Genomic DNA, 45450 nt, shown 5'->3' on the forward strand with positions numbered 1-45450 from the left:
ACCAAATCCCCCGCGCTACAACCAGACTCCTGGATCAGTTTCAAGATGTCAGGGGCTTTTCATCAGCGGTATTTTTCGAAATAAGTGTTGAAGGCGCCTTGGCGATTTTTAAGTTGGCCTGACAGCTCGTTGATAAAACGAGCATAGCCTTCAAATTCTTTGGCGTCTTCCTGTTGCAGGATATAGGCAGCAACAGCCAAGGTTTCCAACGTCTCTGTGCGACGTGCTTCAATTGCGCCGACCTCAACCACGGATGTTGTCGGCTCAACCGAAAACTTCACGCGCACGCCAAAGTGATCGGACCAGGGTTTTCGTGGTGTGCCTCGCATATTCACTTCACCTTCAAGCGCCTTTAAAGTCGTGCCTGAACTGCCCACATTCGAAAAGAATATATAATCGAAGGTGTGGTCACTCAACATCCAACCTAAAGGGTTGCCTGTGCAGTAGGTACAAAAAGATTCGGGGTATGCGCCACCGAACGAGTCTTCCATGGCATCGTGAGCTCCCAAAGTCAGCATAAGCAACTTTCTTTCCACGCTGTCGAGATCAGCATTGAAGTCACCGGATAAAATCAATTTTTCATCTTGGTGAGCTAAGCGCCAACGCAAAATATCCAAAATCTGCGTCAAACGAACCGCGGAAGATGTTGGGTGAAGATGTGTGTTTAAGAAAAGGAAATCTTCGTCAATGCCGAAAAAACCGGCCCGCACGACGTGATATGCCTTCTTCACATTGAAAGCGACACGTACTGAATCTAAAACGCCGCCTTCATTATTCACCTGGAAGTCTTCGGTGTGACTGCCTTTGATATCTGTCATAAATAAAGACATTAAACCGATTCGGGCCTTCTTGTTTGGCGCACTGATGGCGTACTGATGCTTCAAGTTTCTTTCGATCTGCTCGATATGCCCTTCATTCCACACTTCCTGCAAATGAACCACCTCACACTTAGGCATGCCTTGTAAAAAACCAGTCATTCGTTCTGTGCGTTCTGCCACTTTCGAAGCATAGATCGGACCATACGCATTGAAGTTTTGCAGACAAAATTTGGGAGGACTGGGATCCGCCGAAAAATACATTTCGGCTTGCGCACTCTGCGCACCTAGCAAAAGAAGACCCACGGCTAACATTCTTGAAAGAGTCATCACGTCCTCACCTTCAAAGTGGCTATGTCCCTCTTTTCAATTTCCATACAAAGCCGAGGACGTTTCTATTTGAGAACGGCTGTTTAACTTTGCGACAGGGTCGCATTCTGCGCGAGACAAGCCCGCCAGCCGAAGGGCTGATATAGGGTCCTGGACACCTTGGACATCTTCTTTGCAAGAAAAAGCAATTTAAAAGAATATATAAAACATTGATTTTAATGGAATTTAGGTAATTTATATAGAAATTATTATCTACTATAAAATATTATAAACAATGATAATAATCCATTATAATATATCATTGATAACCTTAATAATCTTGTTTAATATATAAAAATGAAAACAAGCAAGGCCCTTATCAAAACTCAACGCAAAAGCCTCGATGAAAAAGCCAAAGCTTTCGCGAAGGCTCGCACTGTCATCATTCCCAAAGCGGGCTGGGTGCGCGCCATCCGTGAAGCTCTGGGAATGACAACGTCGCAGTTGGCGGAGCGCATGCAGATTCAGCAATCCGGTGTGACCATGCTTGAGCAGCGAGAAGTTGCGAAGACAGTAACCTTGGAAACTCTGCAAAGAGCGGCTCGCGCCATGAATTGCGAACTGGTTTATGCGCTTGTGCCCAAGGAAAGCTTGGAAAAAACCGTGGATGATCAAGCTCAGAAAGCGGCACAACAACTGCTTCGTCGCACGACTCACACGATGGATCTGGAAATGCAATCCGTGGGCGCCAGCGAAACCCAGCTTCACGAAAAAGAATTGGCCATGGACATTAAAAGCAAAATGGATCGCCGTCTGTGGAGTTCACGATGAGTGACTTTAAATTGGAATATCCGCCAGGAGCAACGCCCCTCAACCCGAACGAGATTGCGGGGCTTAAGTTAAGCTATATTTCAACTCAGCGTGAACTCAACGCCGCAGAACAAGACAATATTTTGCGAGGGGAAAAATGGGCTTTTGCCAAAAAAAGAAAAGACTTTTTATCTGAAAGATTCATGCGCGATTTGCACAAGCAGATGTTCGGCCATGTCTGGCGCTGGGCGGGAACCTATCGCAACTCTGATAAATCCATTGGCACAGCCTGGTATCAGATTCCTGCGGAAATGAATAAGCTGATCAACGATGTGCGGTACTGGATCACTTATGAAACTTATCCGTTGGATGAAATCGCCGCGCGCTTTCATCACCGCCTGGTATGGATTCACCCCTTCCCTAATGGCAACGGCCGCTGGGCTCGGACGATGGCCGACACGCTGCTTTTTAATTTAGATAAGGAACGCTTCTCTTGGGGAGCCAAAGCCAACACAGGCACATTGGGAGAACACAGCGAAACACGTTCTCGCTACATCCGCTCTTTACAATTGGCCGACACCAAGAAATACGGCGAACTGCTGGAATTTGTACGCTCTTAAGGAAGGATCAGGCTGTAACCTGATGTTAGATAATCAATTTTTATCTGCTGCAGACGACTTGCCGAGGCCAAGGTCACACCCACCCAGGACCGGGCCTCTTCCAGGAAAGACTCTGAGTTCTTCGCGGCAGCCGTCTTTAATAATTTAAAACCTTCGTGCCGATAGTCATCTAGATTAACTCCGTCCCGACTGTCGTGTTCCCAAAGAAAACAGACTTTCAAAAGTTCAAATCTATTTCCAACCGGCAAAGATTCAAGATAGTGCTCATAGGTAAACTGGGTTTGCAACAGGGTTTGGGTTGCCTTCCAGGAAAAGCCCCAGTGACGCTCTTCTCGAAATGAAAGACTTTGCAAAACAGCCTTTTCGGCGTGCGCCCGTTGACTTAAAAAATCACGGGCTTCTTCAAGCACTGTGGACCAAACCGGATTTAATACTTCCGTTTCGGCGACCCACACTTTTGCTTCCAAATGAGCTTTAAGTTCAAGCAACCATTGATCTACTGAGACGAGATTGACCGACATTCCCGAAAGAGGATTTATCGGCGCATAAAAACCCGCAGACACATAAAACAAGAAACCCCGTCGCGTCGACAGGGCTCCTTCAAGGACTATATTAAGAGACGTTTCACGAACAAAACTAAGCATTAGTTCAGTTGCAATGCTTGCGTGTTCATCGTGACATGTGACTTCGCGCGGAACTGATTGACCCACGCTTCAAACATTCCATCACCACGACGCTTTTGCAGCATTTCTGGAGCCATCGGCTCAAGAGCGGATACTTGTTCCACTTTCGTTTCTTTGAGCTTCAATACATACTTGGCATTTCCGTCACGAACCAGGCGCTTCAACAACGGCTCTGTCTTCGTCAGTTCGAAAATAGCTTCAGTTGCGACACCGCTAGTTATTTTCGGGAAATTCTCGGCATTCAGCTCAACAAATCCCGTCTCTTCCCAATTTGCATTCAAGGCTTTCAATTGTACATTCACGGCCGCTTCATCACCTTTTGCCAAGGCTTCATCCAAAGCCTTCACCGCAGCTTCGGCCTTTTCTTTGGTCATCGCCTTTGTCGCCGCCTCGGAATCTACTTTTGCAAATAGGATGTTGATCTTTTGGGATTTCAATTCTTTGATTTTTTGAATCTCAACAGCTGTGGGCTTAGACACCAACTCAAACATCTGACGCGTTCGCACATTCGCAATGTCTTTACGAACTTTATTTTCAAAGTCACCCGGTGAAGAACGAGTCGACTCTAGATAGCGGCTATAGAATTCTCGCTGAAACTGACCGTTTTGTTGGAAGAAAGGAATGTCCTTCACAATGAAGTTAGCCACTTCCGCGTCTGTCGTAAGAATGCCGTTTTTCTGAGCAGCCTGGGATACCAATTCCATGCGAACCAGATTTTCCAAGGCCTGCTGGCGAAGCAGTTGACGCTGAGAGCTAAAGTCCATCTGACTGCCGAAGAGGTTTTGATAGTATTGTTGAATGCGATTTTCCTCTTGTTGGAAGTCCGCGACCGAAATCAGGCTGTTGTTCACGCGCGCTACGGAACCAACCCCCGCACCCAAGCGACCTGGCAAACCGAAAAATACGAATACCAGAATGATCGCGCCGAAGAGAACGATAGCGGTCACACTCTTCGCAGAGAGTTGTCTCTTCATTTTATCAGCCATATTTTCGCTCATAATTTTATCCTTCCTTAAACAAGCTCTTCCAAGAGCGGTTCCATTACCTAACGAAATTCGCATTTTTTCAAGGGGAAATTGTTGAAATAATTGGTTCTTTTGACTAGCGTTTGAGTATTACATACACAGCATAGAGGGGAACCTTTGAACTTTTTCAACTTTGATCTCAAGAAACTTGTGATGATCGGGATCGTTTTGGCCTTGCCATTGATCTCTATCAACATGCAGCAAAGACCTCAGGAATCAAACTGGCTTTCGAAACCTTTTACGATGTTGGCTAGCGCCGTGTCGGAAACTTTTTATGGCTTCAGTCATGGCGTGACAGATACCACCGCCCTGTATGTCAATCTTATCAATATCAAAAAGCACAGCGAAGATTTGCAAAGCACGAACAACGAGCTGCAAGCGCGCTTAGAAAAAATGAACGAGTTGCTTCTTGAAAACGATCGCCTGCGCGGATTGTTGACATTCAAAGAGCAGACGAAAATGAACTTGATGGCCGCCCAAGTGATTGGCCGCGATCTGGTCATTGACCACAACACCATCACGATCAATAAAGGTCTGAATGACGGACTGAAATCAGGCCAAGCTGTTATCACGACTGGCGGGGTTCTAGGTTACATCTTTAAACCCGAACCTTTCACTTCCCATGTCATGCTGATCACCGATCGTTATGCCGTGGTCGATGGTCTTATTCAAAGAACCCGCGCTCGTGGTATTGTCGAAGGTAAAAGTCAGTACGCAAGCACGCTGCAACTGAAGTACGTGGAACGCACTGAAGACGTGCAAGAAGGCGACATGGTTGTCACCGGGGGCTTGGACAATATCTTCCCTAAAGGTTTTCCTGTGGCCGTCGTCGAATCAGTGGAAAAGAAAACTTTCAGCGTCAGTTTGAAAGTTGATTTGCGCCCCGTCGTAGATCCATACAAAGTGGAAGAGGTTTTCGTCGTTCTTTCCGCGGCAGCGGAAGATTTCGGCGACAAATACGCCCCGCAAGCGGCCACCGACACCGTTTCAGAAGATGGCAAGCCGGCAGCAGCAACACCGACCGCCGCTTCTACCGTCAATCCGACGGCAACGCCCAAACCAGCGCCCACGGCGACGCCCGCGGTAAAACCTGCAGCAACCCCTGCGGCAAAACCTTCTGCGCCACAAACTCCGAAAAAACCTGAGGAGAAACCACAGTGAAGATCCGCTGGAATGCTATTCTGAATTTTCTCGTATTGTTTGCGGTTTTGATTTTGGTAGCAGGCTTACAGACAACTTTTTGGTTCCAACTTTTCGGGAATGTCCCTTCGCCCCTACTTTGGTTGAATCTGATTGTTTATGTGATCCTTTATCGCAAACAGTTTCCGGCGATCCTGACGGTTTACGCCATGGGCTTCATTTTGCTGTCGTTTACAGCGATGCCTTTGAAAATGATGTGGATTAGTTTATTGATCCTCTTCACTTTAGTCTATGCGATCAAAACACGCGTCTTTTGGAGCGGCTCAGGATATTATACAATCATGTGTGGATTCTCGGCCGTGGCCTATCACCTGATTTATTTCTTTTCTTCTATGGTGTTAGAAAAAAATCCCGCGAGTTTTGAAATTGTCGATCGCTTGGTACAAATCGTTCTTACTCCTTCATTTGCCTTCCCGATGTACTGGATCTTAGCAAAAATCGACAAGATCACTCAGGATGAATTGATGCACGAGCCTGGGGGATTGGAGTTATGAGTACTTACGTCAGCAATCCGGATGAGGCTAAGGAATACCAAAGCCGTTATAAAATCTTTTACATCGCGATCGCTTTTGCGCTCACCGTTTTTTCGATTCGTCTGTGGTATCTACAGGTGATTTCGGGGAATGAATTGCGTGAGTTCTCGGAAAAAAACCGGATCAAACAAAATAAGATCACGGCCCCGCGTGGATTGATGTTAGATCGCGACGGCAAAGTTCTCGTGGAGAATCTGCCTGGTTTTGAAGCCATCTTGTCTCCGCAATACATTGAGAACTTAGACGAACTGGCAAAAACAGTGGGTCCTGTACTAGGCATGGAACCGGACAAAGTGGTCTTAAAGGTCACCAAGAGCCGTCGCCAAAATGGCCCGTTTGCCCAGATCCGCCTGAAAGAGAACCTCAGTCGCGAAGAAGTTTTCAGATTGAAACGCATGCGCTTAGATACGCCCGGACTTGAGATCCGCGAATCTATCGTTCGCTACTATCCGCTTAAAGATAATGGCGCTCAGCTTTTTGGCTACGTCGGTGAGATTTCCAAGCGACAACTTCCCGTCCTGAACGAGCTTTACAAAGGCACCCTGTTGTTCGAACAAGGTGACATTATCGGAAAAAGCGGATTGGAAGAAACTCTGGAAAAAGACATTCGCGGCGCAGATGGCGTAAGCTTCATCCAAGTGGATGCCCACGGTCGTGAAACGGTGACTCAAACTCCGAATATCTATGGCGAGCAAATCAAAGACCTCACTCCCATTCATGGTAACAATGCGGTTTTAACCATTGACCGTGACATTCAGGAAGCCGCTTTCAAATCCTTTATGGCTTTGAATCGCATTGGCGCCGTGGTGGCGATGCGAACCAACGGCGAAATCTTAGCCTGGGTCAGCACACCGTCTTTTGATCCGAATGAGTTTTCAACAGGGATTTCCGCGCAGACGTGGTCACGCTTGATCAACGATCCGTTCAAACCCCTCCGCAATAAAGTGATTCAGGATCATAACTCTCCGGGTTCGACCTTCAAACCTTTGGTGGCTGTGCCGGCTCTGCAGGAAAAAGTCATCACACCAACGACCATCGTCAGTGCTCCGGGCGTTTTCTATTTCGGCCGACGTCCTTACCATGACCACTTAAAAGGTGGTCACGGGAACATCACTGTTTATGAAGCATTGGAAAGATCTTCCAATGTGTTCTTCTATAAAATGGGTATCGCATTGGGCGTGGATAAGATGTACGACTACATCAGTCTACTGGGCATCGGCCAAAAAACCGGCATCGAGCTTTCTCGTGAGGTTTCTGGAACCATGCCTAATTCTGCCTGGAAGAAGGCCACTGTGGGTGAAGAATGGCAACCCGGTGAAAATTTAAGTACTGCCATCGGTCAGGGTTTCGTCAACGTGACACCTCTTTCTATGGCCATTGCTTACAATGCCATCGGGACCGAAGGGAAAGTGGTCAAACCTTTCCTGGTCCGCAAGGTCATTGATCAGGACGGCAAGGTCTTGCGAGAAAACTTCCCGCAAGTCGTTCGTGATCTGCAGCAAACGCAAGCCAATGGCGTGCATATTTCACCAGAGACTTTCAAAGTCGTGAAGGAAGGCATGAGACGCGTTGCCAACGGCGATCGCGGAACTGCAAAACACTGGAAAGTTCCAGGCGTGCAGATGGCCGGCAAAACAGGGACAGCTCAGGTCATGGGTTTTTCTGCCGACCAGATCTATGCAAAGTGCGAAAGCCGTCCTATGCATATGCGCCACCACGGTTGGTTCGTTGCTTTTGCCCCTGCAGACAATCCTGAGATCACCATCGCTGCTTTGGCGGAACATTCCTGCCACGGAAGCACAGGAGCCGCGCCGATCGTACGCGACATTGTCCAAGCCTATTTTGAAAAATACCATCCTGAGGTGATTGAAGCCGCACTCAAAGCCAAAGGGCTGAAGCGCGCTCAGGCTCCCACAGGCCCCATCCCTGAACCTGCAGAAGGAGAATAAGGGTGTTTACCTCGTTACACGTTGAAGAGAGAACTCTTTTCAAAAAATTAGATATCAACTTGATCATCGTCATCCTGGCGCTGAACGTGATCGGACTTATCAATCTGTACAGCGCCACACATGGTCCAACGACAGTCGACGTGGCTTCACTCTTTATTTCCCAGATCATGTGGTTGGCTGTGGGCTGGACGGTGTTCCTCGTTGTCACTTTGTTGGATTATTCGATCGTCAGTCGTATCGCCCTGGTCGTCTATGTCCTGAATTTAGGTGCCATTCTTTATGTGACCTTCTTTGGTAAAGTCGCTCTGGGCGCGCAACGTTGGATTGATCTTGGCTTCTTCCGCTACCAACCTTCGGAAACCATGAAGCTGGCCCTGATTATGTTAATGGCAAAAATCTTGGCCACCAGAAACACCCATGGACCTGGAATGGGAATCAAGGAGCTGATCGGGCCTCTTCTGGCCCTTTTAATTCCGTTCGGTCTGGTCGTTGAACAACCTGACTTGGGAACCGCCATGATGTTAGCTGCGATTGGTGGATCGATGCTGATCTTTGCCAAGATCAAACGCGTGATCCTGGCGACGATCATTGCCTTGGGAATCATAGCCCTGCCCATTGCCTGGAAGTTTGTCCTTCACGACTATCAAAAGAACCGCATCTTTACGTTTCTTTCACCAGCCAGCGATCCCCGAGGAACAGGTTACAACAGCATCCAATCCAAAATCGCGGTGGGCTCTGGACGATTCTTCGGCAAAGGCTTCATGAAAGGAACGCAATCACAGCTTGAGTTCCTGCCGGAACGCCACACAGACTTTATTTATTCAGTCCTTAGTGAAGAACATGGTTTCGTGGGCAGCATCGCGGTCATCGGCCTTTTTGCCTTCCTCTTCATCACCGGAATTCGCATCGCCAGCAACGCCCGCGACAAATTCGGCGCTCTGCTCACCGTCGGAGTTCTGTGTTACATCTTCTGGCACATGTTCGTAAACATCGGCATGGTCATCGGCCTTCTGCCGATCGTGGGGGTCCCGTTACCACTACTCAGCTACGGAGGTTCCTCCATGCTCACCACCATGGCCGGCCTGGGTATAGTCAGCAGCGTCGCCTACCGCAGATACTTATTCTAAAAAACAAAAAAAGCCCTTCACCAAGAAGGGCTTTTTTATTTCCCAAAAACCGATCCAAACACAACCATCGAAGCAAGCGCATAAGCATCAGCACTCCCGAGTCTCACAAAGACCGTATCAAAAAGAGAAGTCGTCTTATTCCGACTAACCAATGAACAGACACCGTCTACACATTGGTTGACACCCTCACCTGCCAGCTCAAACCAATGCCTTCTTAAACTTGCTTCATTCTAAGAACTCAACAATTCCAAAAACTTGCGACTTCGGCACGACCCTTGAACTTACCTACTTACAACAGGAGGTCGCGGATATGAAAACGAAACATCTCAATACAGGACTAGTTCTAGCAGCCGCAACGCTCACGTCAGTTCTTTTTACTAACTTTGATTTCGTACAATGGCCCGTCGTGAACAAGATCGGCATTGAAAGCGTGAATGAAGCTTCGCGTATTTCTCACGCAAAAGAACTTTTAGGTTCTGATTATAAAGGCAGTGGCGCCCAAAAAGTGGAAGGCACTGTGACTTTGAATGAAATGATTTACGATAAGGTGCAGAACTCTTTGGCGCCCCGCTGGAAAGGTCAAGCACGCAATATCTCTCGTACAGTGATCACTGAAGCTGCAAAGCATGGCTTAGACCCTGTCTTTGTTCTTGCGGTGATCAAAACTGAAAGTAAATTTAATCCATTGGCTTTAGGTCGCTTTGGCGAAATTGGTTTGATGCAAATCAAGCCGGACACCGCAGAATGGATTGCAAAAAAATTCAAACTTCCTTGGAACGGGAAAAAGACTTTGGAAAATCCTTCAGCGAACATCCGCATCGGTCTTGCTTACATGAGTTATCTGCGTGGCAAGTTTGACAAAAAGGCTGTGAAGTACGTGAGTGCTTACAATATGGGCCCCCTAAACGTACGCAGACTTCTGGCTAAAAATATGAAACCTGCAGAGTACAACTCTCGCGTAATGAAAAACTATGGCGAGATCTATGCGAAAATTTCGAATAGCGCTAACATGGTGGTCGCATCTAACTAGTGTTCTGTGTTTAGAGACCAAAAGCCTTCTACAATGTTTCCTAGGAGAACAAAACACTTTATTCTCCTAGGATTTTTTTGAAATTTCCCCTTTTCATACGCACCAATAGAGTCCGGAAAAATTAAATTTTTAAACTGTACCAAATTTACCCTTAAACTTCTCGAAGAACCTCCGAAAAGCTTGTGTCGCAAAATTTTGGGGGAATACATGAAGTATCAGTACTATCTGTTCAGTCCGCGCATTCTGACGGACGAAACAGCTAAGCTTACCAATCAAGTCTACGAAACATGGAAGCAAGTCTACGACGGAATTTTTGAGTCCTTACACACTGATGATTTCTATCGCAACGAAGTGATCACGTGCTTGAAGGATCTAGAGACAGATCAAGTGCTGGCTTTCCATATGTACAGCGTTTTCGATGATCGTGCGAAGGCCCATCTGGAACACCGATACATGGAGCCATTCGCCCCTGAACTGGTAAAACGATTCCAGGCGGAAGGCGCGCACACCTATATGTCTTTGGAATACTTAGGTGTGAATACGGCTTATCAATTCAGCAAACCGGGATTTAAAGTCGCCGATATCATCAGCGCTTTAAGCATGAAGGCCTTCGAGGCCTCCCCTTGGGACGGTCTTTTGGCTGTCGCTCGCATGGACTATAAGGTGCATGAAAAGGCCCAAAGGTTCGGTATGCGCCCGATGGGCGAAATCATGCGCGCTCAATATCCTTGTCAGCTACTTTTCCTTAAAAAGAACGAAACGAAAGAGCTCGCAGATCCATTTTTAGCCAATATGGTCAACGAACTGTGGAATACCAAAATCAACCACACGACCCTGATCAGTGATCAGCCAGCCCAACCACGCCATTTAAAAATCGCTTAATAAAACTAACGAAAGAAGGACGTATGGAGAAAAAACAATTAGCAACAATTATGGATCGCGAGATCAAAGCTTTGGGTGATAAAATTATGGACTGCCCATGGGAAAATCCAGAATTTTATAAAGGTTGGTTGGCTCAGACCTACTACCTCATCCGTCACACCACGAAGTTTTTGGCGCTGTCGGCGGCTCGCCTGCCCGTCGACGATCGCGATCATCACTATGCCATGATTCATCATATTCAAGAGGAACTTAACCATGACTTCATGCCCTTGAAGGATTTGGAAAATTTAGGAGGAACTTTAGAGCAATATCCAGAGTTGCCAGAAACAGAAATGCTTCGTCAATTGCAGTACTACTGGATCGAGTTTGAAAATCCACTTTCTTTGTGTGGATATGCCTTTCTTCTGGAAGGCGCAGCGAAGTTCCATGGCCCTCGCCTGCTGGAAGTTTTAGAGCAACACTACGGAAAGAAGGCGACCGTTCATCTTAGAGTGCACTCTGTCGTCGATCAGGACCATTACGAGGAAGGCAAAAAATTCTTAGAAACACTTTCAGAAAAAGATTGTGATTATATCGCCAAGAATCTGTTACAGGCTTCCGTGCTTTACACTCGGCTTGTCGAAAGACTCGCAGAACAGTGTAAAAACAAACATCGCAAAGCCGCTTAAGAAAAGACAAAAAAAAGGCACCCCTCGGGTGCCTTTTTTCTAAGAATTAATTCAGAATTTGTTCTGCCGTTTCAATCACTAGCAAACCTTCAACTCGTTTATTACGCTTCAAAGGGCTGATCAACTTCACTTGTTGCATAAAGGACTGTCCGTCTTCTTTCACTTCTTTGAGAAGTGCCGGTTCGATTCCGGGAATATAGCTGTCCGCGATCTCGCCCGTAGCGACCTTCATCCCCGCGGCAAAAATCTTCATCGTTACATCCGCATTTCTTTCGTACAGATTCCACCACTCAACCGAATAAAGCTCTTCAAGAGTGTAAGAACAGCACTCGAAAAATCTGAAGTTACGATAAAGCTGTTTATTATCAACCGAGTATATTTCAACCAGGTCCTCGTCCGTCATATGATTAAAAACATCCGCGCGGGGAACGAAATCCAATTTACGGAAAGCTCGCCACACAAAACTGGAATTGTCTTTTAACTTATAACCCTCGGCAATTTGCTCTTCGCACAACTCTTTAAAGAAAGTGATACTTGTGACCACCTCTGCCATTTTCTCGTAAGACAGAGCTCGGAAATGAGGCAACCCCTCAAGATAGGGTTTTCTATAGACACCTTCCGTCGAAAACATCATGCAAATTTTTTGCGATGCTAACTTAAACTTTTCAACAAGCATGGCCACATCCTGATGGCTTACTTTTACAACTTCGATAGACATTTTCGACCCCTGCAAACTCACCTTTCGCGAGTAAGCTAAAGATAACCAGCATTTTGCTTTTTGTCTATTTTGACTTCAAAACTTGTCAATTCTTACGAAGTTGCAACATTAGCGGGGACAAATCTAAATTGAATGGGTTTTTGACATAAAAAAACCCCGCTTTTTTACAAGCAGGGTTTTTGTTTAGCTCACTCTGCGAGCGAGTGTTAAACATTTTTGTTCAAAAAATCCAAAATCGCATCTTTTGGGTGATTGCCGACAAGTTGACCCACTTCGCTGCCGCCTTTGAAAAGCAACATCGCTGGGATACCACGAATACCGTATTTACCCGGAGTTCCTGGATTCTCATCAACGTTCACTTTTACGATCTTAACTTTTTGTCCCAATTCTTGCGCCACTTCTTCAAGCTTAGGAGCCAATGCGCGGCAAGGTCCGCACCATTCAGCCCAAAAATCCACGAGGACAGGCGTTGAGGAGTTGAGTACTTCTGTTTCAAATGAGCTGTCTGTGACAGGTTTCGTAAATGTGCCCATGAATGGCCTCCGTAATAGTCTCTTATTAATTTGAACATCAAATGGTCTATCGTCAAGGTGTGCGCAGGGCAATTACTTTTTAAACAAGGCTTTGGCAAATTCCTGGCGTAACTTATCAAGATCGCTTAGGTTTTGACCGTCCCAATGGGCCGCAAGCTCTCTTTGACGTCGACGCGCCTCAACTCGGGTGATGGTGCTTTTGGGAGCTACTTTCACATCTGCCACCAAATTGCTGTATTTTGCGACACGTTCTTTCAGCTGCTCTTGGGCTCTTTGAACTTCCGCCCTTGCCTTCGCCTGAGTCTCGGGCTCTAGAGCCGACAGATCCCCCTGCACTGCAATCGCAGATTCTTGTGCCGACACATCTTCTAGGACTTCGACACGTTCAACTTCTGGAGCTCCGCCGCCCAACAATTCGCGCTCCAAAGCTTTTAAATCCACGTCGGGAAAAGCGGACTCTTCGCTCTGACTTTGCGCCTTCTCGGAAGTCGCTGCTGACATGCGATCCCCAAACTTAAAGGCCATCTTTCCCGTATCTTCTTCGGGACTTAGGGGGAATTGTTGAGAATCTTCCTGAATGCGTTCTGACTGCAACGAGGCCTCACCCGCCGAGCCCGCCTCATTCGCCTCTTCGACAGAACCTTTGATATAGATGGCTTCATTTTCCGTAGTGGCTTTACCACCTACAATGTTTCCACCCGCTGTTTTTTGCGGGCTTTCGACATGCATGGCCTTATTCAGGCGCTCCAAAAGAACCGCCTCGTCATGCCCCAGAATCTTACCAATCACCTGCACCAAGCGCACCGGAGGCACGGGGGCCTCCAAAATCATATCAACACGAATGCGAATCAGTTCTTGAGGGTTGGGTTTGAAATTTGCGGGAAAAATAAGCACTGACTTTCCCTGCCAGCGCGTCATCTCTTTCAGGCGTTTGCCAACACCCAAAGAACTGACTTTGCCGCCCTTCCCGTTACCGACAACAAGATCGGGATTAAATGCCAGCATCTGTTCTGCGATGGAGTACTCGCTGGATAAACCAATGACGTCGAAGCCCACTTTTTTCAAAGTCCCTTCTACAGACATCAGGTCCGCATAATCCTCATACACCAAAAGAATCTTGTTCATAGTTCTATTGTCGGATATGCAGTCCATCGGGTCAATATCACAGAGTCATGTCGGGGCAACAGGCTCACGTCCTAGACGATGGACGCGATGACTCCTCGGATCGGACGGACTACAATGAGACTTCACAACGGAGACTACTTTTGAGTATCTTTCACGGGAAAAAAGCTGCGCAGTACATTTTCTTTGAAATGCTTCCCAGCTTTATTTTAGGCCTGATGGTCTTTATATCCATCATCCTCATGTTTCAAGTGCTTCGCCTGACGGAGTTTGCTCTTGTTCACGGAGTCACTTTAAAAACCATCGCAGAAATCATTGGCTATGTGGTGATTTCCCTGCTGCCCGTTCTTTTTCCAATGGCTTTGCTCTTTTCAGTCTTATTGACCTATGGACGACTCAGTCAGGATTCAGAAATCGTCGCTATGAAGGCTTCGGGCCTGCCGATGGGGACACTGCTAATGCCTGCGATTATCCTGGCTGTTTTAGTCGGCGCTATTTCCGCACAGATGTCTTTCAATATTGCCCCCTGGGGGAATCGCCAATTCGAAGTTTTGTATTCCCGCCTGGCAAACACCAAAGCCGGCGCCGTCATCAAAGAAGGCACTTTTTCCGAGGGCTTTTTTGATATGGTCGTCTATGCCAATGAAGTGAACTCTGACAAAGGCTTGCTGAAGAATGTTTTTATTTACGATGAAAAAAGCGGCGATGTGCCTTTAACAATCATTTCGAAAGAAGGCGAAATCATTCCCGACAAGGAACGCCCCGGCCATGAGATCCTTCTGCGCCTGAAAAACGGCGAAATTCACCGCCAAGCCCAGACGCATACGAAAATCAGTTTTGACACCTATGATGTGCGCTTCTCTGAGCCCCTTAATATCGAAGAAAAAAAGAAGTCACCACAATCACTCACCTTGAATGAAGTCCGCAATCGTTTGAAAGAAGATCTGAAGGATGAGGAATTAGAGCGCACGCTGCATACCGAATACCATAAACGCCTGGCCATCACCTTTCTTTGCGTTGTTTTTGCCATGATCGGCGTGGGCTTGGGAACCACAACCAATCGTCGAGCCGCAAAAGCCGGAGGCATGATTCTTTGTATTGGTCTGATCATTCTTTATTGGACCTTGTATGTCGCTGCCGAAGGCATGGCACGATCCGGAGCTTTACCTGTACCACTAGCGATCTGGACTCCGAATTTTATTTTTGCGATTTTAGGAATGGAATCTTTAAGAAGAAATTGGAACTAAGAGTGCGGTCGAAAATTAGAGCGATGCAGTAGCATCCATACTACCACGGTCATCCTTGACCACATCGCCCCTCCCTTACATCAAATGGTAGGGGCATTCCCTCGACCTTGCAAAAGATTTTTTTAGATCATTTCATTTTTTTCCGAGCAATTTTGGCAACTTAGACGACATACTACCGGTAGTGGTGGCCATTTTCAGGGCTACCTATTGGTGCTACTTGCAAGCCCAAGTTCGCAAATTCTACGGCAAAGTGCATGGATAAATCCTGAGCATCGCGGACTAACAATGCACCGTCCATTAACAATTCCAGACTGCCGGAAAAATGCGGATCCAACGGGTGTCCCGGAACCACCCACACGGGGCGCCCTAGCTGCAGGGATTGTTGGGCCGTAATCAGGGTTCCACTGCGCTTTTTGGCCTCAACTAATAAGCTGGCCTTCCCAAGTGCTGCGATCAAGCGGTTGCGATGATGAAAGAGGTGCTTATGCATTTTTTGTTCATACGCATACTCGCTTAAAAAGCAACCTCCACCATTCAGAATGGGCACCATCCATTCTTGCAAGTTCGCGGGATACAGATGCCCCAACCCCGATGGCAAAACGACAATGGTCGTTGTGTCCTTGCGCAAAGCCGTTGCATGAGACTTCTGATCAATTCCTCGCGCGCCACCACTGACGACACAGGGCTTTTCTTTTTCGCAAAACAACGCAAATTCTTTTTCCATCCACTGCATGGATTCAAATGTGGGTTCGCGACTGCCCACCACAGCAAGCGTTCTTTCGGTCAACCAGGCTGCGGACCCTAGGTAGGTTAAAGTCAAAGGCGGCTCTTCCATCCAATAGCAGGAAGAGGGGTAAAGGGCTTCCCCATAACACAGCATCTGCACCCCTTGAAGTCTTAATCGAACCGTTTCTTCGTAATGCGTTTTAAAAAGCGCGTGATTCTTCTGCAAAGCTGCAAAAAGATCAGGAACACTTTGTTTTAATTCCGCCAAGAGCGCTTCTGTCGACAGCAGACCCAAACCACCCAAGGTGCGATAAAGATGCAAAAGTTTTTCTTTATGTGCAGAGTACAAAGGATGAGACTTGATAAGTTGTGATAAAGAATAAAGATCATTCATAAACAAAAAAACCCTGCAATTCGCAGGGTCCTTTTGTTTTCCGTTTATAATTCAAGATCCAAGTCTTCACTTCCGGATTCCGGTGAACTCCCCGAAGGCGCCGCGGGGGCTTCCTCAAAATCTTTTTCAAAATCCTGCTCGATGGCGGGCGTTGCCTGGCTGGGCGCCGAAGAGGGCGTCATATTGGTCGCATGGACCGTCGCACTTCCAACGTAGTCGCCAAGAAGAATATCTTCCGTAGCCCGCGTGATATACGCCGTCGCAAAATTTCCGGATACTTTCACGATCTTCGCAGCACCGATCACACGGTCATTCATCACCGCTTCATTTTTTTTATTACGAATGCGTTCGTCTGCGTGAATGGCCAGAACCTGCCCCTCCTGCAAACCCTGATTTGTGCCCGCATCTAAAAATACCAGCGAGTTAGAACCAAAAAGTTTTCGCTTCGCCTCGAAGTGGCCACCCATAATCTTTGCGCCCACGCCGCCGCTAATGGGGCCCGCTGAAGGATCAATCATCGGCAACTTACCGGGCGTCAAAACAGCACCGACTTGCACGGGCTGCAGGGACTTTTTAACCATCGCGCGATAGATGTTTTTCTGGCTGTTCACTCGTTCCAGAATTTGGATTTCACCTTGAACCTCAACCATAAAACCGCTGCGACCTTTTTGCGCCGGGTCCGGAACCGTGCCGACATTCTTTTGCGCGACATATTCCTGACCTGCACTGCCGTTATCCAACTGAACAAAAACATACTGGTATTCGCCGGCGGTTTTCATTTCAAGCTCGGCCGCTGTCACCACACCCGCTCCGTACGCGGGCGTATCCTGAATATAGTATTCAAGGTATTCCATGGCGGTCGGAAACTTTGTTTTAGGAAGCTCTACTTGCAACTGTACTTTCGTTTCCGCCAAAGTTCCCATGCGATACATCGGCAAACTGTTGGGCAGTGTCTTTAAAAGAGGAACGCGTTTTCGTCCCCGCGGAATCGAAGCTCCCGCCGTGGACGCAGCCGTCTCGTCTTTGTCCTTTTCGGCTTTTTGATTGATCAGAGCGGTTTCTCCGACGTCCAAAGTTGGCGCATCATCCATGCTTCCTGGAAAAAACTGGACGCTCATTCCCGGGTCAATCTCATGGGGATTTAAAATCTGGCCTTTATTCAAAGACCAAATCTTTGGCCAAAACAAAGGGTCACCGAAAAAGGTCGTTGAAATGCCTGACAGCGTGTCGCCCTTTTGCACCTGATAGGTTTCGGATTCACGCGCGCCCACAGCCTTTTCCCAGGCTTCAACCGGAGTGGGCTGCTCATTGTAGGTTTTGTAAATTCGATGAAATTCCGCCTCGCGAGAATAATCGGGCTCATTGCCACCAAAGGCCGTCGGAGCCGTGTCTGTCGCCGCCGGAGGTACATCCACTGTCGCCGGAGGTGGCGCATCCAGGGATTCCTGTCCTGGCTCCGGGATCTCTTTAAACTCTGGCACGGAGGGCTCGACCGTTTGTTGTGGCGCCTGAGGCTCAAGCACATCCAAAGGATCAGACTCCCAAGCTGCGTCAGGGGGTGTGTCCTGCGCCTGAGCAACAAGAGCACAAAAAATCATGGTTAAAAGAACAGAGAACTTTTTCTTCATCACTTATGCATCCTTGCGAAGTGAATTCTTATTTCGTCATTCTGATTTCAGCATCGGCACGGAACGACTCCGGACTGCCGGGGTATTTGGTGCGTACTTCCTTCAGCGTCAACAGTGCGTATTCGGGAAGATTCATGCGTTTATACGTCATGGCCTTAGCGAACTTCGCGGCAACGACCTTATTACTCAAGGGATATTCTTTTTCGATGCGCGCAAAATACTTTATCGCTTCGGCAAAGTTGTTATGATCCACCGCCATGCGCCCCGCTAAAAACAGCGCGTTGTCAGCGTAGGAACTTTGTGGAAAACGAGACAGCAAACTTTGCAGCCGACTCTTAAATGCAATTTCATCATCGTTCTGATATGCGCTTACCATTTCAGCATAGAGTGTGATGTCATTTTCTTTAGAAATGTCTTTTCCTGTCAGCTCGACAAGCAAAGACTCTTGCTGCAAATCTTTGGCGGACATTTTTTGGGAAGACGCTCCAGGCTTTGCAAATACCGTCAATGGCAGGGTCACAAGCACCGTTGCTGCTAATCGTCTAAGTTGCTTCATCTCTCGACACCTCATGATCTTTGCTCAGTATGACACGCAATGAGAAGTGCAAACAAGCAGGAGTTATCCACATAAAATGTTGAGTTATTGTAATGCTAGACCTTAGACCTGTTCATTTTCAAGGGTTTCAGCGAAATGCATATTCCTTAAGCATAGCTTAAACATTTGTTTTTACTTACAAAAATGAAATTACAGCGACGTAATTAAGCTGTCAAATTTCAGATCTTAAAATCCGACCTCAGGAGACGCGCGGACCTCATGACAGAATATTTTAGAAATTAGGTGCGTCATTAAATTTGCTAACTATTTGGAACCATGATTGTTCTTCTTCTCTTTGCACTGAGCTTAAGCACACCCGCTTCTCCTAATTTGCTGATAAACACATCAATTTTCAGTCAGAAAATTCAGACAAAATGTTCACAACATCTGCCAAAAGAGTCTCACCATGTTGAAGCTTTAAACTCTTTAGTTTGTGGTGAAAAAATCACAGATAAAAATTTGCGCGAAAATCTGCAAAAAACATCGCTGATTCATATCTTCGTGGTGTCTGGTTCGCATCTTCTTTTGCTTGATGAACTCTTAGGCATTTTACGAATTCCATTCTATGTAAGATTTTTCTTTATGAGTTTTTACTCTATACTGATCGGATGGCAGGCGCCGGCGGTACGCGCACTTCTGGGGTTAGGCCTGCGCCGAGTCTTTAAACACTCACGCCTGTTCTTTCCTAGGGATCTCAGTGTGCTTCTGACAGGAGCTGCGGCTCTGATTCTGTTTCCCGCCTGGTGGTCGTCGTGGTCCTTTCTTATGAGCTGGTGCGCGGCTTTAGCTTTAACCACACCCGATGTCTTGCGCATCAAAAGTTCTTGGACACGAGGATTTTTAACACAGTTTTCGATTTTCTTTTTGATGTGTGCGCCGCTGTGGGGAATCGGAAGTCTGCATCCGCTGAGCATCGTCTATAATTTATTTTTGGCCCCGGCCATCTCGTACATACTTTTACCATTAAGCTTTCTGACGGTGCTCTGCCCTGATCTTGTCCCGGCCTTCGATTTCGTGATGGAACTTTTTGCGAAATCTCTGCCGGTGCTTTCTGAGCCCATCTCGCTCACCGTTCGCCCGCCGCCGACAATTCCACTGCTCTGGGGGTGGCTTTTGTTCTGGCACTTATGTTTTCATTTTTTGCGCCTGCATTTATGGCAGGGAAAAGACTTAAGATGAAGTACCTGGTTTTTCTGTTGGTGTTTGCCAGCCCCAGTCTGAATCGGGATATTCCCGCGCGATCTTATTTTGTTGTCTGGAACGTGGGACAAGGGCAATGGCTCACGGCCATCACACCCGCAAGTTGCCATCACTTTGACATGGGCGGCGAATTTTTCCCCTGGCAAAAAATCATCTTCCAGTGTGCGCAGAAAGAAAACTTTGTTTTTCTTAGTCACTGGGATTGGGATCACATCGGCGCTTTGAACCAATTCAAAAACATGACTCGTTTGCAGAAATTATGTATTCAATTGCGTCCCCGTGGCAAAACCTCGGGGCGAAAGGCCCGCTTATTAAGTTCCTATTTAGACTGCCCGGTGCAGTTCAAAGGGGCTGTGTGGTCGACTCAAAGCCCGCGCAACACTAACGAACAGAGTCATGTGATAGCCTTTAACAGCTACCTCATTCCCGGCGACTCCACCTCGGCACAGGAAAAAAAGTGGAGCACCCTCAGCGCTTTTCGGCAAGCTCGCGTCCTGATTCTAGGTCATCACGGCAGTCAAACCTCGACGTCGAAAGAACTTTTAGACTCTTTACCCGCACTTCGCATGAGCGTCGCTTCCGCACGATGGGCACGTTATCGACATCCCCACAGTCAAGTTCAGTGGCGCCTGCAAAAGAAAAAGGTTCCCCTGCTACGCACAGAGGACTGGGGTAACATTTGGTTCGAATAGCGTTTAAGGAGCGATGATGGTCTGAAGCATTTTTTTAATGGCGTGCATCTGTTTTCCTGATTGGGTCATGTAATCAGGCCCGGTAAAACCGAACCAATCCCAACACGCATAGGGGTTGTCCTTGGAAATTTTGGCGGACTGAGGATAAAGAATGATGATGTTGTTCGTTTCCGCCCATTCGTTATAGCCCGCCAAGGACACAAACTTATCTTGAATAAAGTCAGGATTCATTTGGCAGCCATGCAGCGCTATGTGCAATCGGCATTTCGCGCCTTGCGCGCAAGCAGCGGGGACGTACACCCAGCCCTCACCGTAAAGAGGTGTATTTTCATCGCCAAAATCTTTTTGGTTAAACTTTATTAAATGCGAAGATTGAGCAAAGCCGCGAGCCTGAAGTTGGCCATAAGCCGCTTGAAGAATATCCCCAGCAAGATCAAAGTTACATTTCAACAGCCAGGGCAAAAAGCCCATCTGACAAGGATTTCCAGCATTCAAAGTGGGAAAGCCATGCGCGGCTTCAATGGATTTTTCGGTGAAAACTTGCGCAGAAGGAACAAATTGCCGATAAAATTCTTCCAGTTTTTCACCATTTCCAGGATGAATCACACCGTCCTTGGGACTGGCGAAGATATAGATATTTTGACGCTGCAAATGCGCGACGGAATCAATAGCTCCAACCTGTGCCAATCGTTTGACTTCTTCCACTTGCACCAGAGTGTTGATATTTTCCGGCTGCTTCATGCACCAAGTTTGCGCTTTTTGCGAGTCCCCTTCGGCGCACCAATAAATACCGCCAGCCACACTCGCGACCGCGACAAAATCCCGAGAATAGGCAACCCCCATCTGCACCGCCATAAATCCCCCCGAAGACACTCCAGAGATGCTGACGGCCTGCTTATCAATATTGTAAGCCTGCAAAGGCTCGACCTGAGCTGTCGGTGGCTCCGCGCCCTGAAAAGCGAAAGCGAAGGAAATAAAAAGAACGGCCAGAGATGAGTTCATAATTCAACCCCTTGAACTCTTAAAGTCTTGGTGTTCCGCGAGATGTTGTCAACGATACTACGGGATGTTTGCTCACAAGATGTGTCACTTTCCTTTCCTCTTTGCATGGCTTCGTGTTGAAAAGACGGCTTAAGAGAACTTGAGTAAGGACTCAAGTTTGCAAGAGACAACTGTAACGTTTTTCAGGAGGAACAAATGAAAGCTTTATTAATGGTTCTGACGCTGACCCTGGCCGTGCCCTCGGCTTTCGCAGATGGAACTATTTTTTGCACGGGTCTAAGCCCAGACGACGGACAACGCCACGATATTCTTCGGATCGAACCGGAGGATATTTATCTCCTGACCGTCACAGGACAGGAGCGTTTCCTGACTTCGCGAAAGGAAACCACGAACGAATGGATCTTTGGAAACTCGAAGTACCTGGTTACACTCAATCACCCCCGAAAAAACTTCACTCAGGAAGAGCGCGCCACGGGCAACCAAAAAGTCTACACAGACACCCGTTGCCGTTATAATGGCGAGCCTGATGAGGGATGGTAGAAATAAAAAAAGCCCGGTTTCCACCGGGCTTTTACTGTCTTTATTTAAAACTTAGAATTAACCGCGATAAGGTTTGTATTCCATGTGCAGATCTTTAGCGACCGGCTCATAACAAACGTGACCGCCGTATGTGTTAAGACCTTTCAACAACGCCGGAGATTTCGCAACAGCGTCTTCAACACCCATCGCCGCCAACATCGAACCGTAACGAGACGTCACATTCGTAAGAGCGTAAGTGGACGTTCTAGGCACCACACCTGGCATGTTTGGCACGCAGTAATGGATGACACCATCAACTTCGTAAGTTGGGTTTTGATGAGACGTCGGACGGCAAGTTTCGATACAACCACCTTGGTCCACAGCCACGTCAACGACCACAGAACCTTTAGACATAGAAGAGATCATGTCTTTAGAAACAAGAGTCGGAGCTTTGTGACCTGTGATCAAAACGCCACCGATAACTAGATCAGAGTCTTTCACTGAATCTTCGATGTTTTTTGCATTCGAGAACAAAGTCATGCAACGACCTTGGAAGATATCATCAAGGTATTCAAGGCGAGCAGTATTTACGTCAAGGATCGTGACAGAAGCCCCTAGACCCACCGCCATTTTCGCCGCGTTCGTACCAACAACGCCACCACCAATGATCGTGACTTTAGCAGGTTTAACACCGGTCACGCCGCCAAGAAGAATCCCTTTGCCGCCATGATCTTTTTGCAAATAGAAAGCACCGATTTGCGTCGCCATACGACCGGCAACTTCAGACATAGGTGTCAACAACGGCAAAGAGCCATTATCCAACTGGATTGTTTCGTAAGCGATCGCTTTGACTTTGCGTTCAACAAGAACTTTCGTCAATTTAGGTTCCGCCGCCAAGTGCAGATAAGTGTAAAGAATTTGATTTTCCTTCATCAACTCGTATTCGTCTGGAAGTGGCTCTTTCACTTTTTGGATCATGTCCGCTTTCGCGTACACTTCTTTTTTAGTGTCGATGATTTTCGCGCCGGCTTTTTCGTATTGTTCGTTTGAAATACCAGAACCAACACCCGCGTCTTTTTCAACGATGACAGTGTGGCCTTCTTTCACGTACTGGCGTACGCCTGCTTCTGTGATACCTACACGGTTCTCAGAAATTTTAATTTCCTTCGGAATACCGATAATCATATTTGCTCCTGTAAGGTGACATCAAAATCACCTCATTTTTGTCTTTTGTGATGACTCCGGAACTATGCCAGAAAGACCATAAAATGCAAGTCGACCAGGCATCGCTTTAGCTGTCACGTTGCGTAAAGAACTTCGACAGCAACTCCTGCCATTTTACGGCCTTTTTTCCTTACGAGCGTCGCCAAATCGAATAAATCCGATTTAGCGCCTAAAAAAGTGGCAAAGGAGTTGCTGTAGTACATTCGTGCAAAAAACAACGGATGTATTGGAGAAATTTATGAAGTTTTCCGGAGCCTTCCTGCTAGTTCTTTTCGGCTCACTCACTGGCCAGGCGCAATCCACTTCAAGCAGTGTTCCTTGGCGCATCACTCAGCCGGTGTGGACGGAAACCCATGAACGTCAATTCGGAGAGTTTGTCACCCGCATTGGCGATGCCGTTGAAAAAAGACAGTGCTGGAAGGTCGACACCTGCTTGCAAAGCACGGCGAACCCCTATCTGGGCTCGGACCCCGCTGGCTTGAAATATTACGCCGATTGTGCGGATCTCCCCTACTATTTGCGCGCTTACTTTTCGTTGAAAAACGGATTGCCGTTTGCAATGGCCAGTGAGGTGAAACCGAACCCAAGCCCTCAGGATGACCCGACCAAAAAAGTCGACGCGCGCTATTCTGGTTTAGGAAACTACGTCACCAAGCGCTTTGATGTCGCCGCCAAGAGCGGATTATTTAAGAACACCTATACAAACGCGTTGGATGTTTTAAACAATCTTGTCCCCGGCCTGACCTTCTCGGGCTCGTTCCGAATGCTGGGCGATAACGACTCGGAATTTTTCAGCGACTTCTATCCTGTGAAAATCAATCGCGACGCCATCCGTCCGGGAACGGTGATCTATGATCCCAATGGGCACGTGGCGATCGTGTATCGCGTGGCCGACGACGGTCGAGTTTTTTACATCGACGCACACCCTGACAATTCTTTGACTATGGGAATGTACACACCGAAATTTGTGCGCAGCAACCCGGCGCAAGGGGCCGGGTTTAAAAACTTCCGCCCTCTTTCTTTAGTGGATGCGAAAGTAGACTCCTCCGGCAGCTACGTCGGCGGCAAGATCATTGGCGCCGCGAACTCTCAGTTACGACACTATGGCTTGGAACAGTTTTACGGGACCGAACCCGATTCTTCGAGCTGGAGCAAAGGCAAATTTTCCGTTCAAGGCCAACAGGTTCCTTACTATGATTTCGTGCGCATGCGCTTAATGCAGGGTGAGGTTCACATTGATCCTTTAAAAGACATGGCGCAACTGACGGATGATATTTGCGTGAGCCTGAAAGACCGGGTCGAAGCTGTCGAAGCGGCCCGCACGTCGGGCGTTTATCTGAAACCACATCCAGAAAAATTGCCTTTGAATATCTATGGCTCTGAAGGCGAATGGGAAAATTACGCCACCCCTTCCCGCGACGCGCGTTTAAAAGTGGCGTTCGCAGACCTGCTGCTTTCAACCAAGGCCAATATCGAACGCTACAAAAAGCGGGACCCGGCAATCAAGTATAATGGTGGAAATCTCGCCGCCGATCTTTTTTCGATTTATGCGCAAAAAGCTCAAGCCTGCCAGTTTACATATACAACAACCAACGGTCTGATCGTAAAAATGAATTTGGAAGCCGCTCGCCAACGACTGTTTAATATGAGTTTTGATCCCTATCACTGCATCGAGCATCGCTGGGGGGCCCGTCTTGACCAAGAGCTGGCGGCCTGCACGGATGATGAGAATAAACGCGCGTGGTATGAAGCGCAAAAATGGCTTCGCTATCAATCGGAACGTCGTTACGACGCTCGCATGGATTACACCTTGGAGCAACTGACGGGTCCTCTGCCCGGAGCCGGCATTGCCGCCCCCGCAGATGTCGATATCGTGGGATATCTGAAATCGCAGCGCTAACTAAGAAGTGGCGCTTTGCGAGGTGACAGACCGTTGAATCAACTGCAGTTCCGCACAGTTTAAGGAATTGCGTTGTGCGGTTTTTAGGTTGCTTGGAAAATAGGGACAGGACGTACTTTTTTGAAAGGTGGTTCTTCCATGTTGAAAGTGATCGCAGAAAACTCCCAGCATAAATATATAGAAATCCTGGTTGACGGAGATATTAACAAAGACTCGGTGACAGCACTCTTAAGTTTGATGCAACAGCGGATTTCTGAATGGGGCGAAGTCAATATCCTGGAGGACGTACGCGATATCGGCAAGGTGGAACTGGCGGCGTTCTGGAAAGACCTTCGCTTCGGGATCAAGAATATGGACAAATTTCCTCGCGCCGCCATTGTCACGGACATTCACTGGGTGAAGAACATTTCCAACTTTTTAGATCCGATTGTTTCTATGGACATCGAAGTGTTCGCGCGAAAAGATCTGGAGCAGGCCCGCAACTGGTTATCCGGTCTTGAACCCGTGAAGCTCTCATCGTCACCTGAAGATTTGCCGCCGTCTCCTTAGAAAATATCAATATTGATAAGTCACGGAAGTTCCACAACGGTTGGTCGCATGGACAATCAGATTCAGCGAGGCCCAATTTGCAGGCCACGCTGCAGAGTTTAAACAGTCCACCGTGGTGTAGCCACTGGAGCTATCGCCAAAACTGCAGGAGACACTCCCCACCCCGGCGCCATTGTCGAAAATGGTCAAGGCCGCGGCGGCCAACTTCTTCGTTCGGTCAAACAAAAAAGTGGGCGTATAAGCGCTCCAGAAGTTGCAGACTTCGGCCTGCGCATCAGCGCTGTAAGGCGATGTCTCGGCGGGATTCAATTGAAAACTCAGACCCGTACTATCAAAATAGCTATACGTCGCTGTATCCAAGAAATAGACGCGCAGACTTTTGACCGAAGTGTAGGAGGAACGAACGCTTAAAGAAACATACAGATAGCCATCATTTTCAACCAACAGGCCATAAGAGGAAACCAAAGAGCTCTCATCGGATAAGACATACCAAATATAATCACTGGCGTACACCATGGCGGATGGCTTCTGTATTTTAAGCGTGATATTTTGCCCCGGCACCAAGGTCACGATCTGGGCTGTCGACGGATAAGCCAGAGCACTCACGACATTTGAAGACGTGTCCGTAACAAGGGCGCTCGCCGCAGAAGAGTCCGGTGTGTTTGCGCAGTTCTGAAAACTCAACGTGGACACCGCCAATAATATGACCGCTAAAACACGGCTCGCTATTTGCCTCCGCTTCAACATGCTTCCCCCCTTTTTTTGGACAACTGGGCTTATTGTGAGGAGGAAATGTTGCCTGAATATGGAAATCTATGCGGATTGTTCTTTTATGAGACGGCGAAGGGCATTGACCAACTTCATGGATTCAATCGGCTTGGGCACATACATTTCAAATCCGGCATCCAAGGCTTTGGTTTCGGTTTGTTGCGAAGTAAAGGCGGTCAGCGCCATCGCCGGAATGTGCTCTTCCGGCTTCTCGCGCCCGCGCACGGATCTAATAAACTCGATCCCACTTTTTCCGGGCAGCCCGATATCACTGACAATAACATCCGGTTTCATCTGCTTCAGCAGTTCCTGGGCTTGATCGGCATTTTCTGCGGCCACGACTTCGACACCGTACTTCTTCAAGATGAGCTTGATCATTCTGACCGCTTCGGGCTCGTCTTCCACAACCAGGATCTTGCGTCCTCGTAGATCGCGCACATCAAAAGAATCCGTCGATGTTTCGTTTCTCAGATCCCGCCCCTGGTACATCGGGAACTTGAGCGTCACCGTCGTGCCCTGCCCTTCTCCGGCGCTGTGAATCTTCACTTCGCCGCCATGCAGATCAACCAGATGTTTGACAATCGAAAGGCCCAACCCCAGCCCGCCGTACTTCCGGGTAAAACTGCCATCTTGCTGGCGGAAACGCTCAAAGACGTAGGGCAAAAACTCGGGCTTGATGCCCACGCCACTGTCCTTGATATCAACATAAAGATGATGTTCATCCTTTTGCGCCGCCACATCGATTTGACCTTTTTCGGGAGTGAACTTCACCGCATTTGATAGAATGTTCCACAGAACTTGCGTCATTCTGACCGGGTCCGCCCACAGCGAGGCTTCTACAAGTTGTGCCCTGACTTTAATTCCTTTCGCGTGTGCTATATTTTCAATCGACTGCAACGCATCTTTTAGCAAGTCGGAAAATTCAACATGCTGAGAATCCAACGAAATTTTCCCCGTGATGCTTTTCGAAAGATTCACAAGGTCTTCCACCAAACGCAATTGCACCGCCGCATTTCTTTGAATGGCAGAAAGAGCCTGCTCCGTCGTTTCATTCGTTCGCTCCAGCTCTTCAGACAGGATTTCGGCATAACCATAAATAATGCTGATGGGCGTGCGCAGCTCGTGCGAAAGTGTGGCCAGAAATTCATCCTTCAAGCGGCTGAGTTCTTGCAACTCGACGTTTTTATCGGCAAGTTGTTTCGCTATTTTGTCAAGATCCTGCCCTTTGCTTTGCAAAGCCTGCTCGATGACCTGGCGAGCCCGAGAGGCCCGGGCGTGATTGCGAACGCGCGCTAACAGCTCTTCAGATTGAAAAGGCTTGGTGAGATAGTCTTGAACACCTTTGTTCAAAAGCTTTGCCCGCAGAACATCATCCGCTTTGGCCGTCAGTATAATGACAGGAATCGATTGCACTGAGGGATCAGCCATCACCTGTTCAACCAGGTATTCACCACTGTACAATGGCATCATCAAATCACTCAAAATCAGATCTGGCTTATGCTGTCGAGCTTTTTCATACCCGTCTTTTCCGTCAGCCGCGGTTAGACAACGAAACTCCTCTGACAGGATCTCGACGATAAATTTTTGTAAATCCGGACTGTCCTCGACGATCAAAACAACCGGAGCCTCGGGGGGAGCCGCGTCCTGCGACTTCCTTTGAGCAGATGCCTCTGTGCCGCTGGCCATTTGGTCCTGCAAAGTTTGGGAAAGAACTTGAATACTTTTATGGTCAATTTGCGAAACAGCCACTTCGACATTGTCCGGCGCATGTTGTGGTAACAACACTTCGAAGAGAGCGCCCCCTTCGGGAGCCGATCGGACCTCGACCGTTCCTTTCATAAGCTCCACAAAATCTTTGACGATGGAAAGTCCCAGACCGGTGCCGCCTTTTTCCCGATTCATGCTATCTTGGACTTGAAAGAAGCGTTCGAAAATATTCTTGCGCATATTTTCAGGAACACCCGGGCCACTGTCGGCCACCTGCAACTTCACATACGGACGCTCTTGATCTTGCAGCAAAGAAAGACTGCAACGAATCAGCCCCTGGTTCGGAGTAAATTTAAAAGCATTGCCTAACAGATTCAGCAGAATTCGCAAAAACTTTTCGGGATCGGTCTCTATGGGTAGCACTGCGGGAGTTTCAATTGCAAAATGATAGCCCTTTTCTTCGGCCAACGCGGAAAAATTATCCGTGCTTTGTTTGACCAGGGAAGCCGCATCCACGGCCGCATAACGGGCCGTCATTTGGTGCGCATCAAACTTCGCGACATCCAAAAGGTCATTCACCTGGCGCAGCAAAAGCTGGCCGTTTCTTCTGACAAGCTGCAAATAGTTTTTCTGGGCGTCTGTCAAATTGGTATCTTTCAGCAGCTTTTCCACAGGACCGAGAATCAGCGATACAGGTGTGCGCAACTCGTGACTGACATTAGCAAAAAAATGGGTGCGCTGTTTATCTAGGATCGCCAGTTGATTGTTCGCTTCTTGCAGCTCTTTTTCTCTGAGCTCCAAAGCTCTATTCAGCGCTTCCAACTTCTTATTGGTGAGCTGAATTTCCTGGGCGCGTTCCAGCACGTCGGACTCCATCAACCCCACCTTGTTTTTCAACTCTTTATTGATCTTACTTTGTTCCTGTTCGTGTTTGCGCAGTCTTACAAACTCGGTGACGTCTTCAACTTTATGAATGATATAAAGCAACTTTCCATCTTGACCGAAGAAAGGCACGTTGATGGGACTCCAGTAGCGTTCTTCATAAACTCCATCAGGTCGACGGATATCATATTTTTGCACGGCCATTGTGGACGGCTGCAACGTGTCCACGACCTGTTGCAGGGAAGAACGAACATTGTCTTTGCCGGTGGCTGCAGAATCCTGCGGGTTTTCCGGAAAAACATCGAACATGTATTTACCTAGAACTTTATCGCGCTCTAAAAAAGTCGACTGAGCATAGGCATCGCTCATCGCGACCATGTGAAAATCAGGCGACAGGATCAGATAGAGACCGGGGATTCCCTCAAAGAGTGCTCGAAAATCGGGTTCATTTTTCTTTTTCATCGGAACACCCCACATAGACTCGCGAAGAACAAAAAACTGTTTGCTACTTCAAGTCTAATGCGAGGACAATGAGGGATAATTAAATTATCAGGTAATGTGTAATCTTACATTAAAGCGGAACAGTCCACCCTGTATAACGCTGAACCTCCTCAGAGATATCAGCACCTAATTCAACGTGGCGATAGCTGGAGGGAGAGTCCCACACTTTTTTGACCAGCTTGTTCATGATATCGTGACCCGCTTTATAAAGAACAACGTGTCCCATTAAAGGCATTTCTAAAGTAACCAGATCACCCAAAGCATCCAAAGCTTTATGGCGCACGAATTCATCATCCCAACGCAGGCCTTCGGGGTTGATGATTTCTAATTGATCCAAGACGATGCAGTTATCCAGGCTTCCACCCTTTGCCAGGCCCCGGGCTTTTAAGGCTTCCACATCTTTCATAAAGCCAAACGTGCGGGCGTGCGCGACATCGCGTCCGAAGGATTGTTCGTTGATATCAATATCAATCGTCTGTTTGCCGATTTTAGGATGAGGAAAATCAATGGTCACAGTCAATCGCAGACCATGATAAGGAACCACGTAGGCGTGTTTTTCGCCTTCGCTGAAATAAATGGGCTCTGTGATATAACAATATTTGCGCGGCTGATCCTGCTCGACAATTCCTACCGCCAAAAGCGCCTGAAGAAAATCACGAGCGCTGCCATCGCCGATGGGAATTTCCGGTCCGTCCAATTCAATAAATAAATTATCAATGCGCAAAGCTGAAAGTGCCGAAAGGCAGTGTTCAATTGTGGCGACAGAAAAAGCCGGGCCACCAATCGTGGTTTGATGCGACGTCGCTTGGACATTGCGAGCTGTCACTTTCAAAGACGGACTGCCGGGCAGATCCGTACGAATAAAGTAAACGCCCGTATCCGGTGGTGCCGGTCTGAAAGTCAATGTGCAAGGATCCCCTGAATGAATCCCGATTCCCTGTACCACCGTTTTTTTACGAATCGTTTTTTGTAAGAACATACTAGTTAGACATTACTCTAACTAGCTGTTCTTCGCAATGCGGATTTGGCCGACAATATCGCCCTTCCAATTGGTGACTGGAGCCAGTGTGTATTTTGCTAAGGCTTTGAATTCCGCCTCGTTCAACCCGCCAAGCTGCAACAACAGAGAAGCCGTGGCCGCCTGAGCGGCGCGAGCCGCGCCGTCTAAAGCCTTTACCGCAAAAGCGAGACGCTTTTCAGGAAGGACACCGCAAAAAACTCCTTCAGCACCACTCTTCACAATCGCACGCCCTTGTGACTTTTCAATCACAGCTGTGGCGAAATTGTCACTGCCAGAAAGATAGAAAGGAAAATTCTTAACCGCTCGCAAAATGCGCTCTGCCGCGGCTTTGCGGGCCGGTGTTTCTTTGGGGTTGATCAAAGCCGACATTCCCACCGCGATAGACTGCAAGGGCACAGCGTAGGTTGGAATACCACACCCATCCACGCCGTGCGGGACTTTGGCGTGATCGATCTTCATAGTCTCAGTTAAAACTTTGCGCAGACGTTTTTGCGCGTTGTGCTCGTAGTTTTCATAACCTGTGGGATCTTCCCCCAGATGCAGGCAGGTTGTGATGATCCCGGAATGTTTGCCCGCGCAGTTGTTGCATAAAACCGTGGGCTTTTGCCCTCGACGAGTCAACTCATTCGCGGACGCTTCGTCATAAGGCATGTGCGGGGCACAGATATACGCACCCTCTTTGATTTGCACTTTCTCCATCCATTGACTTAAAGCTGCCAGATGATCTTTTTCCCCGCGATGAGAAGCGCAGGCCAGGGCAATGTGTTTATCTTCAAGTTCATATTTATCAGCGGCGCCAGATTCTATAAGAGGCAAAGCCTGAAGCATTTTAATCGCACTACGGGGCATCGTTAAGAACTGCGGATTGCCCCAATAATTTGTGACACTGCCAATCTCGTTTGTGACAACGATCATCACTTGGTGCAAGCTTTCCACGACAGGACCTCTTAACACCTCAACCACTAAAGGTTGTCTTAACGCCATAGCTACTTCTCCGATAATACCGAATTCTTTGCATACTCTGTGATCACGCGACCACGAGGAGTTTTCTGAATGAATCCTTCTTGGATCAAGAAAGGTTCATAGACCTCTTCCAGAGTGTCTCGCTCTTCACTGAGCGCCGCAGCCATTGTATCAATTCCTACGGGTCCCCCGTTATACTTTTCTTGGATCAGGCTCAAAATACGACGGTCCATAAGGTCCAGTCCAAATTGATCCACTCCCAACTGATTCAAAGCGTAGACCGCGATATCTCTGGAAATCGTGCCATTACCTTTGACCTGGGCGTAGTCACGAACACGCTTTAAAAGACGATTCGCCACACGCGGCGTCCCCCGCGAACGACGAGCGATCTCCTCCGCTCCTTCCTCGTCAATTTTCACTTTGAGAATTTCTGCGGATCGAATCAAAATTTTCTGAAGCGCATTTTTATCATAAAACTGCAGACGTTCGACAATTCCGAATCGATCTCGGAATGGCGGATTCAAAAGCCCTGCTCGCGTTGTCGCTCCCACCAAAGTGAACGGCGCCAACTGAAACTTCATCGAACGCGCACCCAATCCCTCGCCCGTCACGATGTCGATGTAATAGTCTTCCATGGCGGTATAAAGATACTCTTCCACGTGTCGGCTCAAACGATGGATCTCATCGATGAAAAGCACGGAGTGCGGCTTGAGCGACGTCAAAACCGCCGCTAGGTCGCCTTTCTTATCGATCGCCGGGGCCGAGGTCATTTTGATTTCGGCCCCCATGTCATTGGCAATAATTTTTGACAGAGTGGTCTTTCCCAATCCCGGAGGGCCACACAACAACACGTGATCCAAAGATTCGCCGCGATGTTTGGCCGCCGCGACGAAGACTTTTAATTTTTCTTTGACGTCCTCTTGCCCTGGAAAATCTTCGAAGTGCTGGGGCCGTAATTCATTTTCCCAGCTCTTTTCACCTTCGACCGGATCGCCTTCAAGGATGCGACTCATGATAGACTCCCCGACAAGGTTTGCAGACCCTTACGAACGCCGTCTTCCAAAGAAATATCGTTAGGCAGAGAAGAAACAAATTGATCCACCAACTGAGATTTGTAACCCAAATTCAACAGCGCAGAAGTGATCTGCGTGTGACTTTCGGATTTGCCTTTGATGGTCTCTTCGATAGAAACAAGCTTGCCCTTTAAAGTCAGGATGATCTGCTCGGCGGTTTTTTTACCTACCTTGGGCAGACCCGATAAAGCCTTGGCATTCCCCGCCTCAATCATTTCCTGAATCTGCGCCGGGCGTCCGCCAGAAAGAATACTTAAAGCCATCTTCGGCCCGACGCCATTGACCTTCAACAGAGACAAGAAAAGATTTTTTTCATCTTTAGAGTGAAAGCCGAAAAGCTGCAATGCATCTTCCCGGACGTGGGTGTGCACCCAAATGATGATGTCTTTCCCCAAAAGTGTCTGCAAATCCCCTAAGGTGTTTGCCGATGCATGAACTTCGTAACCCACTCCCTGAACATCAATCAAAGCGGCGTCACTTAAGACTTCAATAATTTTTCCACGTAAATAACCGATCATAAACTCACCGCTCTTTGCAGGATGGATTTCTTTTTAATTTCAAATGCATGATGACAAGCCATCGCCAAAGCATCTGAGGCGTCGATGCGATTGATCACTTTCAGATTCAAAATGGCTTTTAAAATCGCCTGCACGTCTTCTTTGCTGGCCGCCCCGGTCCCCGTGACACCTTTTTTTACGACCCGGGTCGCGTATTCAAAAACATCCGAACCGCCCAAACCCGCTTCGTACATAACAACGCCCCGGGCATGTCCCAGCTTGAAGGCACTGTCCGCATTTTTTCCCAGAAAGATTTTTTCAATCACAACCTGGTGCGGTTGGTATTTGGTCATGACTTCGCGAAAGGCGGCGCCCAGCTCTTTCATCCGAAAAGGAAAGGACTGTTCGGCATCCAGTAAAATCACGCCGTGATTGATGTGCTCAATCCGTCCATTTTCCACTCGGATGACTCCGAATCCTGTAATGCGAGATCCCGGATCCACTCCGAGAATTGTCACTGACATTTCTACCACCAATTATTTTTAGGACACTTTATTCTTTGAACAATAGATTCGTGCACTTACTAGAGGATTTTAGTGAGAAGTATTGCTTAGTCAATAAATCTGAAATACTATTTCCATAGAGCATTTAAAAACTCAGTCGCAGACGCGATACCAGGAGCACCGGGCATTGATGAAAATAGATGCAAGCACCATTGAAAAGTACCAGCAGATTCTTGAGAAAGATCCTAATTCTCAGGTTTTCGCTCCGCTGGCCGAGGCTTATCGCGAAATGGGCTTGCTTCCGGAAGCTAAAAAAACCGTGACTGCGGGCGTTCAACGCCATCCGCAATTTGTGGGCGGTCTAGTCACCTACACAAAAGTGATGCGCGACCTGGGCGAGCTGAGTAAGGCTCTGGACGCGGCAAAGCGGGCCACTTCTTTATCTCCAGAAAACATTTTGGCGCATCAACTTCTGGCGGAAGTGCAACTTGCCAGCAAGAACCCGAAGGAGGCTCTGAAAGCCTTCAAGATGGTCTTGTTTCTTAATCCCAACTCGAAATCCGCGCAAAAAGCGGTGCAGAAGTTAGAGTCCTTGACGGCCGATGAATATGACGAAGAAGTCTTCGCAATGACGAAGCTTCCAGAAGTCCGCCTGAATGAAGGCCCGGCGCCAACACCGAAGAAGGACGACGTGATGGTCGCAAGACCCGTCACTCCTTCCTCACCAAATAAGGCGATGGAGCGCATGCTGTCTTTGATCGATGCCTTTATTGTGCGCAACGATCTTGAAAAAGCTCACGCCCTTTTGAAAGACACGCGCCTGGAGTATGGTGATCATCCGGAAATTCAAAGACGAATGAAAACGCTTCAAGTTCGCTATAACGATTCTGACGAAGCGACCCCCTTAAAACCTTTGGTGCATCGAGAACAGTTGATTCGCGAGCGTAAGCTGGAAGTTCTGCAAATGATGCTTCGCAAAATTGAAGAGTATCGCCTTTAATTCTACGCAGTCACGACAACAAGGCTCCGCAAGCCTCAGCGGCGCGCTCTTGACGCACAAAGACCTCTCGCTAAAAAATGAGGCTAGCCTTTCATTTCCCAGGTGCGACTGTTGACCAAATACAGCCATTTGGGCGAATATAGCTCCTCTGCATTTACAATTTAAAAGGATTAAACATGTACGAAACGTCCGATTTTAAAAAAGGTCTTAAAATCATGATCGAGGGGAAACCCTATGTGGTTGTTGATTTCCAACACGTCAAACCTGGAAAAGGAAATCAGTTCACACGCACGAAATTGCGTAACATGCTGACCGGCCAAAACCTGGAGTCTACTTTCAAATCTGGAGAGAAATTCGAAGTTCCTAACGTTGAAAATAAAGAAATGACGTTCCTTTATAAAGACGACTCGGGTTACAACTTCATGTCTCCTGAATCCTATGAGCAAATCGCGATGTCTGAAGAAGACTTGGGCGACTCTAAGTACTACCTGACTGAGAATTTGAAAGTTGTGATCTTGTTCTACAACGAAAAAGCTGTGGCTTGCGATGTCCCTAAAGCGGTTAATCTGATGGTGGCTAAAGCGGACCCAGGTATCAAAGGCGACCGCGTAACTGGCGCGACCAAACCTGCGGTGATGGAAACCGGCCTTTCCGTGAATGTTCCCTTGCACATCAATGAGGGCGACATTCTTCGTATTGACACCGCTTCCGGCGATTACGTCGAGCGCGTCAGCCAAAAATAACTAACGCCTAGTATTAAGTCTCCGCAACCACTCGTTTTTATCGCAAAATAAGAAGGATTTGGTCGCGGAGGCTTTTCTTTGTCCACATATGTTGAATTAGAAATTCAGAATTTGCTCGATGAAGGCACGGACCTACCAAAAGTGGCCGAGCAACTGATTCAAAATTTAGAATCCTCCGCCGAGGGACTTACTCTCGACAATATCACCTCCTTAGCAAAATTTTTAATTCAAGCACAACAACCGCATCTGCTGATCGAATTTATTTTACGCCACATCGACAACGAATCCTTCCCCATCCCCTGGCCTTATTTTCTGGAAGCCCTGGGCGCCGTGAGCTCCGAATTGGACGAAAAAACCGTCAAGGCGTTATTGGAAGGAATTTCCGAAGACAGCGCGGAATCAGAAGCGGGTCGTTCCCTAGCTTTACAAGGCGCGATCCCTGAATTGGGCGAGTGGCGCGGCAATCGCAAATATAAAATTCACAAGGACTACTTAAACAACAAACGCCAACTTCTGGATCAGTTGATCACACTGCGCACGCAACAGCTTTACGAGCAAGAAAAACACCTTTTACAAAGACTGCAAAAACTTTATCCCGGTGATGCGGAAATTCGTGCGGAAGTAAATGAGCACAAACAAAGATACGCGCTTGAGATTTTACAGCGTCGCACGCCGAAAGCTCGTCAGTCCAAACCTGAGGACTTCACGCCGAAAGATCCCGAAGTGGAAAAGGCCATGTCGGCCTTAATGCAAAGTCTGCATGAACATGCGGCGGAAAATCCGGATATGGCTTTTGATTTTGCCGTGGCCGCTTTTATGATGGAAAATTATGAAGCCTCGTTGTCTTTGCTTTCCATGAGTGAAGAAACCGATGCTTTAATATGGTTCCGTTTGGAAGTGTTGTTGAAGTGTCGTCGTTTTGTCGAGCTTTTGAACGAACTGACTCAGGCTGAAATCATTTTTGCGCATGAACCGGAGACTTTTTTCGCCACGGCTTATCTGCGTGCCCAAGCTCTTTGGGGGTTGGGGCAAAAACACACGGCAATAGAAGTGATGGAAGGTCTGATGGCCTCTCGCCCCCACTACCGAGCCGCAAGTGCTCTTTTGAGCATCTGGAGCGGTCAGTGAAAAGAGCGTTTTGGATTTTGATCACGCCCCTGGCAGGTTTTTTGGTTTTATGGCTGATCGGCTCAATGCTTATTGCGCCGAAACTGGAAGCCTGGGCTCTTGACAAAATTCAGACTTATTCAGACACCTCGTTGCCCGTCAAAATTCGTGCGGAAAAACTACAACTGAAACTTTTCAAGCCGTCTTTGGCTGTGGAAGGAATTCGGGTCGAGGCGAAAGACGAACTGGCCGAAACACTGAAACCGATCCGCGTCGGCAGCGTTCGGGTCTTCGTTGATTTCTTTCATCTTCTGAGCGGCAGGGTCACCTTGTCGGCCGTCGTCGTCGAGTCCCCCGACGTCGAGGTGAACATTGATCCTTTCATCAAGAGCAAAACGCCTCCGAAAGAACTTCCTTTGGATGCTTTGTTCAATCAGTTGGAACAACTTCCGCTCAATCGTCTGTTTGTGCAGAATCTTCACCTCCGCATCACTTCCAAAGAACTCAAGCTTCAAGGCGAAATTCAAAGTGGCGATCTGATTACGACCAATATGGGGAAACATCTGACGGCCAAAGCCAATGTTCCTCAATTGAATCTGCATCTTGAAAAACTTGGACATTTTCAAGGCTCACTGGACACCCATCTGTATTTGACTCGACAAAGTTTACGCATCATTCAGTTAGGACTGCGTCTGGATGAATCTGAAGTTCTGGTGCGGGGCGAACTGACGCGCTTTCAGCGTGTCACCATCAAACCTTCGGGTCTTTTGGATGTGTCTGCCCGCATTCATCTAAGTGATCTCCATACAGAGCTTACAAAAATTCGACCTGATTTGAAAATCCCCCCTTTTGCGGGCGAAGTCAGTTTGGATGCGGAAGCCCGTTTTGATGGTTTAGATGATGTGCGCGGAAAGGCTGACATCAACACCCGCGCCTTGACGGTGGATCAATTCCAATTGGGGGATGCTCGCATCCAGGGGGAATATCGCGATAGAAAGATTTCTCTTTCAGAAATGCGCGTCCAACATCCCGCCGGCGAAGCGGTGATGACGAAGTCCCAAATCACCGTGGGTCAGAACTTCGACTTTAAGACCCGCATTGCTGTGCAAGATTTGGATCTGCAAAAACTGTTTGTCAGTCTGAATCTCAGTGACATCCCCGTGGGTGTCGGCCTTCAGGGTGAACTGCCCTGCGAAGGACATCTTCAGCCAAGCTTTGAAGTCGTTTGTACTGAGGCTAACCTGAAGGCGGAAAAACTTTGGGTGAAAGCGTCTTTGGCCCCGAAAGCCACTGAAATTCTGGACGTCGACAGCTTGAGTGCTCAGGGCCAAGTCAAAGTCACCACTGCCGCGGTCTCATATGCCGCGATCCTCAAAGTGGGCGACAGTGTCGGCACCACCGATGGCGTCATTGATTTTGCCAATGGCTTCAAAATTAATTTTAAAACTGACAAACTAGATTTTAAGAATGTGAAAAATCTGGCGCACCTGAAAATGGAAGGTGTCGCCAGCATGGAAGGCAGCACTTCCGGAGATTCCCATGCGGCGGTCTTCGATATGAAGGTCAATGCCCGCGAATTCACTTTCGAAGATTTTTACCTAGGCAATTTGCTGTCCCAATTGAAATACCGCAACGGCCGTCTGATCTTTGAAGATTTGGCTGGAGCCATTCGCAAAACCCAGTATTTGGGCGATCTTGAAGTCAATCTGGATAAAAACACTTTGCACGGAGAATTTAGCATCCCCACCGCAGAACTTCCGGATGTGGCTTCGGTCTTCACGCGCATTTATAAATTCCCCATTGATGTGCAAGGACAAGGCTCGGCCAAAGCCAAAGTTCACGGACCGCTTAATTTCTGGAAGATGAATTATGAAGTCCAATCCGCTTTTAAAAACGTCAGCGTCGGTCCTGAAACCTTCGATAGCTTGAACTTCAACGTCAGCGCCCTTGACGGCAACATCCACGCTGACAAAGTATCCCTGCAACGCGCAGGCTCGACTGTGACGGTCCAAGGTGGTATCAGCTCGACCCAGATTTTAAATCTGAATGCGGACGGAAAGAACTTCAAACTGGAAGAGTCCGACACCATCAGCAGAATCAATTCTAGCATCGCGGGTAATCTTAATTTTGCTGCGGAGTTAGCGGGACCAGTTAAAAATCCCCAGGTGCTTTTAAAGGGAGCTGTCACAGATTCTTTCTTTGAAGACCAGGAAATCCCTAATTCCAATTTCATCGTCCGTCTTAACCGCGACACTCTTTTTACGCAACTGAGCCTTTTTGGCGGCAAAGTCCAAGGTGAATTCCAACTGCCCTTTGAAAAAGGTCGCGCGCCTTTGATGGTAAAAATGCAAACCCGCGACTGGAACTATTCCACCCTCTTGGGATTAATCGGTGGCGCCAACCTTGCCAGTGAATACCACTCGTCGCTCACCTCTACCGTGGATCTGCGTTCAGAGAGTGGCGACATCTTTAAGTCGACGGGAAAAGTGCACATCGACACTCTGGAGCTTCGCCGTGGCACTTTGAGTTTAAAAAATCCTCAGCCCGTGGATATTTCGACCGACAATGGCACCGTGGTTATTCGCAACTTCCGGCTGGAGGGACCAAATACCGAGATGGCCATTCGTGGTGAAAACTTCAACGCGCAAAACATGAATATTGCCGTCAGTATGAATTCGGATCTGCGCCTGATGCATATCTTTATGCCTTTCCTGGAAGACCTGGGCGGCCCGATCAAACTTTCCACGAAGCTGACCGGCTCTGTAACCAAACCGCAAATCCTGGGAACTCTGAACGCCAACAACACCTATCTAAAAATAAAAGGTTTTCCGCATCCGCTGGAGCGTTTGAACGTGGACGTCGTGTTTTCCCAAAGTCGTGTGATGGTGAACTCGATTCGGGGAACCATTGCGGGTGGGATTTTGACAGGCGACGGTGGTATCGTGATCAATGAAATCAAAGATATTCCGACGACCATTCGCCTGCGCTTGGAAAATGTCACCATGAATGTTCCGGAAAAAGTGCGCACCAACGGCAATGCCGATCTGGTTTTTTCGGGACGATGGTTCCCCTTCACCCTATCGGGAACTTACGTCGTCAACAGCGCCTTGGTTGAAAAAGAATTCACCGAAGAAAGTGGCGGCGCCACGGGCGTCAAACAAAGTTATTATCTTCCCAAAGTGATCCGCGAAAGCCGCTTCGAACCGGTTCTTTTAGATATCAGTATCGTCATGAATCGCAATATCACTGTTAAGAACTCTCTTTTAGATGGAGCGGTCAGCGGGAATCTGCAAGTCAAAGGCCCGCCCACCAATCCTGTGCTTTTAGGTCGCATTAACGCCGAAAAGAACACCAAGCTGATTTTCAAAGATAAAATTTTTCAGATCAAAAACGGGACTATTGATTTCACGGACCCCGAGGAAATCAATCCCAGTCTTTACATTTCCGCCGAATCGCGAATCAATGAGTACGACATCACACTACTCGCACAGGGAACCGCCAAAAACCTGACAATTCATCTGAATAGCATTCCCCCGCTACAAGAGCAGGATATTATTTCTTTGATTGCCTTAGGGGTGACGACCTCGGCAATGGACCAGAATGTCCAGTCGCGAGAACAAGCACAACAATTAGGCGCAGAGATTGGCGGCGCCGTGCTGGCCAAACCTATTAATAAAACGATCGAGGCCACCGGCTTCAGTTTAGCGGTGACATCGGAATACGATTCCACTCGTAACATCAGCGTTCCGAAAATCACCTTAAGCCGCAGTCTTTCCAACCGTGTGAAGGTTTCTGGCAGCCGTCCGGTGGGGAACTCACAATCCTATGATTTAAAACTGGAATACCTCATCAACAGCAACTTCACCGCCGTGGGATCTTTTGAAAGTCGCGGCAATGAGGATGATACGACTTTGCAAACAACGCAGCCGGCGACTCAGAGTATTTTTGGTCTGGATCTAGAGTTCAAAAGGGAGTTCAAATAATGCTTCCGCAAAAAACTCTTCTGTCCCTTTTGCTATTTGTTTTTCTGACGACCGGGGCGCAGGCGCAACCTAAAAAAATGTTGCGTTATGAAACCTTGCCAACAGAGGTGCAAACCGATCTGGTCAAAAGATTTCCGCAGATCGAAAAAGAGCCCCTCAGTCTGGATCAGCTTGATGATATTATCCGTTATCTTCAATTGAAGCCCGAATTCGAAAATGTGCGGGTGCTGGATGACGGCAATAGTTCTCCGTTCCGGTTGGATTTTCAGCGCACGCGAACGATTTCAAAGATCACCATCGAGGGAATCTCAAGTATTTCTGAAAATGAAGCCGGAAGTGTTTTCGGCGTGAAGGCCGGGGATGTTTTTGATCAGCAAAATCTGATTGAAGGCGGCGAAAAGATTCGTCAGCTTTATGCCGAACGTGGTTATCTGAATGCGGTGGTTGACATCGCGATGCCGGCCGAGTCCGCAGATAAAGTCTCGGTGGAAATCAAGGTCACGGAAAACAAGCAGACGCGCGTACGCAATATTGTTCTGCAAAGCGCGAATGAAGCCCTGAACCGCGATCTGGGCAAACAACTGAAGGGCTTTTTAAAAGATCCTTACACAGAAGCGACGCTGAATGAGCTGCAAAAAGACGCCCGGGAATTCTTAAAAGAAAAGCGCTATGTCCGCGCGGATTTAACGGGCCCGACGACTGATTTCAGTCCTGACGAATCGGAAGTGACACTTATTTATCGCGTGGAAAAGACGGAACGCTACACTTTCGAATACGAGGGAGTTCGTCTTTTGCGCGTGCGCGACATCGAAAATGCTCTGGATCTGGATAACTACTATTCGGCCAGCCCGACGATTGGCTCTGAATTGGCACAGAAGATCCGCGGCTATTATCTGGGCAAGGGACATGCCCGCGCCGAAGTGCGAGCGGAAGAACACGAAGGGCGCGATCCCTTCCATCGTCGTATTGTTTTTAAAATAGATGAAGGACCGCAAATCAAAATTCAGGCCGTCAATATTACGGGTCGCATCAGCAAACGTCCCCGCTATTACGTGAATTTTATTGAAGAACACAGCTCTAAAATCGTCGACAAAGGTCTTTATAATAAAGAGGACTTCGACACCGGCGTTCAGAATCTGATTCTGGAACTGCAAAACAATGGCTATCTGCAGGCCAAACTGATTTCCACCCGCACGCAATACAACCGCGAACGCGACGCCGTCACTTTGCACGTTAATTTGGATGAAGGCCCGCTGACCCAGGTGGAAGAGGTGGAGTTCAGCGGCAATAAGGACTTTTCAGATACCGAGCTGCTTGCGGTGACGGGCTTGCGTCCCGGAGCTTTGCGCCTGGGGCAGATTGAACTGGCGATCACCCGACTCAAAGAATTTTATCATGAGCGTGGTTATATCGAAATGCTGCTTTTGAATGAAAAGCAGGATTTGGTGACTTACGACCAAAGCAACACCAAGGCCTCTTTGCACTTTAAAATTTTGGAAGGACCGCAGGTGCGCGTAGCCTCCATCGTGCTTGAAGGAAACTCTTTCACCCGAGATTCCGTTCTGTTGAAGGAACTGGAATTTAGTGAAGGTGATTTGGTGACGCCTTATAAAGTTCAGGAATCCATTGCCCGTCTGCAAAGAACTGGATTTTTCAGCACGGTAGAAATTCACACTTTGGAAGAAAAAACCAACGTCGCCAATCGCACCGTCGTCGTGAACGTGTCAGAGCGAGACCCCGGCCTTTTGACATTTGGTGCGGGAGCCACGAATGAAAGAAAGCTGACCCTGCGTGGATACGCAGGTATCGCCTATCGCAACATTATGGGCACCGGGCGCGGAGCTTCGTTGCGGGTGGAAGGAAATTATAACATCGCGGATTTAAAGTATCTGGAGCACAAAATCGTTTTCGGATATTTAGAACCCTATCTTTTAGGCTCGCGTTTGCGCGGTCGTATTAATATCACCCGTTCTACGACTGTGACTGATTATGAAATCCATCAGGCCTCTGAGGTCAACTCTACGACGTATTCGGTGGAAAAGGACTTCACCTCGCACGTTTTAGGGGTTTGGGATGTCTGGTCACTGGCGACCATTCGTGACTTTGGTATCGACAACGTCTATCCGTTCCCGGAAGATGAACAGAACATCGCCACAACCGGTCCGACGTTGGATTTGGATTTCCGTGACAATCCTTTCAATCCAACGAAAGGAAACTTCACTCGTTGGAACGCCGAATACTCAGCTCCTTTCTTGGGAAGCACAGGAACCATCGAATACTGGAAAACCACACTGAGCTTTACGCACTACACGTCGCTGTTCAATATTCAAAAACAACCGGTCGTGTGGGCAAACCAGGTGCGCGGTGGTTATCTTCAAAACCTGAGCAGTCGCAATGATGGTGGCGTACCTTGGGATAAAAAAGGATTTACTTTAGGGGGCCAATCCACTTTGCGTGGTTATGAAGCCGGGACTCAGGAAGTCTTTCCGAATCGTGACGACTTGGGACTTTCTGATAACGAAAAAACCTACTACCTGAAAACAGAAGCCGTGATGTATTTGGTGAAGTCAGAGTTCCGCTTCCCCGTTTACGGCAATCTAGGCGGAGCCGTCTTCTATGATGGCGGCTACGTCAAAATTAAAGATTTGGATTTTGCCGACTACTATCGCGACTCTGTCGGGTTTGGTATTCGCTATAACACGCCGGTCGGTCCTTTAAGTCTGGAGTGGGCATGGAAACTGGATGCTCGCCCTAATGAAGAACCTTGGCGCTTCCATCTTTCAATCGGTACCTTTTAATTAAGAATCGGTTTGCAACGGGCAATGACTAGATAAGCTGCGGTCTTGCCCTCTTTCAACAAGGGCATTGCATACAACACACGCACACTCACAGCCAGTCTTTCCAAGGAAGCCTTTTCAATCAGAAGATGCTCTTCCACATCAATCTCTAAGGTCTTCTTTTCACCCGTGATTATCGACGTTAAAGTTGCAACCAGCTTGGCCGTCACCTCTGGATCTCGCTCATAAAGATGAATCCAGGGCCGCGTATAGATGTCTTCGATAGTGTAGCTCGCATATTGAAAATAACTGAAACTTCTAAAAAGCTGAATATTGGACAGATTATAAATCTCGGTCAGATATTCGTTCTGCACGAGTTCTAAAATCTTTGGGTCGTATTGGTATCCATAAAACTGGAGCGCCTTACGGACAAATAGTGAGGCATCCTTGATTTCGCCCCCCACGTCATGAACGGACTTGCAGATTCTGATATAGTTCTCAAGGTTTTCCACGGCATGGAGCTGTTCGGTTTCAGAAAGCTGCCGGAAATAAGGCAAAGAATCCTGACTGTAAGGACGAACGACAAACCCCTCTTGTTCGATCACTTCACAAAGCTCTTCACTGAACGTTTTGAATTTGGCGATCGCCGAAGATGCGACTTGTAATGAATCCATAAAACACGAACCAGATTTCGCGACGATTTAAAAAGAAAAGACCCCTTTTGTGAGGGGTCTTTTAATATTACAAAATTCTAAAAAACAATTAGCGCGCTTTACTGCCCGCGAATTTACGACGCAAATCTTGCGTCACTTCCTGGATTGTAGCGTTCAACGTGACTTCGAATAAATCATCCGCTGACACCTTATAAAGTTCACCCAGCTTTTTAAGAGCGTTGATCGGCGGGTGAGAAACACCACGTTCCCAGTTAGAGATAAATTGAGGAGTAGAATAACCCAATTTATCAGCTACGTCTCTTTGAGAAAGCCCTGCCGATACACGTTTTTGTTTTAGAAAGTCTGCAAGCATATTTTTTTGTCTCATGTGATTCCACCTACGATATCGTTAGCTTAAACACAAAGGATATACTGTGACAAGTATATTTAGTCCGTAAACAAATACAGTATACATTGTCGGAAGTAAATTACTTGGTGTTTTTTTACAAAATCTTCCTTTGAGATCAAAGTAATTTCATGTTTTCATTCCATCATGCACAGGAAATGACCGCCATGGAAAAGACGCAACATAGCCTCTGGACAGAAAAATTTCACATTACAAGTTTGCTAGTGAACCCCTTAGGTCGCTTGGGACTTTACGGAGCCCTCAACTTGCTTCAAGAAACCGCTTGGATGCATGCAGAAAAATTGGGCTTCGGTATGAGTGACATGGATAAAGATGGCATGTTCTGGGTGCTAACGCGACAATCATTACGCATGAAAACATGGCCGCGATTTGGGGAAAACATCAGTGTGCAAACATGGTTACGCCCTCCTGAAGGGGCCTTTGTCGCGCGCGAATTCGCCCTTCTTGACAGTCAGAACAACGAGATCGGCCTGTGTACGACCAGTTGGTTGGCGTTGGATCGGCGAACAAAAAAAATCCTGCCTTCGCAACAGTTACGTGACTGGTCTGCCCTTACACAATCCCGAGCAACAGGTCTGATCGCCGAGAAAATTCCCGTGACCGGCGAGTATGAGAAATTGGCGAAGTACCGGGTTCGAAATTCTGACCTCGATATCAACCAACACGTAAATAATACGAAGTATGCGCAGTGGATTTTGGATGCGATTCCCTATGAACTTCACAAAGCTTTGCGGTTGAAATCCTACTCGGTCAACTTTCTGGCGGAAACCCATCTTGGGGACGAAGTTCAAGTGGACCGCAGCTGCTCCTCCACCTCGGTGGAGATTGCGTCCGAAGGCAGCACCGCGTATCGCGGGGTTCGCTTGAGTGATGGCAAAGTTTTATTCACCGCTCTTCTGGAATGGGAGAAACACTCATGAGAACGCTCACGCCTTTTACGGCGACGGCGCAGACGAATCTGTTTAAGATTCAAGCCGAACTTCAGGCTGTCGCTGATAATGTTTTTCTTTTGCTCTTTGATATTCAGGGACCTGGCGAGCGCATTCTTTGGCCGACGCCTGCAATCATCGAATCGCGCCAAAATGAACTTTGGAAAACGACCTGTCTAGAGGCCTTCCTTGCCGAGGGCCCCGCCGCAACCGACC

General features: G+C 47.8%; 41 protein-coding genes and 1 pseudogene. 22 read left to right on the plus strand and 20 right to left on the minus strand.

Features of this window, described 5'->3' with window-relative positions; all coding sequences use genetic code 11:
• Positions 1–62 precede the first annotated feature (62 nt).
• Positions 63–1145, minus strand: coding sequence for an endonuclease/exonuclease/phosphatase family protein (locus tag OM95_RS12995; RefSeq protein ID WP_041874657.1), 1083 nt, complete (start codon positions 1143–1145; stop codon positions 63–65).
• 336 nt (positions 1146–1481) lie between these two features.
• On the opposite strand from OM95_RS12995, the gene OM95_RS13000 reads away from it, so the two are divergent.
• Positions 1482–1955, plus strand: a complete 474-nt coding sequence (locus tag OM95_RS13000) for a mobile mystery protein A (protein WP_041874660.1) — start codon at positions 1482–1484, stop codon at positions 1953–1955.
• On the plus strand, positions 1952–2554 hold the full coding sequence (locus OM95_RS13005; protein WP_041874663.1) for a mobile mystery protein B: 603 nt from the start codon (positions 1952–1954) through the stop codon (positions 2552–2554). Before OM95_RS13000 ends, OM95_RS13005 begins: the two co-directional genes overlap by 4 nt.
• On the opposite strand, the gene OM95_RS13010 is transcribed toward OM95_RS13005, so the two are convergent.
• Together OM95_RS13010 and OM95_RS13015 are read right to left on the minus strand one after the other, a co-directional pair.
• On the minus strand, positions 2551–3198 hold the full coding sequence (locus OM95_RS13010; RefSeq protein WP_041874667.1) for a hypothetical protein: 648 nt from the start codon (positions 3196–3198) through the stop codon (positions 2551–2553). The genes OM95_RS13005 and OM95_RS13010 overlap by 4 nt on opposite strands.
• Entirely contained in the window at positions 3198–4235 is a 1038-nt protein-coding gene (locus OM95_RS13015; RefSeq protein ID WP_041874670.1) for a SurA N-terminal domain-containing protein, read from the minus strand. Before OM95_RS13015 ends, OM95_RS13010 begins: the two co-directional genes overlap by 1 nt.
• Positions 4236–4379: 144 nt before the next feature.
• Between OM95_RS13015 and mreC the strand changes: the two genes are divergently transcribed.
• From mreC to OM95_RS13050, 7 genes are all read left to right on the plus strand, one after another.
• Positions 4380–5423 (plus strand): rod shape-determining protein MreC, encoded by a 1044-nt coding sequence (gene mreC, locus OM95_RS13020; protein ID WP_041874672.1) that lies wholly within the window; start codon positions 4380–4382, stop codon positions 5421–5423.
• Positions 5420–5956 (plus strand): hypothetical protein, encoded by a 537-nt coding sequence (locus OM95_RS13025; RefSeq protein WP_041874676.1) that lies wholly within the window; start codon positions 5420–5422, stop codon positions 5954–5956. The genes mreC and OM95_RS13025 overlap by 4 nt, the downstream gene beginning before the upstream one ends.
• Positions 5953–7944 (plus strand): penicillin-binding protein 2, encoded by a 1992-nt coding sequence (gene mrdA / locus OM95_RS13030; protein ID WP_041874678.1) that lies wholly within the window; start codon positions 5953–5955, stop codon positions 7942–7944. The genes OM95_RS13025 and mrdA overlap by 4 nt, the downstream gene beginning before the upstream one ends.
• Before the next feature lie 2 nt (positions 7945–7946).
• Positions 7947–9071, plus strand: a complete 1125-nt coding sequence (rodA, locus tag OM95_RS13035; protein WP_041874681.1) for a rod shape-determining protein RodA — start codon at positions 7947–7949, stop codon at positions 9069–9071.
• 310 nt (positions 9072–9381) lie between these two features.
• Positions 9382–10101 (plus strand): lytic transglycosylase domain-containing protein, encoded by a 720-nt coding sequence (locus OM95_RS13040; RefSeq protein ID WP_041874683.1) that lies wholly within the window; start codon positions 9382–9384, stop codon positions 10099–10101.
• A gap of 207 nt (positions 10102–10308) precedes the next feature.
• Positions 10309–10983 carry a hypothetical protein gene (locus tag OM95_RS13045; protein ID WP_041874686.1) on the plus strand — a complete coding sequence of 225 codons (675 nt, stop codon included), beginning with the start codon at positions 10309–10311 and terminating at the stop codon, positions 10981–10983.
• A gap of 23 nt (positions 10984–11006) precedes the next feature.
• On the plus strand, positions 11007–11651 hold the full coding sequence (locus OM95_RS13050) for an iron-containing redox enzyme family protein (RefSeq protein WP_041874688.1): 645 nt from the start codon (positions 11007–11009) through the stop codon (positions 11649–11651).
• Positions 11652–11697: 46 nt separating this feature from the next.
• Here OM95_RS13050 and OM95_RS13055 read toward each other — a convergent pair whose 3' ends face one another.
• The 3 genes from OM95_RS13055 to OM95_RS13065 all read right to left on the minus strand — a co-directional run bounded on the left by OM95_RS13055 (position 11698) and on the right by OM95_RS13065 (position 14027).
• Positions 11698–12369: a hypothetical protein gene (locus OM95_RS13055; protein WP_291516356.1), complete on the minus strand. Its 672-nt coding sequence runs from the start codon at positions 12367–12369 to the stop codon at positions 11698–11700.
• Positions 12370–12575: 206 nt separating this feature from the next.
• On the minus strand, positions 12576–12902 hold the full coding sequence (gene trxA, locus OM95_RS13060; RefSeq protein ID WP_041874691.1) for a thioredoxin: 327 nt from the start codon (positions 12900–12902) through the stop codon (positions 12576–12578).
• Positions 12903–12974: 72 nt separating this feature from the next.
• Positions 12975–14027, minus strand: coding sequence for a hypothetical protein (locus OM95_RS13065; protein WP_041874693.1), 1053 nt, complete (start codon positions 14025–14027; stop codon positions 12975–12977).
• Positions 14028–14167: 140 nt separating this feature from the next.
• Here OM95_RS13065 and lptF point away from each other — a divergent pair, with 140 nt between their 5' ends.
• A complete protein-coding gene (gene lptF / locus OM95_RS13070; RefSeq protein ID WP_041874696.1) occupies positions 14168–15271 on the plus strand; it encodes an LPS export ABC transporter permease LptF in 1104 nt (367 codons plus the stop codon).
• A gap of 172 nt (positions 15272–15443) precedes the next feature.
• Here lptF and OM95_RS13075 read toward each other — a convergent pair whose 3' ends face one another.
• Genes OM95_RS13075 through OM95_RS13085 form a run of 3 tightly spaced genes read right to left on the minus strand, consistent with a single transcriptional unit; the run spans position 15444 to position 18575 of the window.
• On the minus strand, positions 15444–16391 hold the full coding sequence (locus OM95_RS13075) for a DNA-processing protein DprA (protein ID WP_291516358.1): 948 nt from the start codon (positions 16389–16391) through the stop codon (positions 15444–15446).
• Between the two features lie 44 nt (positions 16392–16435).
• Positions 16436–18019, minus strand: a complete 1584-nt coding sequence (locus tag OM95_RS13080) for a LysM peptidoglycan-binding domain-containing protein (protein ID WP_041874698.1) — start codon at positions 18017–18019, stop codon at positions 16436–16438.
• A 28-nt stretch (positions 18020–18047) separates the two neighbouring features.
• Positions 18048–18575 (minus strand): tetratricopeptide repeat protein, encoded by a 528-nt coding sequence (locus OM95_RS13085; RefSeq protein WP_041874700.1) that lies wholly within the window; start codon positions 18573–18575, stop codon positions 18048–18050.
• A 315-nt stretch (positions 18576–18890) separates the two neighbouring features.
• Between OM95_RS13085 and OM95_RS13090 the strand changes: the two genes are divergently transcribed.
• Both OM95_RS13090 and OM95_RS13095 read left to right on the plus strand, forming a co-directional pair.
• On the plus strand, positions 18891–19793 hold the full coding sequence (locus OM95_RS13090; RefSeq protein WP_041874748.1) for a ComEC/Rec2 family competence protein: 903 nt from the start codon (positions 18891–18893) through the stop codon (positions 19791–19793).
• Entirely contained in the window at positions 19790–20506 is a 717-nt protein-coding gene (locus OM95_RS13095) for a hydrolase (protein WP_291516360.1), read from the plus strand. Before OM95_RS13090 ends, OM95_RS13095 begins: the two co-directional genes overlap by 4 nt.
• A 3-nt stretch (positions 20507–20509) precedes the next feature.
• Here the strand turns inward: OM95_RS13095 and OM95_RS13100 are convergent, their stop codons facing one another.
• A complete protein-coding gene (locus OM95_RS13100) occupies positions 20510–21508 on the minus strand; it encodes a PHB depolymerase family esterase (protein ID WP_041874703.1) in 999 nt (332 codons plus the stop codon).
• 195 nt (positions 21509–21703) lie between these two features.
• Between OM95_RS13100 and OM95_RS13105 the strand changes: the two genes are divergently transcribed.
• The gene (locus tag OM95_RS13105) at positions 21704–22048 is read left to right on the plus strand and encodes a hypothetical protein (RefSeq protein WP_041874706.1); all 345 of its coding nucleotides are present in this window, start codon (positions 21704–21706) and stop codon (positions 22046–22048) included.
• A gap of 57 nt (positions 22049–22105) precedes the next feature.
• Here the strand turns inward: OM95_RS13105 and ald are convergent, their stop codons facing one another.
• Positions 22106–23212: an alanine dehydrogenase gene (gene ald / locus OM95_RS13110; protein ID WP_041874708.1), complete on the minus strand. Its 1107-nt coding sequence runs from the start codon at positions 23210–23212 to the stop codon at positions 22106–22108.
• A gap of 277 nt (positions 23213–23489) precedes the next feature.
• On the opposite strand from ald, the gene OM95_RS13115 reads away from it, so the two are divergent.
• Complete coding sequence (locus tag OM95_RS13115) at positions 23490–25151, plus strand: hypothetical protein (RefSeq protein ID WP_041874753.1); 1662 nt, start codon at positions 23490–23492, stop codon at positions 25149–25151.
• Between the two features lie 138 nt (positions 25152–25289).
• Positions 25290–25700, plus strand: coding sequence for an STAS/SEC14 domain-containing protein (locus OM95_RS13120; RefSeq protein ID WP_291516365.1), 411 nt, complete (start codon positions 25290–25292; stop codon positions 25698–25700).
• Positions 25701–25706: 6 nt separating this feature from the next.
• On the opposite strand, the gene OM95_RS13125 is transcribed toward OM95_RS13120, so the two are convergent.
• From OM95_RS13125 to ruvC, 7 genes are all read right to left on the minus strand, one after another.
• On the minus strand, positions 25707–26447 hold the full coding sequence (locus OM95_RS13125; protein ID WP_041874713.1) for a hypothetical protein: 741 nt from the start codon (positions 26445–26447) through the stop codon (positions 25707–25709).
• A 66-nt stretch (positions 26448–26513) separates the two neighbouring features.
• A complete protein-coding gene (locus OM95_RS17350; RefSeq protein WP_291516367.1) occupies positions 26514–29519 on the minus strand; it encodes an ATP-binding protein in 3006 nt (1001 codons plus the stop codon).
• Between the two features lie 109 nt (positions 29520–29628).
• Complete coding sequence (gene lpxC / locus OM95_RS13135; protein WP_041874715.1) at positions 29629–30537, minus strand: UDP-3-O-acyl-N-acetylglucosamine deacetylase; 909 nt, start codon at positions 30535–30537, stop codon at positions 29629–29631.
• 21 nt (positions 30538–30558) lie between these two features.
• A complete protein-coding gene (locus tag OM95_RS13140; protein WP_041874717.1) occupies positions 30559–31563 on the minus strand; it encodes an asparaginase in 1005 nt (334 codons plus the stop codon).
• A gap of 2 nt (positions 31564–31565) precedes the next feature.
• Positions 31566–32555 carry a Holliday junction branch migration DNA helicase RuvB gene (ruvB, locus tag OM95_RS13145; protein ID WP_041874720.1) on the minus strand — a complete coding sequence of 330 codons (990 nt, stop codon included), beginning with the start codon at positions 32553–32555 and terminating at the stop codon, positions 31566–31568.
• Positions 32552–33133 carry a Holliday junction branch migration protein RuvA gene (gene ruvA / locus OM95_RS13150; protein WP_041874722.1) on the minus strand — a complete coding sequence of 194 codons (582 nt, stop codon included), beginning with the start codon at positions 33131–33133 and terminating at the stop codon, positions 32552–32554. The genes ruvB and ruvA overlap by 4 nt, the downstream gene beginning before the upstream one ends.
• A complete protein-coding gene (gene ruvC, locus OM95_RS13155) occupies positions 33130–33636 on the minus strand; it encodes a crossover junction endodeoxyribonuclease RuvC (RefSeq protein ID WP_041874725.1) in 507 nt (168 codons plus the stop codon). Before ruvC ends, ruvA begins: the two co-directional genes overlap by 4 nt.
• A 169-nt stretch (positions 33637–33805) precedes the next feature.
• Between ruvC and OM95_RS13160 the strand changes: the two genes are divergently transcribed.
• From OM95_RS13160 to OM95_RS13180, 5 genes are all read left to right on the plus strand, one after another.
• Positions 33806–34615, plus strand: a complete 810-nt coding sequence (locus OM95_RS13160; RefSeq protein WP_291516372.1) for a tetratricopeptide repeat protein — start codon at positions 33806–33808, stop codon at positions 34613–34615.
• A 176-nt stretch (positions 34616–34791) separates the two neighbouring features.
• A complete protein-coding gene (gene efp, locus OM95_RS13165) occupies positions 34792–35358 on the plus strand; it encodes an elongation factor P (RefSeq protein ID WP_041874730.1) in 567 nt (188 codons plus the stop codon).
• A gap of 78 nt (positions 35359–35436) precedes the next feature.
• The gene (locus OM95_RS13170; protein ID WP_041874732.1) at positions 35437–36486 is read left to right on the plus strand and encodes a hypothetical protein; all 1050 of its coding nucleotides are present in this window, start codon (positions 35437–35439) and stop codon (positions 36484–36486) included.
• Positions 36483–40448 carry a translocation/assembly module TamB gene (locus tag OM95_RS13175; protein WP_041874735.1) on the plus strand — a complete coding sequence of 1322 codons (3966 nt, stop codon included), beginning with the start codon at positions 36483–36485 and terminating at the stop codon, positions 40446–40448. The genes OM95_RS13170 and OM95_RS13175 overlap by 4 nt, the downstream gene beginning before the upstream one ends.
• Positions 40448–43246 carry a POTRA domain-containing protein gene (locus OM95_RS13180; protein WP_041874737.1) on the plus strand — a complete coding sequence of 933 codons (2799 nt, stop codon included), beginning with the start codon at positions 40448–40450 and terminating at the stop codon, positions 43244–43246. The genes OM95_RS13175 and OM95_RS13180 overlap by 1 nt, the downstream gene beginning before the upstream one ends.
• On the opposite strand, the gene OM95_RS13185 is transcribed toward OM95_RS13180, so the two are convergent.
• Together OM95_RS13185 and OM95_RS13190 are read right to left on the minus strand one after the other, a co-directional pair.
• On the minus strand, positions 43243–43899 hold the full coding sequence (locus OM95_RS13185) for a hypothetical protein (protein ID WP_291516368.1): 657 nt from the start codon (positions 43897–43899) through the stop codon (positions 43243–43245). The two genes, OM95_RS13180 and OM95_RS13185, sit on opposite strands and share 4 nt — an antisense overlap.
• Before the next feature lie 88 nt (positions 43900–43987).
• Entirely contained in the window at positions 43988–44266 is a 279-nt protein-coding gene (locus OM95_RS13190) for a helix-turn-helix transcriptional regulator (protein WP_063204459.1), read from the minus strand.
• Between the two features lie 149 nt (positions 44267–44415).
• Here OM95_RS13190 and OM95_RS13195 point away from each other — a divergent pair, with 149 nt between their 5' ends.
• Both OM95_RS13195 and OM95_RS13200 read left to right on the plus strand, forming a co-directional pair.
• Positions 44416–45225, plus strand: a complete 810-nt coding sequence (locus OM95_RS13195; protein ID WP_291516371.1) for an acyl-ACP thioesterase domain-containing protein — start codon at positions 44416–44418, stop codon at positions 45223–45225.
• Positions 45222–45450: pseudogene (locus OM95_RS13200) on the plus strand (hypothetical protein); the annotation flags it as partial. The gene OM95_RS13195 and the pseudogene OM95_RS13200, both read left to right, overlap by 4 nt.

This window comes from Bdellovibrio sp. ArHS (genome assembly GCF_000786105.1).
Classification (GTDB): Bacteria; Bdellovibrionota; Bdellovibrionia; order Bdellovibrionales; family Bdellovibrionaceae; genus Bdellovibrio.

What these genes read in the sequence shown, in the direction of transcription:
- OM95_RS12995 (WP_041874657.1), bottom strand. Translation starts at nt 1,145, where the DNA reads ATGACTCTTTCAAGAATGTTAGCCGTGGGTCTTCTTTTGCTAGGTGCG.
- OM95_RS13000 (WP_041874660.1), top strand. Translation starts at nt 1,482, where the DNA reads ATGAAAACAAGCAAGGCCCTTATCAAAACTCAACGCAAAAGCCTCGAT.
- OM95_RS13005 (WP_041874663.1), top strand. Translation starts at nt 1,952, where the DNA reads ATGAGTGACTTTAAATTGGAATATCCGCCAGGAGCAACGCCCCTCAAC.
- OM95_RS13010 (WP_041874667.1), bottom strand. Translation starts at nt 3,198, where the DNA reads ATGCTTAGTTTTGTTCGTGAAACGTCTCTTAATATAGTCCTTGAAGGA.
- OM95_RS13015 (WP_041874670.1), bottom strand. Translation starts at nt 4,235, where the DNA reads ATGAGCGAAAATATGGCTGATAAAATGAAGAGACAACTCTCTGCGAAG.
- mrdA (WP_041874678.1), top strand. Translation starts at nt 5,953, where the DNA reads ATGAGTACTTACGTCAGCAATCCGGATGAGGCTAAGGAATACCAAAGC.
- OM95_RS13040 (WP_041874683.1), top strand. Translation starts at nt 9,382, where the DNA reads ATGAAAACGAAACATCTCAATACAGGACTAGTTCTAGCAGCCGCAACG.
- OM95_RS13045 (WP_041874686.1), top strand. Translation starts at nt 10,309, where the DNA reads ATGAAGTATCAGTACTATCTGTTCAGTCCGCGCATTCTGACGGACGAA.
- OM95_RS13050 (WP_041874688.1), top strand. Translation starts at nt 11,007, where the DNA reads ATGGAGAAAAAACAATTAGCAACAATTATGGATCGCGAGATCAAAGCT.
- OM95_RS13055 (WP_291516356.1), bottom strand. Translation starts at nt 12,369, where the DNA reads ATGTCTATCGAAGTTGTAAAAGTAAGCCATCAGGATGTGGCCATGCTT.
- trxA (WP_041874691.1), bottom strand. Translation starts at nt 12,902, where the DNA reads ATGGGCACATTTACGAAACCTGTCACAGACAGCTCATTTGAAACAGAA.
- OM95_RS13065 (WP_041874693.1), bottom strand. Translation starts at nt 14,027, where the DNA reads ATGAACAAGATTCTTTTGGTGTATGAGGATTATGCGGACCTGATGTCT.
- OM95_RS13075 (WP_291516358.1), bottom strand. Translation starts at nt 16,391, where the DNA reads ATGAATGATCTTTATTCTTTATCACAACTTATCAAGTCTCATCCTTTG.
- OM95_RS13080 (WP_041874698.1), bottom strand. Translation starts at nt 18,019, where the DNA reads ATGAAGAAAAAGTTCTCTGTTCTTTTAACCATGATTTTTTGTGCTCTT.
- OM95_RS13085 (WP_041874700.1), bottom strand. Translation starts at nt 18,575, where the DNA reads ATGAAGCAACTTAGACGATTAGCAGCAACGGTGCTTGTGACCCTGCCA.
- OM95_RS13090 (WP_041874748.1), top strand. Translation starts at nt 18,891, where the DNA reads ATGATTGTTCTTCTTCTCTTTGCACTGAGCTTAAGCACACCCGCTTCT.
- OM95_RS13095 (WP_291516360.1), top strand. Translation starts at nt 19,790, where the DNA reads ATGAAGTACCTGGTTTTTCTGTTGGTGTTTGCCAGCCCCAGTCTGAAT.
- OM95_RS13100 (WP_041874703.1), bottom strand. Translation starts at nt 21,508, where the DNA reads ATGAACTCATCTCTGGCCGTTCTTTTTATTTCCTTCGCTTTCGCTTTT.
- OM95_RS13105 (WP_041874706.1), top strand. Translation starts at nt 21,704, where the DNA reads ATGAAAGCTTTATTAATGGTTCTGACGCTGACCCTGGCCGTGCCCTCG.
- ald (WP_041874708.1), bottom strand. Translation starts at nt 23,212, where the DNA reads ATGATTATCGGTATTCCGAAGGAAATTAAAATTTCTGAGAACCGTGTA.
- OM95_RS13115 (WP_041874753.1), top strand. Translation starts at nt 23,490, where the DNA reads ATGAAGTTTTCCGGAGCCTTCCTGCTAGTTCTTTTCGGCTCACTCACT.
- OM95_RS13120 (WP_291516365.1), top strand. Translation starts at nt 25,290, where the DNA reads ATGTTGAAAGTGATCGCAGAAAACTCCCAGCATAAATATATAGAAATC.
- OM95_RS13125 (WP_041874713.1), bottom strand. Translation starts at nt 26,447, where the DNA reads ATGTTGAAGCGGAGGCAAATAGCGAGCCGTGTTTTAGCGGTCATATTA.
- OM95_RS17350 (WP_291516367.1), bottom strand. Translation starts at nt 29,519, where the DNA reads ATGAAAAAGAAAAATGAACCCGATTTTCGAGCACTCTTTGAGGGAATC.
- lpxC (WP_041874715.1), bottom strand. Translation starts at nt 30,537, where the DNA reads ATGTTCTTACAAAAAACGATTCGTAAAAAAACGGTGGTACAGGGAATC.
- OM95_RS13140 (WP_041874717.1), bottom strand. Translation starts at nt 31,563, where the DNA reads ATGGCGTTAAGACAACCTTTAGTGGTTGAGGTGTTAAGAGGTCCTGTC.
- ruvB (WP_041874720.1), bottom strand. Translation starts at nt 32,555, where the DNA reads ATGAGTCGCATCCTTGAAGGCGATCCGGTCGAAGGTGAAAAGAGCTGG.
- ruvA (WP_041874722.1), bottom strand. Translation starts at nt 33,133, where the DNA reads ATGATCGGTTATTTACGTGGAAAAATTATTGAAGTCTTAAGTGACGCC.
- ruvC (WP_041874725.1), bottom strand. Translation starts at nt 33,636, where the DNA reads ATGTCAGTGACAATTCTCGGAGTGGATCCGGGATCTCGCATTACAGGA.
- OM95_RS13160 (WP_291516372.1), top strand. Translation starts at nt 33,806, where the DNA reads ATGAAAATAGATGCAAGCACCATTGAAAAGTACCAGCAGATTCTTGAG.
- efp (WP_041874730.1), top strand. Translation starts at nt 34,792, where the DNA reads ATGTACGAAACGTCCGATTTTAAAAAAGGTCTTAAAATCATGATCGAG.
- OM95_RS13180 (WP_041874737.1), top strand. Translation starts at nt 40,448, where the DNA reads ATGCTTCCGCAAAAAACTCTTCTGTCCCTTTTGCTATTTGTTTTTCTG.
- OM95_RS13185 (WP_291516368.1), bottom strand. Translation starts at nt 43,899, where the DNA reads ATGGATTCATTACAAGTCGCATCTTCGGCGATCGCCAAATTCAAAACG.
- OM95_RS13190 (WP_063204459.1), bottom strand. Translation starts at nt 44,266, where the DNA reads ATGAGACAAAAAAATATGCTTGCAGACTTTCTAAAACAAAAACGTGTA.
- OM95_RS13195 (WP_291516371.1), top strand. Translation starts at nt 44,416, where the DNA reads ATGTTTTCATTCCATCATGCACAGGAAATGACCGCCATGGAAAAGACG.